This is a genomic window from Paenibacillus sp. JT31N7 (assembly GCF_059692095.1).
This window is the reverse complement of record NZ_JCAUAT010000002.1, coordinates 516094-573764: the sequence shown is the minus strand read 5'-3', so window position 1 is coordinate 573764 and position 57671 is coordinate 516094. Positions and strand designations below refer to the sequence as shown.

General features: G+C 52.4%; 46 protein-coding genes and 4 pseudogenes (2 of these 50 only partly in view). 35 read left to right on the top strand and 15 right to left on the bottom strand.

The features are described 5' to 3' along the window. The 10 genes and pseudogenes from AC58P5_RS12885 to AC58P5_RS12840 all read left to right on the top strand — a co-directional run. On the top strand, window positions 1–717 hold the 3' portion of the coding sequence (locus AC58P5_RS12885) for an ABC transporter substrate-binding protein (RefSeq protein WP_497387000.1). 393 nt of this gene lie to the left of the window's left edge; the window shows 717 of its 1110 coding nt (coding positions 394–1110); its start codon lies off the left edge, out of view; the stop codon is at window positions 715–717. 22 nt (window positions 718–739) lie between these two features. Continuing rightward, on the top strand, window positions 740–1834 hold the full coding sequence (locus tag AC58P5_RS12880; protein WP_497386998.1) for an ABC transporter ATP-binding protein: 1095 nt from the start codon (window positions 740–742) through the stop codon (window positions 1832–1834). A 3-nt stretch (window positions 1835–1837) separates the two neighbouring features. Beyond that, complete coding sequence (locus AC58P5_RS12875; protein WP_497386996.1) at window positions 1838–2704, top strand: ABC transporter permease; 867 nt, start codon at window positions 1838–1840, stop codon at window positions 2702–2704. Then, window positions 2701–3504: an ABC transporter permease gene (locus AC58P5_RS12870; RefSeq protein WP_497386994.1), complete on the top strand. Its 804-nt coding sequence runs from the start codon at window positions 2701–2703 to the stop codon at window positions 3502–3504. Before AC58P5_RS12875 ends, AC58P5_RS12870 begins: the two co-directional genes overlap by 4 nt. Window positions 3505–3642: 138 nt before the next feature. Continuing rightward, complete coding sequence (locus tag AC58P5_RS12865) at window positions 3643–4791, top strand: M20 family metallopeptidase (RefSeq protein ID WP_497386992.1); 1149 nt, start codon at window positions 3643–3645, stop codon at window positions 4789–4791. Window positions 4792–5035: 244 nt separating this feature from the next. Further along, window positions 5036–5254 carry a hypothetical protein gene (locus tag AC58P5_RS12860; protein WP_497386990.1) on the top strand — a complete coding sequence of 73 codons (219 nt, stop codon included), beginning with the start codon at window positions 5036–5038 and terminating at the stop codon, window positions 5252–5254. A gap of 16 nt (window positions 5255–5270) precedes the next feature. Continuing rightward, window positions 5271–5534 carry a hypothetical protein gene (locus AC58P5_RS12855; protein WP_497386988.1) on the top strand — a complete coding sequence of 88 codons (264 nt, stop codon included), beginning with the start codon at window positions 5271–5273 and terminating at the stop codon, window positions 5532–5534. Window positions 5535–5609: 75 nt separating this feature from the next. Then, a complete protein-coding gene (locus tag AC58P5_RS12850; RefSeq protein ID WP_497386986.1) occupies window positions 5610–6560 on the top strand; it encodes a helix-turn-helix transcriptional regulator in 951 nt (316 codons plus the stop codon). Window positions 6561–6567: 7 nt separating this feature from the next. Next, a pseudogene (locus AC58P5_RS12845) lies at window positions 6568–6715 on the top strand (Tn3 family transposase); the annotation flags it as partial. Window positions 6716–6863: 148 nt separating this feature from the next. Beyond that, window positions 6864–7835 carry a hypothetical protein gene (locus AC58P5_RS12840; protein WP_497386984.1) on the top strand — a complete coding sequence of 324 codons (972 nt, stop codon included), beginning with the start codon at window positions 6864–6866 and terminating at the stop codon, window positions 7833–7835. Between the two features lie 465 nt (window positions 7836–8300). Here AC58P5_RS12840 and AC58P5_RS12835 read toward each other — a convergent pair whose 3' ends face one another. The 6 genes and pseudogenes from AC58P5_RS12835 to AC58P5_RS12810 form a co-directional block, all read right to left on the bottom strand. After that, a complete protein-coding gene (locus tag AC58P5_RS12835; RefSeq protein WP_497386982.1) occupies window positions 8301–8684 on the bottom strand; it encodes a hypothetical protein in 384 nt (127 codons plus the stop codon). 539 nt (window positions 8685–9223) lie between these two features. Further along, window positions 9224–9637 carry a hypothetical protein gene (locus AC58P5_RS12830; RefSeq protein ID WP_256123863.1) on the bottom strand — a complete coding sequence of 138 codons (414 nt, stop codon included), beginning with the start codon at window positions 9635–9637 and terminating at the stop codon, window positions 9224–9226. 138 nt (window positions 9638–9775) lie between these two features. Further along, a pseudogene (locus tag AC58P5_RS12825) lies at window positions 9776–9892 on the bottom strand (IS1595 family transposase); the annotation flags it as partial. Window positions 9893–10397: 505 nt separating this feature from the next. After that, entirely contained in the window at window positions 10398–11576 is a 1179-nt protein-coding gene (locus AC58P5_RS12820; protein WP_497386980.1) for a glycine C-acetyltransferase, read from the bottom strand. An 18-nt stretch (window positions 11577–11594) separates the two neighbouring features. Further along, window positions 11595–12641, bottom strand: coding sequence for an L-threonine 3-dehydrogenase (gene tdh / locus AC58P5_RS12815; RefSeq protein ID WP_497386978.1), 1047 nt, complete (start codon window positions 12639–12641; stop codon window positions 11595–11597). A gap of 181 nt (window positions 12642–12822) precedes the next feature. Further along, window positions 12823–13377 carry a helix-turn-helix domain-containing protein gene (locus AC58P5_RS12810; protein ID WP_497386976.1) on the bottom strand — a complete coding sequence of 185 codons (555 nt, stop codon included), beginning with the start codon at window positions 13375–13377 and terminating at the stop codon, window positions 12823–12825. A 185-nt stretch (window positions 13378–13562) separates the two neighbouring features. On the opposite strand from AC58P5_RS12810, the gene AC58P5_RS12805 reads away from it, so the two are divergent. The 12 genes and pseudogenes from AC58P5_RS12805 (at window position 13563) to AC58P5_RS12750 (ending at window position 30129) form a co-directional block, all read left to right on the top strand. Continuing rightward, entirely contained in the window at window positions 13563–14591 is a 1029-nt protein-coding gene (locus AC58P5_RS12805) for a LacI family DNA-binding transcriptional regulator (protein ID WP_497386974.1), read from the top strand. A gap of 426 nt (window positions 14592–15017) precedes the next feature. After that, window positions 15018–15920: an ABC transporter permease gene (locus AC58P5_RS12800; RefSeq protein ID WP_497387580.1), complete on the top strand. Its 903-nt coding sequence runs from the start codon at window positions 15018–15020 to the stop codon at window positions 15918–15920. Between the two features lie 15 nt (window positions 15921–15935). Continuing rightward, window positions 15936–16817, top strand: a complete 882-nt coding sequence (locus AC58P5_RS12795; RefSeq protein ID WP_497386972.1) for a carbohydrate ABC transporter permease — start codon at window positions 15936–15938, stop codon at window positions 16815–16817. Window positions 16818–16892: 75 nt separating this feature from the next. Beyond that, window positions 16893–18509 carry an extracellular solute-binding protein gene (locus tag AC58P5_RS12790; protein ID WP_497386970.1) on the top strand — a complete coding sequence of 539 codons (1617 nt, stop codon included), beginning with the start codon at window positions 16893–16895 and terminating at the stop codon, window positions 18507–18509. Between the two features lie 14 nt (window positions 18510–18523). Beyond that, the gene (locus tag AC58P5_RS12785; protein ID WP_497386968.1) at window positions 18524–19798 is read left to right on the top strand and encodes a Gfo/Idh/MocA family protein; all 1275 of its coding nucleotides are present in this window, start codon (window positions 18524–18526) and stop codon (window positions 19796–19798) included. Between the two features lie 118 nt (window positions 19799–19916). Next, entirely contained in the window at window positions 19917–21011 is a 1095-nt protein-coding gene (locus AC58P5_RS12780) for a DUF3472 domain-containing protein (protein WP_497386966.1), read from the top strand. 633 nt (window positions 21012–21644) lie between these two features. Continuing rightward, a pseudogene (locus AC58P5_RS12775) lies at window positions 21645–21890 on the top strand (transposase); the annotation flags it as partial. A 368-nt stretch (window positions 21891–22258) separates the two neighbouring features. Beyond that, on the top strand, window positions 22259–23563 hold the full coding sequence (locus AC58P5_RS12770; RefSeq protein ID WP_497386964.1) for an ABC transporter substrate-binding protein: 1305 nt from the start codon (window positions 22259–22261) through the stop codon (window positions 23561–23563). A 95-nt stretch (window positions 23564–23658) separates the two neighbouring features. Further along, on the top strand, window positions 23659–24576 hold the full coding sequence (locus AC58P5_RS12765; RefSeq protein ID WP_497386962.1) for a carbohydrate ABC transporter permease: 918 nt from the start codon (window positions 23659–23661) through the stop codon (window positions 24574–24576). Window positions 24577–24595: 19 nt separating this feature from the next. After that, window positions 24596–25459, top strand: a complete 864-nt coding sequence (locus AC58P5_RS12760; RefSeq protein WP_497386960.1) for a carbohydrate ABC transporter permease — start codon at window positions 24596–24598, stop codon at window positions 25457–25459. 25 nt (window positions 25460–25484) lie between these two features. Then, a complete protein-coding gene (locus AC58P5_RS12755) occupies window positions 25485–26984 on the top strand; it encodes a sulfatase (RefSeq protein WP_497386958.1) in 1500 nt (499 codons plus the stop codon). A gap of 85 nt (window positions 26985–27069) precedes the next feature. After that, complete coding sequence (locus tag AC58P5_RS12750; protein WP_497386956.1) at window positions 27070–30129, top strand: S-layer homology domain-containing protein; 3060 nt, start codon at window positions 27070–27072, stop codon at window positions 30127–30129. 86 nt (window positions 30130–30215) lie between these two features. Here AC58P5_RS12750 and AC58P5_RS12745 read toward each other — a convergent pair whose 3' ends face one another. The 3 genes from AC58P5_RS12745 to AC58P5_RS12735 all read right to left on the bottom strand — a co-directional run bounded on the left by AC58P5_RS12745 (window position 30216) and on the right by AC58P5_RS12735 (window position 34645). Then, window positions 30216–31796 carry a response regulator transcription factor gene (locus AC58P5_RS12745; protein ID WP_497386954.1) on the bottom strand — a complete coding sequence of 527 codons (1581 nt, stop codon included), beginning with the start codon at window positions 31794–31796 and terminating at the stop codon, window positions 30216–30218. Further along, window positions 31789–33585 (bottom strand): sensor histidine kinase, encoded by a 1797-nt coding sequence (locus tag AC58P5_RS12740; protein ID WP_497386952.1) that lies wholly within the window; start codon window positions 33583–33585, stop codon window positions 31789–31791. Before AC58P5_RS12740 ends, AC58P5_RS12745 begins: the two co-directional genes overlap by 8 nt. 88 nt (window positions 33586–33673) lie before the next feature. After that, window positions 33674–34645 carry a formylglycine-generating enzyme family protein gene (locus tag AC58P5_RS12735; RefSeq protein ID WP_497386950.1) on the bottom strand — a complete coding sequence of 324 codons (972 nt, stop codon included), beginning with the start codon at window positions 34643–34645 and terminating at the stop codon, window positions 33674–33676. A 309-nt stretch (window positions 34646–34954) separates the two neighbouring features. On the opposite strand from AC58P5_RS12735, the gene AC58P5_RS12730 reads away from it, so the two are divergent. Both AC58P5_RS12730 and AC58P5_RS12725 read left to right on the top strand, forming a co-directional pair. Continuing rightward, window positions 34955–35407 (top strand): hypothetical protein, encoded by a 453-nt coding sequence (locus AC58P5_RS12730; protein ID WP_497386948.1) that lies wholly within the window; start codon window positions 34955–34957, stop codon window positions 35405–35407. Window positions 35408–35704: 297 nt separating this feature from the next. Next, window positions 35705–36328 (top strand): HAD-IA family hydrolase, encoded by a 624-nt coding sequence (locus tag AC58P5_RS12725; RefSeq protein ID WP_497386946.1) that lies wholly within the window; start codon window positions 35705–35707, stop codon window positions 36326–36328. A 135-nt stretch (window positions 36329–36463) separates the two neighbouring features. Here the strand turns inward: AC58P5_RS12725 and AC58P5_RS12720 are convergent, their stop codons facing one another. Beyond that, a complete protein-coding gene (locus AC58P5_RS12720) occupies window positions 36464–37753 on the bottom strand; it encodes an alpha-L-fucosidase (protein WP_497386944.1) in 1290 nt (429 codons plus the stop codon). Window positions 37754–38097: 344 nt separating this feature from the next. Between AC58P5_RS12720 and AC58P5_RS12715 the strand changes: the two genes are divergently transcribed. The 3 genes from AC58P5_RS12715 to AC58P5_RS12705 are packed head-to-tail and all read left to right on the top strand — an operon-like array spanning window position 38098 to window position 41641. Beyond that, window positions 38098–39066: an ABC transporter permease gene (locus tag AC58P5_RS12715; protein WP_497386942.1), complete on the top strand. Its 969-nt coding sequence runs from the start codon at window positions 38098–38100 to the stop codon at window positions 39064–39066. A gap of 19 nt (window positions 39067–39085) precedes the next feature. Continuing rightward, the gene (locus AC58P5_RS12710; RefSeq protein WP_497386940.1) at window positions 39086–39994 is read left to right on the top strand and encodes a carbohydrate ABC transporter permease; all 909 of its coding nucleotides are present in this window, start codon (window positions 39086–39088) and stop codon (window positions 39992–39994) included. Between the two features lie 36 nt (window positions 39995–40030). Continuing rightward, window positions 40031–41641, top strand: a complete 1611-nt coding sequence (locus AC58P5_RS12705; RefSeq protein WP_497386938.1) for a type 2 periplasmic-binding domain-containing protein — start codon at window positions 40031–40033, stop codon at window positions 41639–41641. Between the two features lie 406 nt (window positions 41642–42047). Here AC58P5_RS12705 and AC58P5_RS12700 read toward each other — a convergent pair whose 3' ends face one another. Further along, window positions 42048–44303, bottom strand: a complete 2256-nt coding sequence (locus AC58P5_RS12700) for a helix-turn-helix domain-containing protein (protein ID WP_497386936.1) — start codon at window positions 44301–44303, stop codon at window positions 42048–42050. A gap of 157 nt (window positions 44304–44460) precedes the next feature. Between AC58P5_RS12700 and AC58P5_RS12695 the strand changes: the two genes are divergently transcribed. The 5 genes from AC58P5_RS12695 (at window position 44461) to AC58P5_RS12675 (ending at window position 51619) form a co-directional block, all read left to right on the top strand. Continuing rightward, window positions 44461–45858: an alpha-L-fucosidase gene (locus AC58P5_RS12695; RefSeq protein ID WP_497386934.1), complete on the top strand. Its 1398-nt coding sequence runs from the start codon at window positions 44461–44463 to the stop codon at window positions 45856–45858. Between the two features lie 51 nt (window positions 45859–45909). Then, complete coding sequence (locus tag AC58P5_RS12690; protein WP_497386932.1) at window positions 45910–46932, top strand: carbohydrate-binding family 9-like protein; 1023 nt, start codon at window positions 45910–45912, stop codon at window positions 46930–46932. Between the two features lie 73 nt (window positions 46933–47005). Continuing rightward, window positions 47006–49663, top strand: coding sequence for a transglutaminase domain-containing protein (locus AC58P5_RS12685; RefSeq protein ID WP_497386930.1), 2658 nt, complete (start codon window positions 47006–47008; stop codon window positions 49661–49663). 15 nt (window positions 49664–49678) lie between these two features. Continuing rightward, a complete protein-coding gene (locus AC58P5_RS12680; protein WP_497386928.1) occupies window positions 49679–50740 on the top strand; it encodes a glycoside hydrolase family 18 protein in 1062 nt (353 codons plus the stop codon). Between the two features lie 57 nt (window positions 50741–50797). Continuing rightward, on the top strand, window positions 50798–51619 hold the full coding sequence (locus tag AC58P5_RS12675; RefSeq protein WP_497386926.1) for an alkaline phosphatase family protein: 822 nt from the start codon (window positions 50798–50800) through the stop codon (window positions 51617–51619). A 194-nt stretch (window positions 51620–51813) separates the two neighbouring features. On the opposite strand, the gene AC58P5_RS12670 is transcribed toward AC58P5_RS12675, so the two are convergent. From AC58P5_RS12670 to yhbH, 3 genes are all read right to left on the bottom strand, one after another. Next, window positions 51814–52458 carry a hypothetical protein gene (locus AC58P5_RS12670; RefSeq protein ID WP_497386924.1) on the bottom strand — a complete coding sequence of 215 codons (645 nt, stop codon included), beginning with the start codon at window positions 52456–52458 and terminating at the stop codon, window positions 51814–51816. A gap of 245 nt (window positions 52459–52703) precedes the next feature. Then, a complete protein-coding gene (locus tag AC58P5_RS12665) occupies window positions 52704–54128 on the bottom strand; it encodes a SpoVR family protein (RefSeq protein ID WP_497386922.1) in 1425 nt (474 codons plus the stop codon). Beyond that, window positions 54125–55285 carry a sporulation protein YhbH gene (gene yhbH, locus AC58P5_RS12660; RefSeq protein ID WP_497386920.1) on the bottom strand — a complete coding sequence of 387 codons (1161 nt, stop codon included), beginning with the start codon at window positions 55283–55285 and terminating at the stop codon, window positions 54125–54127. Before yhbH ends, AC58P5_RS12665 begins: the two co-directional genes overlap by 4 nt. A gap of 198 nt (window positions 55286–55483) precedes the next feature. Between yhbH and AC58P5_RS12655 the strand changes: the two genes are divergently transcribed. From AC58P5_RS12655 to AC58P5_RS12645, 3 genes and pseudogenes are all read left to right on the top strand, one after another. Continuing rightward, window positions 55484–55777 (top strand): Dabb family protein, encoded by a 294-nt coding sequence (locus AC58P5_RS12655; RefSeq protein ID WP_497386918.1) that lies wholly within the window; start codon window positions 55484–55486, stop codon window positions 55775–55777. A gap of 121 nt (window positions 55778–55898) precedes the next feature. Further along, complete coding sequence (locus AC58P5_RS12650; RefSeq protein WP_497386916.1) at window positions 55899–56807, top strand: aldo/keto reductase; 909 nt, start codon at window positions 55899–55901, stop codon at window positions 56805–56807. A gap of 89 nt (window positions 56808–56896) precedes the next feature. Continuing rightward, window positions 56897–57070: pseudogene (locus AC58P5_RS12645) on the top strand (cell wall hydrolase); the annotation flags it as partial. Window positions 57071–57313: 243 nt separating this feature from the next. Here AC58P5_RS12645 and AC58P5_RS12640 read toward each other — a convergent pair. Next, window positions 57314–57671: the final stretch of a metallophosphoesterase family protein gene (locus AC58P5_RS12640; RefSeq protein WP_497386914.1), read on the bottom strand. It continues 680 nt past the right edge of the window; 358 of the gene's 1038 nt are visible here — the last part of the coding sequence; the start codon falls outside the window, past its right edge; the stop codon is at window positions 57314–57316.

Sequence of the window (57671 nt, the reverse complement as noted above, 5' to 3'; positions counted from 1 at the left end):
ATGAAAAACGTGATCGCCGATCTGAAAGTGGCCGAAGACAGCGGGGTCGCCGTCAACTTTACGCCAATGGGCATCTCCTATAACGAAGCGATTGTGAAAGAAAAAAATCTTCCGATTCCCGAGTCCTGGAACGATCTGGCCCGCCCCGAAATGAAAGGCAACCTCACCTTAACCGAGATTTCCAGCAACTTCGGCCGTTCGGCTCTGATCATGCTGGCTTATGCGAACGGCGGGTCGGAGAAAAATATGGACCCCGGCTTCGAAAAACTGAAAACGATTGCAGGATACATGCCGACCTTTGCGAAAAGCGCCGCGCAGCTCCAGCAGAACCTGCAGAACAAATCGGCGGCGTACACGTCCTGGACGATGGCCCGAAGCATTGTACAGAAGGACCAGGGGATCGAGCTGAAGTTCATCGTGCCGAAGGAAGGGGCTAACCTGGTTCCGAACGTGGCCACGATGACCAAAAACGCGAAGCACCCGAACGCTGCGAAGCTTTTCATCGACTTCCTTTTAACGGACGAAGTTCAGACCTTGTACGCTTCAAAGCTGTATTATAACCCGGCTACATCCGTAAAGCTTCCGGAAGATATATCCAAAAAAATCGAATTCGACCGCTCCAAAATCGTGAAATTCGATTACGAGACCGTAGGCGGCAGCACCGCCGGATGGATCGACCGCTTCAACAAGGAAATCGCACCTTCGGTAGGCAAATAGATTCGGAAAACAGGTGATTCAGTTGGAAAAGAGGATAGATGTCGAACTTAAAGCCGTCCGCAAAACGTTCGGTTCCAACGTGGTCGTCGATAACTTTGACCTGCAGATCGAGAAGGGGGAGTGCATCTCCTTTCTCGGCCCTTCGGGGTGCGGCAAGACGACGACGCTGAACATGATCGCCGGGTTCCTGGACCCGGACGGCGGTGAAATTTCGATCAAAGGCAAGCGTATGAACGGTGTTCCTTCGAATAAGCGGGACCTGGGCATGGTGTTTCAAACTTATTCGCTGTTCCCGCATATGACGGTTGCCGAGAATGTAGCCTACGGGCTCAAGCTGCGCAAAATGCCGAAGGCGGAAATCAAAGACAAGGTGCGGAAGGTGCTGGAGCTCGTCAAGCTGCCCCATGTGGCCGACCGCTATCCGAAGCAGCTTTCCGGCGGGCAGCGCCAGCGGATCGCGATCGCCCGGGCACTGGTGATCGAGCCGTCCCTGCTTCTCCTCGACGAGCCGCTCAGCAACCTGGACGCGAAGCTGCGTGAAGAGCTTCGCGACGAGCTGAAGCGTCTGCACAAAGAGACGGGCGTCACGACGATTTTCGTGACGCACGACCAGGAGGAAGCCCTGTATTTGTCTGACCGGATCGTCGTGCTGGATCACGGCAAGGTCGAACAAATCGGCACGCCTTGGGACATTTACAACCGTCCCGCCTCCGAGTTCGTGCACACTTTCATCGGCAAATCCAACCGCCTGCCCGGCGCGGTCCGGGGATCGGCAAACGGCGGGATGGCCGTGGAGACCGACGCCGGATTCGTGCTGGAGGCGTCCGCGGACGGACGCACGTTTACGACAGGGGAATCCGTGGTCGCCTACGTGCGTCCGGAGAAAATCCGTCTGACGGAGTCCGGCGCGCTTGCGGATACCGTACGGGCCGCGGGGACGATCCGGCAGCTCGCCTTCCTCGGTTCCTTCGTGGAATGCGAGGTGGAGGTCGGCTCCGCACTGGTTACCGTTAGGATGCAGATGCAGGACGGACTGGCGGACTACACCGCGGGCCAGCAGGTGGGACTGACGTGGAATCCGAAGGACGTCTTCGTATTCCCGCGGAAGGAGCAGTAGGCCATGCAGGCGAAATCCTCCCGCTTCCGCCGCCTGTCGTCCTGGACGGGGCTGTTTCTTCTGGCCCCCAGTCTGATCGTTCTGCTCGGCGCGTTTCTCATCCCGATGATCTACATCCTGCTCCAGAGTTTGCAGGACGCCGAGCAGCAGTTCTCGCTGCACAATTACCTGCTTTTCGTACAGGACCCGTATTATGCGGGCATCTTGTGGCGGACGATCAAGCTCAGCTTGTATACCGTCCTGCTGACGCTCATTCTCGGTTACCCGGTTGCGCTCTTCATGTCCAAGGCATCGGGCAAAATGCGCGGACTCGTCACGTTTCTGATCATTTCACCGCATCTGATCTCCGTGGTCATCCGCAACTTCGGCTGGGTCGTCATTCTGGGCGACAAAGGCTGGGTCAACAGCTCTCTGATTAAGCTCGGCCTGATCGACAAGCCGCTTAAGCTTCTGTACAACGAGCTTGGCGTGGTGATCGGACTCACGGATTCCTTTATCGTGTACATGGTGCTTGCGCTGGCGACGAGCTTGTATGCCGTCGACCAGTCCCTGTACAAAGCGGCGGGAATTTTGGGTGCCTCGAAGGCCAGATCGTTTTTCTCCATCACGCTGCCGCTCAGCCTGCCGGGTATTTTTGCCGGGACGACATTGGTGTTCAGCTTGTCCATGAGCGCTTTCGTCACCCCTGCCCTGATGGGCGGAAGCTCGGTTAAAGTCATGCCGGTCATTACGTACGAGAAAATTATGGCCACGCTCGACTGGCCGCTCGGTTCGGCGCTCGCCTTTCTGATGCTGGCTTCCACCTATACGCTCGTGACGGTATTTACGAAAATCGTGGAAACGAAGCGCTACCGGGAGGTGTTCTCGTGATCAGACGCATCCCGTGGCTTGGCATCGTTACGTTTATCGTGCTGCTTTTCGTCATTTCACCGCTGCTGGTCATTATTCCGACTTCGCTTACGTCGGCCAACTATTTGTCCTTCCCGCCGGAAGGCTTCTCGCTGAAATGGTACGAGAAAATTTTGGACCGGCCGGAATTTATCGAATCGTTTATTTTCAGTTTGGAGCTGGCGGCTCTGTCGGCCGTTTTGTCTACAATCATCGGCACACTGGCCGCCATGGCGATCCACAAATACAAGTTCCCGGGGAGAGGCTTCGTTAACGCGCTGCTGCTGTCTCCGCTCACCGTTCCTTCTATTATAATTGGGATGGCTGCGCTGCTCTTTTTCACCCGGATCGGCCTGGCGGGAACCTTCACGGGACTTCTGATCACCCACATGCTCATTTCGATCCCGTATGTGGTCCGGCTGACGATGACGGGGCTGAGCGCTTATGATTACACCTTGGAGCGTGCGGCTTACATTCTGGGAGCCAGCCCGTTTCAGGTTTTTCGCGACATCACGCTGCCGCTGCTTCGTCCGGCCATTTTGTCCGGGACGATCTTCTCGTTCCTGACTTCGTTCGATAACGTGACGGTTTCGCTGTTCCTGGTCTCCCCGGAGACGACGACTCTGCCGATGGCGATTTTCAGCTATATGCAGGAAACCCTCAATCCGCTTGTCGCTTCGGTTTCGTCCGTCGTCATCCTCCTTAGTCTGGTATTTATTTTCATTCTGGAGCGGGTGTACGGGCTCGATAAGCTCTTCGGCACGAATTCGCATTCTCATTAAGATTTCTTTATTCAGGCAAGTCCGGATTCACTCCATAAAAAAGAGGGGCGGCATGCGGGTTGCATGCCGTCCGTTTCTTCCGCAGCGCGTTCGTACGGACGTACCCGTTTATTTTGCGCAAAGAAAGGTTTATTTCGTATGTCAGACGTAACTCTTGTGGAAAAATACATGCCGGAGCTGCTCCGGCTCTTGGAAGAAAGCGTAAATATGGACTCGCCTTCACGAAGCAAGGCGCTCTGCGACCGGATGGCGGACTGGTACGAGATCCAGTTCCGGCGTTTGACCGGGGGAACGGTAACGCGCCTTCCCCATGAGGTTGCGGGCGACCGGCTGCTCTGCGAGTGGGGCGCCGGCAGCCGGCGCATTCTGCTGCTGGGCCATTACGATACCGTATGGCCCGAAGGCGAAGCGTCGCGGCGGCCCTACAGCGTCCGCGGGGGCAGAGCCTTGGGGCCCGGCGTGTACGACATGAAGCTGGGGCTGCTTCAGGCGATGTTCGCGCTGAAGCTGCTCGGTGACAAGGGACGCGGTCCCGCGGAAGATGTTACCGTCGTGCTGCTGATCAACAGCGACGAAGAGATTTCCAGCCCCAGCTCGCGCGGGCTTATCGAGCAGACCGCCCGGGGCTGCGAGGCGGTCTTCGTGCTGGAGCCTCCGATGGAGCCGGAGGGTGCGCTCAAAACCGGCCGCAAAGGAAGCGGCCGCTACAAGCTCATCGTGGAAGGGATTGCCGCCCATGCGGGCGTGGACCCTTCCAAGGGCGTCTCGGCCATCGAGGAGCTGGCACACCAGATCCAGCATCTGCACGGCCTCACCGATTACGGCAGCGGCACGACGGTGAACGTCGGCATTGTACACGGAGGCATCGGCACGAACGTGGTCGCGGACCGCGCCGAAGCCGAGATTGACGTGCGCGTGAAGACGTCGGCCGAGGCCGAGCGGGTACACGCGCTGATCGCGGGCCTCCGCCCGCACCTGCCGGGAGCCCGGCTCCGTATCGAGGGCCGCATGATGCGCCCGCCGATGGAGCGGACGGACGCGATCGCGCGGCTGTACGGCATCGCGCGGAGAATCGCGGCGGACGAGCTGGGCTTCGAGCTCGGCGAGACGGCGACCGGCGGCGTCAGCGACGGGAACTTCACCGCCGCGTGCGGGGTCCCGACGCTGGACGGCCTCGGCGCGCGGGGAGATTTCGCGCACTCGCCGGACGAGTATGTGCGGCTGGACGAAATCGCGCCGCGTACGGCTCTGCTCGCGCGGCTGATCGAGACGGTCGCGGCGGGGTAGAGACGGTAAGCGGGCGTGAGGGGGTAGGCGGCCGCAGGCTGTGGAGTAAGAGAGCCCGTTCCGCACGGTTTGGGTGTGCATACAACCCGTCCGACAGACTTTGTTCTGTCGGACGGGTTTATTTTTGTTGGGCAAAAGTAAAAAAAAGCAAACATCCATTCGAGACAAACAGGTGTCGCATCGAAGTGATAACCTAAATAATGGAATTCATTTCATGATTTGGGGAAGGAGATTGTGCGGAGAGATGGGGACGGGGAGAAAACTTATGCTGGATGTCGGCGTCATTTGTGAAGAACTGGGGCTTAGGAAGGACTACATAGAGAAAGTCGTGAAGAAGAACGGAGGTATGAAACCGGGGGAGGAGGAAGCGGAAGACGAACAGGAAGACGGAGAGGAGGACGAAGAAGAAGACAAGGACAAGAAGACAAGGACAAGAAGACAAGGACAAGAAGGACACGGATAAGGAAATAGAAAAGGAGTTGGGACAAGAGGAAGGCCAAGAGCAAGAACAAGGTCAAGAGCAAGAACAAGGTCAAGAGCAAGAACAAGGTCAAGAGCAAGAACAAGGTCAAGAGCAAGAACAAGGTCAAGAGCAAGAGCAAGGTCAAGAGCAAGAGCAAGGTCTGGAGCAACGACGGGAGCAAGCTCTGGAGCAAGGTCAAAGGAATTCCGCTGCCATGTCTGGAAACGGGAGCCTGCCTTCCGGAATCTCTTCCGGTTTTCTGTTTTTATGGAAGGAGTAGGAAGGTCCGGGGCCGGTGTCGAATTAACTCCTATAGGCACATAGACCTAACGGAATGGAGTGACACAAGGCCCTTATGATGGACAAAGTCATCCGATTGTTTCATATTATTCTGGCCATTCAAGCCAATCCCGGAATCTCGGCTTCGGACATCGCCCGTAAATGCGGAATCAATCCCCGAACGGTTTACCGGGATCTCGCTACATTAAGCCTGATAGCGCCGATCACCAACGACGGCAGGGGGACCGGGTACCGGTTTATGGGGAAGTTTTTCTTGTACCCGTTAAACTTTACGGAACAGGAGGCGCTCGTTTTCTCGATGCTTCCCTCGGTCATTGATACGGAAAAGCTGCCGCCTGGGTTTGACCAGGCTTATCATAAGGTAATGGCCACGCACGGAAAGGAAAAGAGCCACCACCGCGACATCGTGCAGAATATTACGGACATTATCCAGATGGGAGCGCCCGCTTACCGGCAGGAGCATCCGAATTTTTTGGAGACCATTATCTGTGCCATTCTGGATCAGAAATCCATTTCAACCGTCTATCATACGATGTCCCGCAACAAAACGACGGAGAGGCAGATCGATCCGTATTACCTCGTTCCGCGCGAGCAGCGCTTTTATCTCATCGGGTATTGTCATTTGAAGCGGGAGATCCGCACGTTCCGGATGAGCCGTTTTCAGCAGGTGGAAGTGACCGGGCAGGCTTTTGAGAAAGGGGATTTCAACATCCGGCAGTATCTCAAGAACACCTGGTCCATCGAGCGCGGGGACAAAAACATGACGTTCAAGGTGAAGTTCAACGCCGAGGTGGCGCGATATATTAAGGAAGAAGAGTTATTCGTTCATCCGCGTATGCGCGACCGGAAGGACGGGAGCCTTATTTTCGAGGTGACGGTCAACAATGAGCGCGAGTTTCTCAATTGGGTGATGCAGTACGGTCCGGCGGCGGAAATTTTGGAGCCGAAGGCGGTCCGCGAGAAGCTGAAGCAGCAGCTAAACCAATGGGTGGAGCTGTACAAGTGATGGGACAGTTGAATATCAAAAACGGACAGGTAGTTTTAATGAAGACTTATTGCACCATATGTCACCTTTAGGCTGGGAACATATTAATTTGTTTGGAGAATACCATTTTAATTCGTATCTCATTAGAATCTTTAAGACCACTAAAACTTTCTTAACGTTGTTAAAAATGGGGGAATCGTCAGGGAAATGGGCTTATCGTTGTAAATCCACATTTTCCTAACGGTACCCCTTATGGTATATTAACTTCAACGATTTATTACGTCATGGTGTATGGCAATCATTCAGTCGGCAGAGGTGAACAGAATGAAGAATAGCAGGCGAAAGAACTGGGGGACTTTGCAGTATCACATCTCAATGAAGGATCAGGAATTTCAGCTTGAGCCCTACTCGAAACGTTTGTTTGATGTGATCAAGATGGGGCTGCTTTTTGCAGCAGCTCTTTATGTCGTGCTGCTTGTGTTCGAGCTGCTTACCTTGATCGGCTCTTGGAGCAGCAGTTCTTTTCTCGGAATGCAGCGTCTCAATGCATGGATTTGCGGCGGCGTGTTTGTCCTAACCATTGTTGGCGCCTTTCCACGCCTTGCCAAACGTTCTGAGCATAAGCCAGAGCAACTGCGTTTTGAGGATGGATCGCTTTGTTTTCGTCTCAACGGCAACGATGTTGCATGGAGGAGCAGCGACATTCTGGGAGTGAACCAGCACTACCGCCGCAATAACTTGATCACTTCGTGGATGTCCGTATACGATGTACGCACTGCCAAAGGGATATACCGGCTCGATTTGGAAGACTATGCGCGTGAGGTGGTTGTGGCGAATTACTTGCTAGACTGCAACCGGGAGCGCAATGCGGAGAAGGTACGCAAATGGCAGACAGCTAAACAAGCGTTTCGTACGTCGGATCGGGTGACGTTCGGTACGAAGCGGAGGCTCGTTGTCTTCGAACAGCAGCCCCCTTGTATGACAATTGGACATAAGCGGCTGGAACTATCGTCCGTTCGTCGGATTGTCGTCGATCCGACGGTGGAAGGACGCGGGAGATTGAACATTCATGTGGCGGTTATACAGCAGAACGGCAAGGAAGTGGCCCTATCGTCACTGCGTTACCGTGCCATCGAAGACGACTGGGATTCGTTTTTACATCATCTGTTTGCAATCGCAAGAAGGGCCAATGTCCCTGTGGAGTTGAAGACGGAAAACCGTCGTGATGTGTCGCTTGGCCCGTCACGAAACAAAACATATCCAATATGGAACGGAAAGGAAGGAAGCAGCGAATGACTAGAGTCATAGAAGTAGCGAATAAGTCGTCAGAAAAAGGTTAAATCGACCCTATCTAGACGCTATTTTGACTGTGACTTGACGCCAATTACAAGTGCACTTCAACCTGACATAGGACTACAACCATAAGGTTGGCAAGCATTTTAACTGGACATATCGGGGCTTAGCGTGCATTATTTTCCTTTTCGTGAGCTGACCCCTTTTAGGTGTCGTCTACGAAAGTACCATATCTAGAAAACAAGCAGCCTAGATCATTTTTTTGAAAATGGCCAGTTCATTGTTTCTTTATTGTACCTATTTTTAGGATACGGAAATCCATGATCATCAAAATTTACTAAAATGCTTGAAGATACCGTGCATTCATCTAAAGCCTATAGCTTAACTTGATGGGTATGTGGTATGACCCCTAAATGGCTTCAACCTTTTTTCCTCTAAAGATAAATAAAGCTTAAGTCAACTTAAACATCAACCATTTTTAAAATAATTCTGATCTTCGTTCAACTTTTCTAACCATTTTTCAAGCGTCTGTTTTATCTCAAACCTATCCCTTGAACTAATTTCCATTAGCGTATCCCATTTCCCATTAGTGATTGCTAATCCATACTCGCCGCTCGCTCTTGAATCTGGATACCACCCTAAAACAATATGTATCCTTCTATTTTCATCTTTAGGTACATTCCAACTCCCTTTTTCAATTTCCATTTTACTTATTTGAAGTAGGTCTTGTGTAAAGAATGTCCAATTTGTTAAGAAATCATCTTCATTGGGGTCTGATATCGGTTCAACATCATAAAACCTATTATAATAAATAGCGAAACCTTGTGGTATTCTTAGTTCCATTAAATTCATGTTATCATTCCAATCTAATAAAATTCGTGTTTTATTTACTTTTGTTATCTTTGAACCTCTGTCAAGATAGTAGACACAGAATTTAAAGATTTAACGTATTAAAGTAGTACTGGCATTCAAAATCAGATGGCGTGCTGTATCCGATTGATGAATGCGTTCATGGTTGTAATGTCGAATACTATACATCTGGAGTTCTTCCTTTCTCTCTCTAGTATGTGGTAGTGGTACTAAACACTTCGAGATTTGGGGAGGTACTCCTTTTTTATGCCTTAAAATTTCAAGCCCAGTAAGGCTTTCGATTTATGAAATTGATTCAAACAAAAGGTTTTTTGATCCCGCGGTTTATCGTCCCTAAAATTGAAGCGATTAACAGTCTGTAAGCTCCCATAGATCGGGGAGCTAACAGGGGTCACCTCACATGCCCATCAAGCTAAGAAATTCAATGTCACCCAAAACGAAAAAAATGAATCGATCTGTCATAAATAACTATAAAAAGAATAAAAAGATAAAATTTTTCGTTATGGGGGTGTCTCAAAATCTTAACTTGATGGGCATGCCGTCATCCCCTCTAAATTAACAAAACAAGGGAGCACGGTATACATGACTCCACGCATAGCATTAGCCCTGAATGTCATAAGAAATCTCATTCTAGAATTGTCTGCAGGTGTAATCATCGCCATATCAGGACGTATTGCATTGGCTGCCGTTAATGCTTCATTCATGCCCACGCTTGCGATACCCGCAGGACCCATATTACTTCTAATCCAGTAATTCGAAACATTGGTTGCTGACGCTAAATCAGACCGTTGATCATATGTCATTAAAATTTGATTTGGGGCAGTTTGTCTTGCTTCAACTAAAACTGGATGTGGCTGCCGATCCGCCGTAACCGCCGGTAACCCCCAATAAGATTCGCCAGCATAAGCATAATGGGGCATGAGTTCGTTAGTCATAAAACATCCTCCACTTAATTGTTATAGTCAATTGTCATGGGGCTATTGTATGTATACCAAAGCTTTTTGGTTATGAATTATTTGCCAATGGCCAAGTTCTTCAGCCCGCCAGCTTAACATTAAGACCATCTTTATTTGCTTTTGCTCTTGGATTTCATCTATTGCTCGAATCGGAGCTGTCATTCCCTTGGCTCGGGACCGCAAAAAGTTAATAAGTTCACGCTTGCTGCTATCGTCCAAGGCAGCTGCTGCCATAGCCAAAGAAAAAAAGCAATACCTTCAACGGTATTGCTTTCCTTGATTTTTAAGCCTAGCTAGTTTCTCAAGCTGATCTACTACGTCAACTTGTTGAAAATGAATAGGCTGCTGCATGTTTTTTTGTTGGTTCGTTTCATACATTTTTTTCTCTGACATACTTAATTACACTTATTAAACTACCGGGATCGTTGTAAAGCGCTAATTTGTGCATTCAATCACAGGTTTTGGTAGAGAACGGGATTTAACATGGCCATTTTTGTTTCCATACGTTTGAAGTTCTCACTTTTGTAATTCACTTTGTACCCTAGGTAGATGTTAGTAATTTCAACTAAGTTAGTTCTATTGTACTATATTTGACCTAAATATTAACAAATATTTTGGGGGACGAAGATGAAAAAGTAGGGTTGTATTTTGTTTTTGATAATTGTTGCTGCTACCTCCCGCCCTAACCTAAAAAACCTGCCCCGCGGCCTATTGCCAAACAGCCGGGGCAGGTTTTTGCTTATGAAATAAGACCCGTTTCGCGTCCCACTTTTTTGAGCGCCTCTAGGGCAAAGTCCAAATCGTCTTGCGAGTGGGCGGCCGTAATGATCATCCGGATGCGGCCTTTGTCGGCGGCGACGGTAGGGAAGACGATCCCCTGGGCGAAAACGCCTTCCTCCAGCAGACGATTGGAGAAATGCATCGTTGCGGCGGCATCCCCGATAATAATGGGGATAATAGGCGTCTCGCTGGCTCCCGTATCGAAGCCGGCTTGAATCAGCGCCTTGCGGAAACCGTGGGCATGAGACCACATCCGTTCCACCAGCTCCGAGCTGCTGCGGAGAACGCGGATGGCCTCCAGACAGCTGGCCGCAACGGAAGGCGGATGGGACGTGCTGAACAGAAACGGCCTTGCCTTGTGGATCAGCACTTCCTTCAGCGCCTGGCTTCCGGCCGCGTAACCGCCGACCACGCCGATCGCTTTGGACAGGGTGCCGATCTGAATATGCACCCGTCCGTGCAGGTTGAAGTGGTCGGTGGAGCCTTTGCCGTTGCGGCCGAGCACGCCGCTGGCATGGGCATCGTCGACGCAGACGATGGCGTCGTAGCGTTCGGCCAGCTCGACGATGGCCGGCAGGGGCGCGATGTCTCCGTCCATGCTGAACACGCCGTCGGTTACGATGAAGCGCTTCCGGTACTGGCCGCTGGCGCGGAGGACGTCTTCCAGCGCGTTCATGTCCTTGTGCCGGTAGATTTTGCGCGCCGCTTTGGACAGGCGGATTCCGTCGATAATGCTCGCATGGTTAAGCTCGTCGCTGATCACGACATCGCCATCCTGCAGCAGTGTGGAGAACACGCCGAGGTTCGTCGTAAAGCCGGACTGGAAGACGAGCGCGGCTTCCGTTCCTTTGAACGCGGCAAGCTCCCGTTCCAGCTCGTCGTGAATCTTCAGCGTTCCGGCTATCGTGCGTACGGAACCGCTGCCGGCGCCATAGCGGTATACCGCATCCGCGGCGGCCCGCTTGAGGTCGGGATGATTGGCAAATCCGAGATAATTGTTCGAGGAAAGCTGAAGCACCCGCCGGCCGTTCAGTTCCATCCAGACATCCGAGCCGCTTTCCCATACGGCGGGCAGCCGGTACCGGCCTTCCCGTTTGAGCTGCTCCAGTTCTTCCGCCAAATAATCCAATCCGCTCATATGCTCATCCTCCGTTTTCTAAATATGAGTAAAGACAACCTTGGCGCACTGGCCCGAAGCCATCAAGTCAAAAGCTTCCTCGTACCTGTCGAGTGTAAACGTATGCTGGACGAGCGGCTGAAGATCGATGCGGTTCTGGTCCAGCAGCCCCTTGATCTGGTGCCAGGTGTTGTACATGCGCCGTCCGGTTATCCCGTGGACCTGAAGTCCCTTGAAAATCACATGCCGGGACAGGTCGATCGGCACGGAATGAGCCGGAATACCCAGAAGAGAGACTCGGCCTCCGGGGGACATGGCTTCCAGCAGGTCGTTGATGGCGCGGGCGTTGCCGGACATTTCGAGGCCGACTTCGGCTCCTTCGCCGCCCGTCATCTCCCGGATCAGCTCCGGGGCCGAGACCGCGGGAGACGACTGGATCGTCGCGTCGGCGCCCAGCTTCCGGGCCATATCCAGCCGGTACGCGTTAAGGTCGACGGCGATGATTTTGCCTGCGCCCGCGGCCTTCGCTACCTGGACGGCCATGAGGCCGATCGGGCCTACGCCCATGACGACGACGGACTTGCCCACGATGTCGCCGGACAGCACGGACTGGACCGCATTGCCCAGCGGGTCCTGGAGGCAGGCCAGCTCGAAGGGCAGAGCCCTGTCGTTCGGGATGATGTTGACCGCCTTGGTCACCGCATAGTCGGCAAAGCAGCCCGGCGCCGTAATGCCGAAGCTTCGCGTATGAGGGCAGACGTGAGCGTTGCCCGAACGGCATTGTTTGCACATCCCGCAGACAATATGGCCCTCGGCGGACACATAATCCCCTACGCGGACGCGGCTCACCTGCGAGCCCACCTCATGCACGACGCCCGCAAATTCGTGACCGAACACATTGGGGGTCACGACGTGCTGTTCGGCCCAGTCGTCCCACTGATAAATATGCATATCCGTTCCGCAGATCGAGCTCGCTTTGACGCGGATCAAAACTTCATCCGGCCCGCATTCGGGGACGGGCACCTCCATCAGAACGGCTCCGGCTCTGCGATGCGCTTTGACAAGTCCAACCATCGTTTGGGTCATGACCGGCATTCTCCTTTTGAGGAATGATCGTTATAGAGTACTTATGTGCGTTATAAAGTATCTGAATGCTGCTATAGTAACCCAAATTAGATTGGCCTGTAAACAAAAAAATTCCCGCGGGACCCAAAACATTCCTGCGGGAAGGATTAAACCGGAAGCACCGGACCGAAGCGGTGCCGGACTAGAACGGATATAAAATAACGCTCTGAATATGAACCACCTCGTCGGTGCTGTTCCGGTAAATATGACTTTGGTCGGCGTGAAACCGGATGGCGTCGCCGTTTTCCGCCACAATCACCTGCTCGCCGATCTGCATCTCAAGGGTGCCGCGGGTGACCGACACGTATTCCTCCACTCCCTCGTGATGAGGGTCGGATTCGTATTCGCAGCCGGGCTGAAGCTCCACGGAATAAATCTCGAAGCGGGAGCTTCCGTCGTAAGGAAAGAGCGGATAAGCCGTATATTTCCCCTCTTCCGACGAGATCGGAAACAGCTCGGATTTCTTTACCAGCGTAACCGACGGCTTCTCATCCTCGATGAGCGCCGAAACCGAAATATGCAGGCCGTGGGCGATTTTCCATAAAATCGTGATGGTGGGATTCGATTCCGCCCGTTCGATCTGGGCCAGCATCGTTTTGCTGACGCCCGTCAGCTCCGCGAGCTTATCCAGGCTGAGCCCGCGCGAGCGGCGGATTTTTTTGAGATTGCCCGCCACCCGTTCAACCATGTTATCCATCTGTGTACCTCCGTAGTAAACGTTCTGTGCTTTCCCTCCATCATATCATCATCGGGCTTTGCGGAAAACGGCCGTGCGGGACAGTTTGATCGTCTGGGCCCAATTGCCTATAACGGTTGCCTCCCGGACGCAAGTGTATGATAAGATGGGAGGGATGAGAAGGAACAGGAAGGAGCGGACAATCCTTGACCAGGCTTAAAGATATTGCGGATGTGATCGGCGTCTCCATCTCCACCGTGTCCAGGGCAATCAGCAACGATACGAGCCGGCCGGTGAGCGAAGAAACGAAACGGAAAATAAGGGAAACCGCCATGAAGCTCGGTTATCCGCTGGACGATACCCCGGGAGCGGCCGTAAACCGGACACAGATCGCCTGCGTCATTCCCGGCAAGCTGCTGGGCAATCATCCGTATTTCTCGGAGGTGCTCCAGGGATTCCACGGGAAGATGGCCGAGATGGGACAGCCCGCCGCCATCGTCCGGACATTCGAGGAAGTGAACGACGCGGAACGCTTCCAGGCTATGCTGACGGAGTCGGGAGCCGGGGGAATACTCGCGCTGGGGTGGTACGACAAGGAGCTTCACGAGCTGCTGGATAACCAGGGCATTCCCATTCTCGGCGTCAGCTTGAACGACGATTCCCTGAAAATGCCCATTGTGGACTGCGACCGGGTGTCGGCCGCCCGGATGGCGGTGGGGCATCTGCTCGATCAGGGGCATACGAGGATCGGGTATGTGGGCGGCCCCGCTTTTTTCAAAAAGCTGGAGAACGACGAACGGTTCATCGGGTTCCAGTTCGCGATGCTCCAGGGCAACCTGCCGATCCGCAAAGAGTGGATCGTCAATACGAACTGGGACGTGGACCTGAGCTACCGGCTCGTGACCGGCATGCTGCAGGAGCTGCCACGGGCGGACTGGCCTACCGCCCTGTTCTGCGCCAGCGACATGCTGGCGATTCCGGCGATGCGGGCCGCTCTGGAACAGCAGTGCCGCATTCCCGAAGACATCGCCTTTGTCGGGATGGACAATATCGGGTTCTCGCAGTACACGAGTCCGCCGCTCACCTCGATCGATGTGCCGCGGCAGGAAATCGGCAAGCTGGCCGCCAAATTCCTCTGCGACTATGTAGAGGAGGACTACCGGATTCCGCCGCGGATTTTACTGCCCTGCTCCCTGATCGTCCGGGAATCGTCGGTTCACGATATCCGGCCTTAGACGGGAGCATAGGGAACGCGAGCCAAAAGCAAGAGTCTGACAGAACCATGTCAGGCTTTTTTTAGCTGCGCCTTTTTATCCAAAAAGTTTGGAGTCATGTTAGCCAAAAAGTTGTTGCATTCCTCGAGCCGTTTTGGTAAATTAGGGTCAACAAGTTTCTTGTAAGCGTTTTCTAAACGTGAAATCATCCTGCTAGTCCTACAAATCCATTGAATTGAACCCGATTTCCGACGAAAATGATTCCAAAAATTATCCAAATATAAAATGATTTTTGGATAAGCGTTTTACGGCCCTAAAGTCTTTTCGCAGGTCCGAAAGCGAATCGAACGAATTTTCAATCCCGGAAGGAGACTTAACGTGGCTGAAACTATTCTCAAACGCGGCGGCCCGGAAACGGGGACGCATTCCCGTCCGGTTCCGCGCAAAATGACGCTGGGCAGACGGATTCTCCGCAATTGGCAGCTTTATCTGCTGATTTCGCCCGTGGTGCTATATTACATCGTGTTCCACTATGTGCCGATGTACGGCCTGCAGATCGCCTTCAAGGATTTTGTGGCGAACAAAGGGATCTGGGGCAGCGCCTGGGTCGGATTTGACCATTTCCAGCGGTTTTTCAACAGTTACTTTTTTCAGCGTCTCATTACGAATACGATCGGTCTCGGTCTTTATACCCTGGCGCTCGGATTCCCGATCCCGATTATTCTCGCTCTCCTCATGAACGAAGTCCAATCCCAGAAGTTTAAGAAATTCGTTCAAACCGTCACCTACGCGCCCCATTTTCTTTCCACGGTCGTCGTTGTAGGCATGATGATGATGTTCCTCAATCCCAGATACGGCCTCGTCAACACCTTTCTCGGGATGTTCGGCGTTAAACCGATCAACTTTCTTGCCGATCCTTCCTGGTTCAAAACGCTCTATGTGCTCTCCGATGTTTGGCAGACGATGGGGTGGAGTTCCATTATTTATCTGGCGGCTCTCGCCGGCGTAGACAACCAGCTTCACGAGGCGGCGCGCGTGGACGGGGCGACCCGGCTCCAGCGTATCTGGCACATTAACCTTCCCGGCATCCGCCCGACGATTGTTATCCTGCTTATCCTGAATCTGGGAAGCGTCATGTCCATCGGCTTCGAAAAAGTGCTCCTGATGCAGAATACCCTCAACATGCAAAGTTCCGACATTATCGATACCTACGTATACCGCAGCGGGATTCTCGACGCGGACTATAGTTTTTCCGCCGCCGTCGGCCTGTTCAGTACGGTAATCAACTTTATTCTGCTGATCAGCGTGAACTGGATCTCCAAACGCTTCAGCGAATCGAGCCTATGGTAGGAAGAGGGAGAAGAGATGGAAAATACCCGTGAAGACCGCTTGTTCAACACCGTCATTTACCTGGTTCTCGGGCTGGTGCTGCTGATCGTCCTGTACCCGCTGGTATTCGTGCTCAGCGCTTCGTTCAGCGAACCCCAGTACATTATGAACGGGGAAGTGCTGCTCTGGCCCAAAGGGCTGACGCTGGATTCATACGCCAAAATTTTCGAGGACAGCCACATTTTGCGTGGCTTCGGGAACACGCTCCTGTATACGACCACGGGGACGTGCCTGAACGTGATCATGACGATTCTGGCGGCTTACCCCCTTTCCCGCAAAGATTTCGTGGGCCGCAACCTGTTCATGGGCCTGTTCGTGTTCACGATGTTTTTCAGCGGGGGGCTCATTCCGACCTACATTCTGATCAAAAATCTCGGCCTGCTGAACTCGTTCTGGGTCATGATTTTGCCCGGCGCCGTGTCCATCTGGAACATCATCATCATGCGGACCTTTTTCCAGCAGACGATTCCCGGGGAGCTTGAAGAGGCGGCGACCATCGACGGCTGCTCCAATATGCAGATCCTCACGAGGGTCATCCTGCCGCTGTCCATGCCGATCATCGCCGTCACCATTCTGTTCTATGCGGTCGGGCACTGGAACTCGTTCTTCAACGCTCTGCTCTACCTGTCCGACAAAAGCAAGTTTCCGCTTCAGCTCGTCCTGCGCGAAATTCTTATTCAAGGGCAGACGGACAGCATGGTCAAAATGTCGACGGAATCGGCGATCAAGCAGCAGCGGGCAGTGGAAGGCATCAAATATGCCGTTCTCGTCCTGGCCAATCTCCCGATGTTCCTGCTCTATCCGTTCCTTCAGCGGTACTTCGTCAAAGGAATTATGATCGGCGCCATCAAAGGCTGATCGTTTATCCTATATGCGATTCACGATATTCGCGATATTCGCGATAGTTACGATTAAACAAGGGAGGTTAACGAGATGAAGAGAAAGAGAGCGATGAAACTCGTTTTGGCTTGCGCGCTGACGACGGCGGTGCTGTCCGGCTGTAGCAGCGGCGGTGAGAAAGGCGCCGGGGAAGGGGCGGAGGCGAAGGGCGTGAATGCGACGGGATTCCCGATCGTTCAGGAGCCGGTCACGGTCAATGCTTTTGCCGCCAAATTTTTCGCCAATGCCGACTGGAACAAATTGAAGCTGTGGCAGGAATACGAGAAGAAAACGAACATCCACATCAACTGGGAGACGGTCCAGAAGGACGCCTTGAAAGAAAAACGGAATCTGCTTATGGCGAGCAGCGGGTATCCCGACCTGTTTTACGCTTCCGCTTTCTCGAAATCCGACTTGTTTAAATACGGCAAGCAGGGCGTGTTCCTGCCCCTGAACGAGTACATCGATCAATATGCGCCGAACCTCAAGGCTCTAATGGAGAAATACCCGGTCATTAAAAAAGGCATCACCATGCCGGACGGCAAAATTTACAGCCTGCCGACTTTGTATGACCCCGAATTCCGGTCCGTTTTCTTCAACACCCCTTGGGTCAAAACGGAATGGCTGACCAAGCTGGGTCTGAAGGAACCGACGAATCTCGACGAATTCGCGGCGATGCTGAAGGCGTTCAAGCAGGGAGATCCGAACGGGAACGGCAAGCCGGATGAAATCGCGTGGGGCGGAGTCGGGACGAATGGAATTGTCGGGTATCTGAGAGGTTCCTTCGGTCTGGGCAATCACGGCAACGCCAACCAATATGTCGATACGGAACCGGATTCGGGCAAAATCCGCTTTGTCCCCGCCGATCCGCGCTACAAAGAAATGCTGGAATACATCCACAAGCTGTACAAAGACGGCCTGCTGGAGCAGGATATCGCCTCCGTGAAAAGCGAGGAAGTCGACGCCAAGGGAACCGCCGGGCTGCTGGGCATCGTGGATAACGTAGATCCTGCGGCGATCTACAATCAGAAGGGATACGCCGGTCTGCCGGTACTGAAGGGACCGCACGGCGATCAGCTCTATACGTATATCGGCTCGCCGCTCGGCAACATTGGGATGTTTATTCTGACCGATAAAGCGAAAAATCCGGCCGCTCTGGTCCGGTGGATGGATTATTTTTACGGCGAGGAAGGCATCAAGATGTTCTTCATGGGCTGGAAAGACGACACGTACAAGGAAGAGAGCGACGGAACGGTCGATTATGTGGACGCCATCAAAAACAACAAGGACGGTCTCAGTCTCGACCAGGCGGTCAGCCAATACCTGATCTGGCCGGGCGGGTATTACCCGGGTTTCGTCAAGCAGGCGTACTTCAAAGGAGCGGAAGGGCTTCCTACCTCCGTAGAGAATTCGAAGAAAGCCGATCCGCACGTACTCAAGCCGGAGGAAATCTGGCCGGCCTTCAATTTCACGACGGAAGAGCAGCAGGAATTGACGACGCTTGCCAATGACATCGAAACGTATGTCACGGAAATGAAAGATAAATTCATCGTCGGAGATGCGCCTCTGTCCCAGTGGGACGACTATGTGGCAACCCTGAACAAAATGGGACTGGACCGCTACAAGCAAATTTATCAGGCTGCACTGGACCGCTACTCCAAGAGCAGTTAAGGGAGAGAGAGAACATGAGCGAATTGACCGCAATATTAATCGGCGCGGGCGCCCGGGGAGCGGGCGGCTACGCCCCCTATGCCCTGGATTATCCGCATGAGCTGCAGTTCGTGGCCGTGGCGGAGACAGATGCCGGACGCAGGGAGAAAATGGCGGAGAAACACGGCATTCCTGAGGAGCACCGCTACGACACGTGGGAAGAGCTGCTGAACCTGCCCAAAATGGCGGATATCGCCGTCATCTGTACCCAGGACCGGATGCACTACGAGCCGACGATGCGGGCGCTTGCCGCCAAGTATCACGTGCTGCTGGAGAAGCCGATGTCCCCGGACCCGCGCGAGTGCCTGGACATGGAGCAGGCCGCCCGGGACAACGACCGGCTGCTCACGATCTGCCACGTGCTGCGCTACACGCCGTTCTGGACGGCGGTCAAGACGGCCATCACGGAGGGCAGAATCGGCGAGGTGGTGTCCATCCAGCTCAACGAGAACGTGGGCTACTGGCATATCGCCCACAGCTTCGTGAGAGGGAACTGGAACAACTCGCACAAAGCCAGTCCGATGATCCTGGCCAAATCGTGCCACGACATGGACGTCCTGTCGTGGCTGATGGATAAGCCGTGCAGCCGGGTAAGCTCGTTCGGCTCGCTCATGCACTTCAACGGGGCGCACGCGCCCGAAGGCTCCGCAGATCGCTGCCTCGACTGCGCGGTGGAGCCGACGTGCCCGTACTCCGCCACGCGGTTCTATCTCAGCCAAGAATTCAGAGGCTGGGCCGGGCACTTCACGAGCGATCTGTCCAAGGAGAGCATCGTGAAAGGGCTGCGCGAGACGGACTACGGACGCTGCGTGTACCGCAGCGACAATAACGTCGTCGATCACCAGGTGGTGAACATGGAGTTCGAGGGAGGCGCCACGGCCATGTTCAGCATGTGCGGCTTTACGTTCGAACAGGAGCGGCGCATTCAGATCATGGGTACGCGGGGAGAACTGCGGGCGGAGGGCGATTCGATTATCGTCTACGATTTTCTGACGCATCAGAAGACGGAGATTACGATTCCCGTCCAAACGGCCGGACACGGAGGCGGGGACAGCGGCATCGTCCGCAGCTTCCTCCAGGAAGTGCGGGGCTACAGCGGTCAGGAAGGCCTCACCTCGGCGGCCGCCTCCGTCCGCAGCCATCTGATGGCTTTTGCGGCCGAAGAATCCCGTCTGAACGGCGGGGCGCCGATCGAACTGACGGAATATGCCCGGACACTCACGCAAAATGCGGGCGGACTAAGCGGATAATCCGCGGCCCGTTTTTACGATAGTGGTGATGGGTCCGCCCGGCATCCTTGGCTGGAAGTACGAAAGGGACGGCAGGTGAGACGCAGTCCGAATCCATTCATTAAAGGAGGCAGTTTTAATGAAGAAGTTCATTGCCGTGCAGCTGCTTGTGCTGATGATGCTGTTGTCCGCGTCCGGTCCGGTTATGGCGGCCAGTGCGGATAACGTGTATGTGAATCCGGTCAATCCTTCGCCGTCCGACCTCGTGATGAGCGACTGGATGCCGGTGCAGACGACTCCTTATACGTACTGGGCTACGCAGAACTGGAACCAGGGCGCGGAAGGCGGAGGATATGCCGGCTTCCAGCAGGACGACGGGAACAGCTTCGCCCCGCGCCGGGTGCATTTCGCGATCTGGGACCCGATCAATTCCCCCCTTCCGATCACGGCCGTATACGTTGCGCCCGGCGGGCGGCTGTCCCCGTTCGGGGGAGAAGGTACGGGCATGAAGGTCATGACGCCGTACGCCTGGCAGACCGGCCAGTGGTACCGCATGGTTGTGCGCACCTGGAGCGAAGGCTGCACGGGCACGTGTTTCGGACAGTGGGTGAAGGATGCGGCGAAGAACGAGTGGAAGCTGATCGCCGTTCTCGATCATCCGGTCGCCGGATTGTCCCTTCACGGGGGACTCGGTCTGTTCCAGGAAGACTGGAACGGCACGGCTCAGAACGTGAGGGAAGGCCGGATCAAGAACGGCTACAACCGGAAGCTGGACGGCACCTGGAATTCGTGGGCCAGCCAGAGAATTTCGACCAACAGCTCTCTGGGCAATTGGGACGGGGGAACCGCCGGCGATTATTTCTGGTTCCGGGCCGGGGGATCGACGACGCCTTCCATTGCGAGCAACACGGTCAAAACCGTCAATCAGCCGAGTTCACCCGTGTACGACAGTATCGTGCTGGCTTCAAGCGGCGCCGCCTACAAGAACGGGCAGCTGACCGTAAATTGGCAGGTACCTGGTTCCAGCTCTCCGCAGTTTAAGGTTTCCGCAGCCGTTTACGGCAATGCCGCCCTTGCGGGAAACCCTCTTGCGGCGAAAACGGAAGTCAGGCCCGAGGCGGTTTCGCAGTCTCTCGCGGTGAGCCTTAAGGCGGGCAGGACGTATTACGTCAAACTGACGATTACCGATCTGTTCGACCACACGCGGTCCGTCACGATTCCGGTGAAAGCCTGATCCGTACGGGGCTGTCCGGGCGCCCGGCTGTCTCCCTGTTGGGCGGGCATTGCGTTCCGGCGCGAAGGACGTGAGTAACGGTTATAATTGAGACAGATTTGATCAATAAATGAGACAAATTCGGGTATATGATTGAGACAAAATAATATTTAGTGTTTGGTCATGTTCTATAGCCCTAAAAATCAATAGCCAGTAGAATATGAATCCCTTGGAGAACGGTTATTTTATTACTATCTTGAACTGGATACTTCTGTATACCGCTATTATGTGCAGCCCATTGAAGTCTCCATATTTACACAACAAGATGAATGGTTTCATATTCCTGCTGTACTTGCATTTAAACAAGGTAAACCGCGGCTTTTGTATCAAATAAAAGATGATCCGGATAAAGAGCTATCTGCAAAAGAAGAGTTGTGTAATCGGTACTGCAGAGGACTAGCTTTAGAAAAAGGGTGGGAGTACAGCTTTATTTACCCGAAAACTATGCCCAATACATTATCATGGTGGAAATAATCCATTTTTTGAGGTGATAACAACGATATCAAAATAGAGTTGACGGTGTAAAATTGTTTGTGTACCAAGATTTGGAGCCTAGTCAGGCAACAAAAAAGTAGGGTATTCTCGGGATTGCGAATGCTCTCAGAGCTATTTGAAAATCTTGTCATTCAATTTGTTAAGGACAATCTAGAACGCATCATGAAAGCCGAAATAACAAGCTTTTTAGAAAATGGCGATCAGAGCGGGCACAATAGTCGCAATGGTTACTACAAGCGTTCCCTGCATTCCAAGTATGGCCATGTAAAACACCTTCAGGTCCCGCGAGATCGTAATGGTGAGTTCCAAACACAAATGTTTCAACCCTACCAGCGGCGTGATGGCTAATTCCAACAGATTCTTAATAGTTATCTTGAGGTCATACGATCGATTTGGAATTTTGACTTTGAATAGTCTAAGATGTGGGAGTATTCCTTGGGAAATTTGAAGGAGTACTCCTTTTTTTCATGTATTCTTTTGCAACAAGAAAAATCTAAATATTTTAATGATTTATATACATTTTTTAATATTCTTGATCTGCAGGTAATGATAATGCTCGTTGAATAACGTCAAACTTCTGAAAAAGTGAAGGATTTACCTATATTTCTTTTCTTCTGCAAACTGAAAGCGCTATCTATAATAAAAAGGCAAGGCATCGCAATGATAAAAATCACATCTTGGTTTCAGGTAAGTAAAAAGGGAGGTTGTTTAAAGTGAATGTAAAGAAAGTATCTGCATTAACCCTTAGTACGGTCATGTTAGGAGGCCTCCTGGCAGGCTGCAGTTCTTCCAAAGAAGCCGAGCTGGCCAAGACAGGCAGCAGTAAAGATCCGGTAAAGCTGACGTTCTGGTTTCCGGGTGCGGATAAAGGGAATGATGAATATTTCACCAATGCGGCAAAGGAATTCGAGAAACTTCACCCTAATGTGAAGGTCGAAACTACCGTATTGCCTTCATCCGCGGAGGATATCGACACCAAGCTGAACGCAGCGAAGCTTAGCGGCACGATGCCCGACGTTTTCTCCGCGTACCTGGCTTTCATGGGATCCCGGGGGGCCAAAGGCGATTTCGCGCCGTTGGACGAGTACATCGCCAAGTGGGACGAAAAAGGGGATGTAATGGAAAGCGCGCTGACGGCTGGGAAATATAAGGATAAAACGCTGGGCCTGGGCTTTTTCCCTGCACCGGAGATTCTGACTTACCGTAAGGACTTTTTCCAGGAAGCGGGCTTAGACCCTAACAAGCCTCCAGCTACCTGGGAGGAACTGGGGAGTTACGCCGAGAAGCTGACCAAAAGGGATCCCAACGGCAACGTCACACGCGCCGGGTTTGACATTCCGCTTACTTCCGCGGACGTATTTGTTGAGCCCTTCTTACGGCAAAATGGCGCTAAATTAATTGATGAGCAGCAAGGGGTTCCGGTTTTGAATGACAGTAAAGCGGTAGAAGGCTTGAAGTTTCTGGTCGATCTGAATAATAAAAAAGTCAGCATTCCTTACAATTATCAGAAAAAAGATGAAATTCCGTTTGTAAGCGGCAAGTCCGCCATGTCCTTTTTGCAAACAAGCGGCATTAGCAATCTCATCAAGAACAACCCGGATCTGAAGGACAAGCTGGGTTATGTGCCTGTGCTTAAGAAGGAAGAGAAAGTCGGTTTCAACGGTTACCGTCTATTTACGATCGGAAATGCGAGCAAGCATAAAGAGGAAGCGTTCGAATTCATCAAGTTTATGATGTCCAACGATCAAGTGTGGAAGCGCTATACGGACTTGAAAATTCCGGTAGTGAAAAAATCCCTGGAAAAACAATTTACCGATGTGGATCCGGCATTTAACAGCGTTCTCATGGACTATGTAAAAAACGGAAAAGGAAAACCGGTTGTTCCTTGGTTAACCCTCTACAACAAATACATCATCCAGTCTTACGAAGAAGCAATAAGCATGAAGAAAACGCCTGAGCAAGCCTTGAAGGATGCGCAGGAGAATGTTGAAAAAGAATTGAAAAATATCAGCCAATAAATGAGAGATAGACTGGTTTGTAAAGCTTAGAAGTCATAAGTTCTACAAACCTTCTTCTTAGGATAGCGGGATATTTGGCTGGAAGGAGAAACACAATGAATGCAAGCACAGTTCCACATAAAGCGGCAGCAGGACAAAAATCGAAGAAACGGCGGCTAGATCATGATCCGATCGGATATGCGTTAATCACACCGTTTTATCTGTTTCTATTCGTCTTCGTCCTGCTTCCCATTTTGATGAACATTTATTTAAGCTTTACGAATTATGACATGAATAGAATGGATTTTATCGGATTCAAAAATTATAAGGTGTTACTGTCGGATACTTTTTTCTGGATATCCCTCAAGAACACTGTGATATATACCTTTTTTACGCTCTTTTTCACATTGGCGCTCGGTTTGGTCTTTGCCGTGCTCTTAAATAACAAATTGGTCGGTCTTTCCTTTTTCAGAACGGGATTTTTTACGCCTCACGTAACCTCGATGGTCGCAGTATCCATGATCTGGCTGTGGATTTACGAACCGTCGCGCGGGATTGCCAACACGGTTCTGGGCTTTTTCCAAATTCAGGGGAAGCAATGGCTCTATGACGCAAATTGGGCGATGGTTGCCCTGATTCTTATGGGCATATGGAAATTCGTAGGCTACAATATGGTCATTTATTTGGCCGGATTGCAAGGGGTTCCGCGTGATTTATATGAAGCGGCTTCCGTCGATGGCGCGAATTCCTTGCATAAGTTTTTTTACATCACGGTCCCCATGTTGAAGCCGATCACATTCTTTCTATTGATTACAGGCTTGATCAACAATTTCAACGTATTTGAACAAATTAAAATTTTGACCAACGGCGGGCCCATGAATTCCACGACTACAATTGTTCATCAAATCTATAACCGCGCCTTCGGCGAATTTCAGCTTGGTTATTCATCGGCGATGGCCACGGTGTTACTGGCGATTATTGCGGTTATTACCATCGTCAATTTCAAATACGGACAAGGTAATGACATTGATTAAATAAGGTGGTTGTTGAAGCATGGAAAATTCAAAAACAAGGATAGGGCTTTCTGTCATTGTACTAATCTTTTCATTGTTCATGATCTTTCCCTTTGTATTAATGGTAATCACATCGCTGAAAACGATGGGGGATATCATGTCTCCGCAGTTTATTTTCTTTCCTAAAACATGGGTCTGGCACAATTATGTCGAGGCTATGAGCAGGGGAAACTGGGGGAGATATTTTTTTAACTCTTTCTTTGTAACGGTTATTACCGTGGTTATAAGTTTGGTGCTTAACTCGATTGCCGGCTACAGCTTCGGCAGATTGAATTTTAAAGGCAGAGATATCTTGTTCGTGATCTCTCTGATCGGCTTAATGATTCCACCTCAAGTAACAATGATCCCGGTATTCTTGATTTTGAAGCATGTTCCTTTTGCAGGCGGTAATGATATGTTCGGACAAGGCGGATTAGGCTGGATCAATTCGTATATGGGCTTAATTGCTCCTTACGTTGCAGGCTCCTTCGGGGTGTTCCTGTTCAGGCAGTTTTATCTCGGCTTTCCGAAAGAATTGGATGATGCGGCGAAAATCGACGGTTTAACCCGGTTTCAGACGTTCATGTACATTTACGTGCCTGTCAGCAAACCGATCTTTGCGACGCTTGTTGCTTTGAAGGCTACTCAAGCATGGAATGAGTACACATGGCCACTCATCGTAACTAACGTGGATGAGATGAAAACCGTTCAACTCGCATTGACGATGTTCCGGGACGAGACGCAAGTACAGTGGAACCTTCTGATGGCCGCGACGACTATCATTATCCTGCCGCTATTAATTCTGTTTTTGTTCACGCAAAAATACTTTGTCCAAGGTATTGTCACATCAGGAATAAAGGGCTAATTACGTAGATAAAGGAGAAAGCATTATGAAGGCAATCGTATTGCTCCTGGATTCGGTTAACAGGCATTATCTCAGCGCTTATGGCGAAACGGGCGTGGCAACGCCCAATCTGGACAGGCTGGCGGAGAAATCCGCCGTTTTCACGAACCACTGGTCAGGCTCCCTGCCGTGCATGCCTGCCCGGAGGGATATGCTGACGGGGCGGCTGGGTTTTCTTGAACGCAACTGGGGGCCGATAGAGCCATTTGACCATACGTTGCCGCAGGTGCTGCGGGATAACGGCGTATTTTCTCATATTGCAACGGATCATTATCATTATTTCCGGGTAGGCGGGGAGAATTACTGTCAACAATTCAATACTTGGGATTTTATCCGCGGCCAGGAGCTCGATTGTTTGGTTTCCAGGGTCAATCAGCCGGAGAAACCGGAGCAGATCGGCAAATTTATGCCGCAATACGCGCTCAACAGAACGATGTTTCAGGCCGAGGAAGACTATTCTTCGCCAAAAACAATTCGCTCCGCTCTGAATTGGCTTGAGGATAACCGGGAGGCGGACAACTATCTCTTATGGGTTGAGGCATTCGACCCCCATGAGCCGTTTGATCTGCCGGAGAGCGAATTGGAAGCCTACGGGGACGATTACAATGGGCCGTCCTACTATTGGCCGGAGTACGGTCGCGTGAATGTGCCGGATGATGCGATCAAGCATATCCGGAAGCGGTATGCCGCATTGCTGACGATGACGGACCGCTGGGTCGGCAAGCTGCTGGATGCCATGGACCGTCAGGGAATGTGGGAAGACACCTTGCTGATCTTTACTTCCGATCACGGCTATATGCTCGGCGAGCATAACTTTATGGCCAAAAATGTAATGCCGGCGTACAACCAAATCTGCCATATACCGCTCATGGTGCACATGCCCGGAGGCATGCATGCCGGGAAGCGGATTGATGCCCTGACGCAGAACATCGATGTGTTCCCGACCTTGCTGGAGCATTTTGGCGTGGACGCAAGCCGCTGCCGAAACAAGCTGCATGGGAAATCGTGGCTGCCTTTGATACGCGGAGAAGTTTCCGCTATCCGAGACTGCGCTTTATACGGCTATTTCGGGAAAAACGTGAATGTTACGGACGGGGAATACACCTACTTCAGAGCGTCATCCCGGGGAAACAATTCACCGATTCATCTGTATACGGCAATGCCCACAACGATAGGACATTACTACGGACTGGATCATATTGTCGACCCGAGCCGAATCGAAATGGGACCGTTTTTGAAGTGGACAGATTTCCCTGTGTACAAAATACCGGGCGATAATGTGCAAATGAAAGACCAGACCCAATCCTTCCATATCAACGGCTCATTTATCCAGGAAAATCTGCTCTTCCATAACATAGACGACTATGGACAGAATCATCCGATTCACGATGAGGAGATAGAGCGGAGGATGATCAAGCTGCTGCACAAAGCGTTGGAGGATCATGAATCACCGGATGATCAGTATTTGCGGCTAGGTTTGCAATAGAATCGAAGGGTATGTCTCGACAAGAGACATCACAAAGAGGCATACCCTTCGTTCCTATAAATATTAAATATTTGGGAGGTCAACAATGAAATTTTTCAAGAAAAATGTAAGCGGATTCATGAGTTTGTTGTTGAGCGCATCCGTGATCGGAGCAGGCGTCACAGCCCCTAATGCTGCAGCTGCTGCTGATGCCTCGGGCACCAAAATAACGGTGGACTCCGGCAATGTCCTTCATGCCATTCAACCTGGTTTGTTCGGCGTGAATCACCGCTACTTCGTCAATGGCGTCGGCATGTGGGATCCGGTAACGAAAAGCGTGTATTCCGAGTTTGACCAAAAATTATCCGAACTCGGCCTAAAATCGCTCCGGTATCCGGGCGGGACTACAGCCAACCTGTTTTGGTGGAAGCGTGCCATCGGCCCCGTCGAACAAAGAATCAATCAGGTCAACCCTTATTTAGGCAATGGTCCGGAGAAAGCGAATTTCGGACTGGATGAAGCTATGCGCTATTCCGAAAGCCACGGGTTCCTGACGCCTTATGTATATAATATAGGGAACGGAAACCCGCAGGATGCCGCTGAACTGGTCGAGTATTTGAACGCTCCCGCCGATGCCGCGCATCCATGGGCAATAAAACGTGCCGAGAATGGACATCCGGCCCCTTATAATATCAAAACGTTTGAATTGGGTAATGAAATTAATTTTGTCGGACAAATTTATTGGATGACTGGACAAATCGTTTCCCAAGATCCCGCCGTGCTTGCTCTAAACAGCAATGCCGATCTTAAAGCAGCCTACTTGTATGCCAACGGAGGCACAGTGCAATTTACCCTCCAGAAAACGGGGCTAATTGACGACTGGAGAGAAGCCGACCCTACGGATGCTTCCAAAAGCAATGGCCAACCCAACCAGGTCAAGTATGCCAAGTACGCTCCGATTGATGCTGGATCAGCGGTAGAAGTATCCGTGGGCAATAGCGTGTACAACCCGGCGTCCGGCAAAATGGATCTCTGGCAAGGACAGACGTGGACTCAGGTACCCGACATCTCCGCAGCAGGAGTAACCAATTCTTATGAGCTGGATTACGCAACCGGGGCCATTCAGTTCGGCGACGGTACGAACGGGTCTATTCCTGCTGCCGGCACAGAAATCAAAGTCAGCTATCAGACCACACACGCCGGGATCGGTGAATATTACACCAAAATGAAAGCGGTTGATCCTTCAATTAAGATTTACAGTGCCATGGACCAGAGTTATGCCATAGCTGCATTCGGCAATACGGTTCCTTATGACGGGGTTGTCATTCATCCTTACACGGGAATAGTTAAGGAGCCGACACTGGGCTTATCCATTAAGACTCCGTATGACCCGAATAACGTTCCTAAGTATCATTATGCCACGATTCTGGATTCGGAGGCCAGAGTGCAAGAAGTGAAGGAGATCGAGCACGCTTCCGCTGCGATATCGGGGCGCAACATCAAACCTATTGTAACGGAATACGGCGCTCACGACCCTGAGTATAAGACATATCAGGAGAATGGCGTAACCAAAACCGCCCTTTTGTATGAGGGATCTTTGGGAGCAACTCTGCAAACGGCGAATATGCTTATGCACTTCATCGATATGGATTTGGAATACGCATTGCGCCACTCTCTCATTGATAGAACGTTCGAGAACAAATCAGCTGTGCCTATGGCGCTTTTTGATACCTACACCTTCTTGCCGTCAGCTTCCGCTTACATGTACAAAATGTTTACGCATATGAGCGGCGCGAACGAAGTGAAGTCCACGATCGAAAATAATCCGGTAAGGACAGTGAACATTGACAATAAGGATCAAAATATCAATAAGTTGATGACGGTGGCTTCGAGAACAGGCGACGATCTGTATCTGATCGTTCTGAATCAGGATGCAACGGATGCAGTAACTTCCGCTGTGCAGTTGTCCGGGTATACGGCACAATCGGCCGAAGTGTGGACATTGAACTCGGAGAAGCTGGAAGACATCAATACGAACGATAATCCGAATAAAGTGGACATTGATACGAGCGCTCTTGCGATTAACTCAAGCACTTTTAATTACACGTACCCGGCTCACTCGCTTACCGCGTTTAAGTTTACGCCTTTAAAATCCGGCGGTTCCGACTCCCAAGGGAGTCAAGGCGGCGGCGGAGCAGCCGTATCTTCACCGAATTCTAACAGCGTATCCATTGCTGCCGGAGGTTCCGGGGAAGTCAGCCTGGGGAATGAAGCATTGGTTAAGATTCCTGAAGGAGCTTTGAACGAGGCGGCTCAAATCAGCATTCAAAAAATTGATAGGACGGACAACTTAAAAACCGATAAGATGAAGCGAATAAGCCCGATTTTCGAATTGTCGAAAAATGTCTATGGAGATTTGAAGCATCCGGTTGCTCTTACGCTTCAAGTAGATTCGGCTTTACCGGCAGACAATAAGGCATCTATTTTCTACTATGACGAAACAGCCAAGAAATGGGTGGAAGCAGGCGGTACCGTTAGCGGCAATCAAATTACTGCGCAGGTCGAACATTTTGCCAAATATGCCGTATTTGCGCTGGAGCAAGAAGCCGGCAAACCGTCGGACGGCAACAAGTGGGGAGATATTCAAGGCCATTGGGCCGAAAAGCAGATTAAAGAGGGCGCGGATAAGGGCATCATTAACGGCTACGGCGATGGCACCTTCCAGCCTGACCGCACGATAACCCGGGCGGAGTTCACCGCTCTGATGTCACGGGCCATGCATGTGCCGGGAAGCAAGACGAAAGTTGACTTCGCGGATGCCGATCAGATACCGGGCTGGGCGCTGGATAGCGTCAGCAGCGCTGTTCACGCCGGTTGGATATCGGGTTATGAGGACAACAGCTTTAGGCCGAATCAGCCGATTACTCGGGCAGAGATTGTGACGATGGCCGGCCGGGCCATGAACCTGACGAATCAAGAGTCGGTTCAGACAAGCTTTGCGGATGATGCGGCTATCCCTTCCTGGGCCAAAGGGTTTATAGCGAATGCAGCGGCCCAAGGAATCGTAAACGGCAAGAACGGCAATCTCTTCGAGCCTAATGAAAAGGCGACGAGAGCAGAGGTTATCGTTACTGTGCTGAGAATGCTGCAAACTGCTTCCAAGTAATATCGCAGGTGAATGGAACTGAAATATAGACAAAGAGGAGCCGAAGAAATTCGGCTCCTCTTTGTCATGCCTGAAAGGGCTTGGGTTTATTTTGTGTATAGTTTGCTGTATTCGGACGGCTTCATGCCGACGATTTTTTTGAAAACTTGTCCAAAATAGCTCGGGTTCGTGAAGCCTGTCGCTTCGCAAACTTTATTGATGTTATGGCCGGGCTGTCTTAGCAGTTCCTTGGCCTTGGTAATGCGAATCTGCGCCAGGTAGGTGTTGAAGTTCTCGCTGGTTTGCTGCTTGAACAATTGGCTTAGATAGCTCTTGTTCAAGTGAAATTGCTCGGCAACGGACTGCAAGGAGATGTCCTCATGATAATTGCAATGCATGTATGTCACAATGGATTGAATGGTAGTATGGTAATTCATGTTTCTACTGGCTTGAGCGAAGCTTTGAATATCCTCCAAGACGCCCCGCAGATGCAGGAAACATTCCTCGAGGTTTTGACTTCTCTCCAAATTTTTGAAATACATCATTTTTCGGCTGTTCAGTTCATGAATCTCAACGTTCATTTCTTCAAGATGGTGAATGATATAGTAGCAGGCTTCGATAAAGCCGTTTTTAACGGCAAACGGCTCCACGTAGCACACTTCAGCAAGTCTGGCGGTTACACTGGCCTCCAACCGCTCGTATAGTCCCGAAATCTCCAGCTTCTCGATCGACTCGTTAAAGTGCTTAAGCGTGAGGTCCAGCGCCGCAACCCGATGAAGAAAGTCCTGCTCGTACAGGCATGAGCCCGGAGATTTGTAAAACCGGTAAGGACTTAGCGCCTGGAGCCGTGCGTACGCCGCGCTGATGCCGTCAAATCCGGAAAAAATGCCGCTGACGAAAACCCAATAAGCACCTCTGTGAACACCCGGCATCTGTTGGGCGATATCCCCAATCCATGCATTGGCAGGAGTCCCGGCTTCTATGTTGCAGAGCAGGATTAACTGTCCTTCTCCCGGTGAAAAGCAGCAGCTTCCAGCAAGGGCCGGGAGCTTGCTTTGCAGCCTTGTTACGATGGCTTCCTTGGCTTCATCGAAATCGAAGGCTTCCATGATCCCCGTTGAATCGTTGGTGGTTGGAGGCTCCAGGTGGATCAACACGCAGCATAGGGGCTCTTCCTGCAGATGAATTTGATATTGATCCAATTGCTGTTTAACAGCTTCCGTTGAAAGCGATTGCGTTGTAATCAGATTTTTCAGAAACGCCTTCTCTGAAGCCTGGTTTTGCCTGACCGGAAGGACAAGATGCCCTGCTGCCGTTTTCTTGTTCATTGCTTTATCCATAGCGGCAACCAAATCCGTGTACTGCATTTTGGGCTTCAAAATATAGTCCGATGCCCCGAGCTGCAAAGTCTCTTTTACATAGTCAAAATCGTTGTAGCTGCTTAAAACAATAATTTGAATATCCGGGCGTTCATTTCTTAAACGGCGCGTAAGTTCAATTCCGTCCATGCCAGGCATGCGAATGTCGGTAACGACAATATCCGGGCTATATTTGTTAACGAGCTCCAGAGCCTCCAGACCGTCAGATGCTTCTCCTATAATCTCAAAACCGTATTGGGACCAGTCCACCATATGAATGAAGCCTTGTCGAAGCAGCTTTTCATCATCCACAATAATTACTTTATACATGGTGCTCTTTAACCTCCGTGCTCTTCATAAGTTTGGGCAAGGTAAGGATGACGGAAGTACCGAAGCCAGGCTGGCTGTGTATGGTCAGGCCATAGGAGGGTCCAAAGTTTAGCTTTAATCTCTCGTGAACGTTCCGGACGCCTATGCCGCTAAAGCGGGAGGAAGAAGGGGAACCGGTTTCATTGAATACGCGGGCGAGTTCTTCCTCATTCATGCCCACTCCGTTGTCGATAATCTCGATTTTTAGACTGTCTTGATGGATGGAGCCGAATACGTTAATGACACCGGGTACTTTGCTCGGTTCGATACCATGGAATAAAGCGTTTTCGATAATGGGCTGCAACAAGAGTTTTGGTATTGTGCAATCCAGCATTTGAGGATCGATATTGTAACGGAGCGTGATGGCTTCGTCGGTACGTATTTGTTGGATGTATACATATTGTTCGATATTGTTGAGTTCTTCTTGAATGGTGATGAATTCATCGTTCCGGTTGATCGTTTGTTCCAATAAAGTTACAAGCGCATGGATAGTCGGCTCAATCAACTCCGTTTTGTTCACCCATACCAGACATTTAATGGAATTCAAAGTATTATACAAAAAATGCGGATTAATCTGCATCTGCAAAGCCTGCAGCTCGGCGATCCGCTTCTCTTCCTGGTTAATGACCAGAGCATTAATCGTCTTTTCCAGCTTTTCGATCATTTTGTCGTACTCAATGTTTAACAGTTTAACCTCATTGACGGGATAATCAGGCTCGACCGTCCCTTGGAGCCAATAATTCTGTACGCGCCTGGAAAGCTTGCGTATCGGCAATGAAATGGAGCGGGATATAAAGAATGCTGCGACCACAGACAATAAAATGCAAACAAAGGCCACGATGAGAATGGTTTGCTTCAAGGCGTCGATATCTTGAAAGATGCTGTTCATCGGGATGTTTTCTACGATGTACCAATCGACGCGATCTATTTTTTTGTACAGTGTCAGAAACTTTTGATTATGAATGGTTGATGATATTTTATAATTCTCTTCTGTTGCCAGCAGCTTTTGTACGTACGGCTCGTTCAGTATTTGTCCGACCCGTGACCTGTCGCTATGAGAGATAATATGGTTTGAACGATCCACAATCATGATTTCGTTTCCGTTTTGCAGCAGATTCTTATAAATATTATATAAATTTTGCTCTTTTACGCTAATTAAGAACACACCGTAGTTTGTATTCAACGCGTTGGTCTGCAGCAGCTTAGCTGCGGTAAATACCTGGGAGTCCTCTTGATTCTTTAAATAGCTTCTGTGCGTGCTTAGCCAGGTGATTCTATCCGGGTTTTGGGCGAGTATGTCCTTCAACGGGAAATTCAGTAAGCGTTCCGGGTCCACAATATTATTTTCATAGTTTTGGGTATAGATTAAGCCGTTGTTTCCGATAAGAAACGACTGGAAACTGAGCCAATCGAACGCAAAGGAGTACCTCAACATGTTGTTCTCAACCTTGGCTTGATCGAGAAGCTGGTCATAGGGGTTCGTGTACTGCTTGGTCAGCAAAGCTTCCAACTCGTTATTCATATTGTAAATATTGACGATTGCACTGACTTGATCGATCAGCACGTTGATGTTTTTGTTGATTTGTTCCAAAGTATTGATATTGGATTTACTGATCTGCGCATCAAGAAGCTTCTCGGACATTTTGAAGGATACGAGACCGATTAACGCTACAGGAATGATGCTGAGCAGAATATAGGTGATCAGAAGCTTGCTGAACATCGTTTTATTGGGAAACATTTTTTTGTACATAGGCTCTGGCTTCCATCCCTAAATCATGATGCATTTGATTATACATTTATTATATTCTCTTTTAGAGAAAGAACCTACTTAAAATCTTTTAATCAGCGTCAGCAGCGCAACGAAATCCTATGTTTCCTGTCGAGCTGTCCGGTGTATTTTGACTGCGGGCCGCTACACGGTAGCGGTTGCAATATGATTTATGGCATAAGTAGGAACCGCCGCGCAGAACCTTGGCATTTCCTGACAGAGGTCCTGCCGGATTATCCCTGGGACCATGGATGTGATAAGTTGGGCTAAACCAATCCGAACACCATTCCCACACATTGCCGGAGACGTTATACAGGCCATAACCGTTTGGATCGAAGGAGTGCGCAGGCGCTGTGCCCGCATATCCGTCGCTTGCATGATTTTTCACGGGGAATTTCCCCTGCCAAATGTTGCATAAATGCCGTCCGCCCTGCTTAAGCTCGTCTCCCCAGGGATAACGCTTCTGCACAAGGCCGCCTCGAGCGGCAAATTCCCATTCCGCTTCCGTGGGTAACCGCTTTCCTGCCCAATTGCAATAAGCCATTGCATCGTTCCATGAGATATGAATAACCGGATGATCCAACCGGTCTTCAATGCCGGAATCAGGTCCGTCAGGATGGCGCCAGTCTGCTCCTTCTACCGCCCACCACCATGGTGCTTGCTGAACGCGATTTTGCACTGTCATCGCTGTAGCTTCGGAGACAAACAGATGAAACACAAAAGACCATCCGAAGATTTCCGCTTCCGTCCTATAGCCGGTTTCGTCGGCAAACTGTTGGAATTCACGATTCGTTACCGTGCAAGGATCGATATAGAAGGGTTTAAGCGTAATCTCTCTGACGGGTCCCTCTCCATCAGCCGGAAAACCTTCTTGATCGTTTGTTCCCATTAAAAATTTGCCGCCAGGCAATAAAATCATTTGTTCTTTGTTACCGGGATAAGAGCCAACTTTCAAAGATTGTGCGGCATTCATGGGGGAATGGTGATTGAAAAGGTTGGTATTTCTGCTTGCCGAGCAGCATGATGGCTTATTGAAATTCATAATGATAGTCACCGCTTTCTGGTTGGTTAGGGCATGGTTAGCCGAAGAGACGCGTCAATTTCGATCCGTACCGAATCGTTTTAGTATATAGAAGCACTATAGCATTCTTTAAATCTTTTCGGAATAAACTATTAATTATTTTCGCTAATTCATGACCATCGTCATCTTTATGTATAGTGTAAATACATATTTCTGCGTGGTTTTGATCGTTATGAATTTAAGTTGACAATTTACCGACAAAATAATTCGCGCTTACGGAATCACGATTGTTGTCACGGTGATCAGTCTACGCCGTCGCCCGGAAAATGCTTGACCGAAAGGGCCACCAAGCAGGAAAACGCGATAGACGATCCGGCCCGCAATCTTTTTTGGGTTTCAGGGCATGATGATCTATTTGTAATGAATTTTTCTAATTTGAGTAGTGGTGGAAAGAAAACGATATTTAAATGCTGCTTTGCCTTGGCAGTTCATCGACTTGCAGCTAAAAAAGATATAGAGATCCCTTCGTTCTTAATGATAGACACACCTATGAAAAACATAAGTGAACGCGAAAATAAAGACATTTTTGAAGGGTTCTATCGATTCATCTATCTGCTGTTTGCGAATGAACTTAAAAATAGGCAACTTATCATAGTTGATAAAGAATATTTTGGCCCAGAAGAAACATCGGTCAAAGAGTATTATTTGAATCAAGATAAATTTATAGTAAAACATATGACGCCAGACGATGACGATGAGATTGATAATTATGGAGCAAGATGAGATTATTAAATGACAACAATTATATATTATTAGGTTAATGATTCTCATTCTTAGAACATTAATAGAGATACATCGTAGATTGAATAGTTCTGACGGTAATCTCTTAAAGCAAACATTTTATGAATTAACAAAGAACAAACCTAAATGAAAGAGATTGCCAGTTGAATAGAAAAATAATTCGGAATGTTATACGCTATGCTGGTAAAAGATCATAAGCGCCATAGCTGCTCCGGCGGCTGTGGCGCTTTTTTGCCGTACGATTAAGAAAATTCCGAAACGGAAAGCTGGTGCCATGGCGTGAAACCGATTCTCATTTTTGATTTCGACGGAACGATTGTGGATTCCAAAGGGCTGGCGGTGCAGTTATTTAATGAACTGGCGGTCAAATTCGGGGGCAGACGAATCGAAGAGGCCGAAATAGACAGGCTTTCGGGCTTGTCCGTACCGGACCGTCTGAAGGCGCTGCACGTGCCGCTTTTTAAACTGCCCGCTCTTCTGCTGGAAGCCAAACGAAACTACAAACAAGCGGCGGTAAGCCTGCAGCCGGCAAACGGCATGAAGGAGCTGCTACTAGCGTTAAAAGAAGAGGGCCGCACGATGGGCATCCTGTCTTCCAATACGGCGGAAAACATCCGGCATTTCCTTGACCTGCACGGGCTGGCTGGATTCGATTTCGTTCATTCGGCAACGAATTTGTTCGGCAAGGACAAAGCGATCCGCAGCATGCTCCGCGCTCATGCGCTTCCCGCAGACCGGATTATTTACGTGGGGGACGAGCTGAGAGACGTCGAGGCCTGCCGGAGGGCCGGGGTGAAAGCGGCCGCCGTCACCTGGGGCTTCGATTCCGAAGAGCTGCTGGCCGGAGCGGGGCCCGATTATGTGTGCCGTACGACGGAGCAGCTGGCGGCAGTTTTGAGGTAGAACCTATGGATGAAGTCCGGGGTTAACGCGAGACGCAATAAGCACGCCCGAATAGAAAACGCCTGATCTGCCGGAATTGGCAGACCAGGCGTTTTCTTTTACCGCTCGCGATGGGGTTATCCCGGCCCGAATGGCCTAGTTATGCGTAACAACCGCCCCGGAACCGCCGTACATGTCCAGCTCGTTCTCCAGTTCGATTTTCAGCACGGTTACATAGTCGTGGGTATCCTCCGGTGTCAGATGAATCCAAGTGGTTCCCGGTATCTGAAACCAGGGCACGCCTCCGTGGATGTCGTACGTGAGCTCTTTGCCCGAGTGCAGGACGGTAATCGTGCGGATTTTGCTGGAGAGCCCTTTGAGGCAGACCGATTCTTTCGGATCGTCGTATACGAACAGATAGAGCGTTTTTTTATCTTTCGACAACGTGCTGCCCCCCAGATAATAGCGGGTGAGAATGCCTTCCCGTGTTCCGTAAACGGCTTCTTCGTGGGTCCGGATCCAGCTTCCGAGACCCAGCAAAATTTGTTCCTGCCGGGGATCGACCGTGCCGTCTTCCTTGGGCCCGATATCGAGCAGCATATTTCCGCCCATGGAGATGCAGTCGCAGAACATCCGGATGATCTGATGCAGAGACTTGTAATGGTTGTCGTCCGGAACGTAGCCCCAGGAGCTGTTGATCGTCGTGCAAAACTCCCAGGGGCCCTCGGGTCTCGTAATCGGCAGCCCCTGCTCGGGGGTCTTATAATCCCCGTGTCCCTGCAGACGGGAATTGATCATGATCTCGGGATTGAAGGAGTGCAGATAGTTTTTAAAAGCGGGAAGGTTCCACTGCTCGGCGCTCCGTTCCCAATCCCCGTCGAACCAGAGCAGATCCACTTTTCCGTAATTCGTCAGAAGCTCACGCAACTGTTCATTATTAAATGTCAGAAAGCGCTGCCATTTTTCTTCGTCCTGAACGCCGTCCGCCGGACTAGAGAAAGGATTGGCCTGACCCGGGTCATCGGGAACTCTGCCGCCCTCGTAAACGCTGGGATAGTCGGGATGGGACCAGTCGATCAGAGAGAAGTAGAGGCCCAGCCGGATTCCCCTGCGGGTCACCGCATCGGCATACTCCCGGATGATGTCCCTGCGGACCGGCGTGCTTTTGACCACGTTCAGATCACTGGCCTGCGTATCCCACAAGGCGACGCCGTCGTGATGCTTCGTTGTGAGCACGGCATACTTCGCGCCGGACTTCTCGATCAGATCCGCCCATTTGTCCGCATCAAAGTTCCGGGCGGTAAAGCCGTCGAGCTGCTTCATATAGTCCTCGTAAGAAATGCGCCCGTTGTAGAAGGACCATGACTCGGCGATTCCGTTAACCGCATAAATTCCGTAATGAATGAAAATCCCCAGCTTCGCGTCCTCGAACCACTGCTGTACCATCTGTTATCCTCTCCTTTTCGTGTAACGATTCTAAAGCAGTATCTCACATTCCGCAGGCGATGGATTGATGTGGTTTTTGTCGTCCGCTTGCGGAGAACAAGAATGACCAGCCGGCCACTTTCGGGGAATTGGTTATCTTTGCGTTCGGGAAACCCGAAGCGGGTGAATCCCGCCAAGAATATGTATTTTTTGTTTTCCAAATGTCGGAAAACGCGGATTTACTCCCTAACGGAGCAGGCCGGTACGAATGATGTAGGGATGGAAAATGACATATTTACGGACTCCCGCTCCGGGGGATACACTTTTGAAAACGCTATCAAAACTAAACGGAAAGGAGTGATACGATGCAGGCAAAAGCAAACATCCGCACGGCAGGCACGGCGGGGCGCCCGAAAACGGGGACAGAAAAGAAGCCGGTCTGGAAACGGATGGTTTTAAACTGGGAACTGTACGTGTTTATCGCCCCGGCGTTTCTTTACTTTCTTATTTTTCATTACGGGCCCATGTACGGCATCCTGATCGCCTTCAAAAATTTTATTCCTACCAAAGGAATATGGGGGAGCCCCTGGGTCGGATTCGATCATTTCGTCCATTTTTTCGAGTCGTATTATTTCTGGGATCTATTGTGGAACACGCTGAGCATCAGCTTGTACGACCTTGCCATCGGGTTTCCGATTCCGATCCTTCTGGCACTCGCTTTTAACGAAGTGCGGGACGGATTTTTCAAACGGATGGTGCAGACCGTGACGTACGCCCCTCATTTTATATCCGTTGTCGTCATGGCCGGGATGATCATTACGTTCCTGTCGCCGTCTACGGGAATTCTGGTGCATTTGATCGAGAAGCTCGGCTTCGATGCCCCGCAGGTTTTGACGGACCCGAAATGGTTCAAAACGATGTATGTGTTCTCGGGGGTGTGGCAGAGCGCAGGCTGGGGAACGATTATTTACCTGGCGGCTTTGTCCGGCGTGGACCCGCAGCTGCATGAAGCGGCCATTATCGACGGCGCCTCGAGATTCCAGCGCATCCGGCACATTAATATTCCGACGATCGTACCGACGATGACCATTTTGCTCATTCTGAATATGGGAAGCCTCTTCGGGGTCGGATTCGAGAAAATCCTGCTGCTGCAAAATCCGCTCAACATGGAGGCGTCGGATGTCATTTCCACCTTCGTCTACCGTTCGGGTCTGGTCAACGCCCAGTACAGCTTCTCGGCGGCGGTCGGGTTGTTTAACTCCATTGTAAGCGCTATATTGCTGGTGACCGTGAACCAGATTGTCCGCCGTACCAGCGAGAACAGCTTATGGTAAATAGAAAGGAGGAAACCGGATGAGCTCGACCGTTAAAGATACGGCGCGGGATAAACTGTTCCTGATCAGCACGTATGTCTATGTCGCGATTGCCCTCATTCTCGTGGCTTATCCCCTGGTTTATATTTTGAGCGCTTCGGTCAGCAATCCGAAGTATGTCGGCTCGGGCGAGATGTGGCTGTTCCCGAAAGGGTTCACGCTCGAAGGGTACCAAATCGTTTTTGCCAACATGAAAATCTGGATGGGGTACGCCAATACGATTTTGTATACGGTGGTCGGGACGGCCGTTAACCTGCTCGTCACGATTCCGGCGGCGTATGCGCTCAGCCGCAAAGATTTTGCGGGCCGCAACTTTTTTATGGGCATGTTTATGGTGACGATGTTTTTCGGAGGCGGTCTTGTACCCACGTACCTGCTCGTCAAGGGTCTCGGGCTCATGAACAGCATGTGGGCGATCATTTTGCCTTCTGCGGCGTCCATCTGGAACATCATCGTGTCGCGGACGTTTTTTCAGACTTCCATTCCGAAGGAACTGCAGGAAGCGGCCCAGATCGACGGCTGCACGAATATGCGGATGTTTCTGAAAATCATCCTGCCGCTTTCGATGCCCATCGTGGCGGTCATGGCACTTTTCTACGGAGTCGGCAACTGGAACAGTTACTTCTCCGCGCTGATTTACCTGCATGAAGAATCCAAATATCCGCTTCAGCTGATCTTGCGCCAGATTCTCGTACTGCAGGAGATGTCGGCCCAGACAGGCGGCTCGCTGGACGCCTCGACGGCCTCCGCGCTCAACAACAAAGCCGAGATTGCGGCGCTCGTCAAGTACGCCGTCATCATCGTGTCCACGCTGCCGATTATTGCGATCTATCCGTTTCTGCAGCGCTATTTCGTGCAAGGCGTCATGATCGGTTCCGTCAAGGGCTGATCTTGCCATATACCATACAAGGGGAGGATTTTACTTATGAAAAAGGTTCTGAAATCAAGCTCGCTCATGCTCGGACTTACGCTTGTGATAGCCGGTCTGTCCGCCTGCGGATCTGCCGATAAAGCCGGGGACACGGGAACCGGAAAAAACGCCTCCGAAGTGAAAAAAGACGGGTTCCCGATCGTCGATAAACCGATGACAATGACCCTGATGGCTCCCGATGTCGGCGTGCAGGACTGGAATAAAATGCAGGTGATGCAGGAAATGGAGAAACTGACGGGCATCAAGATGCAGTACCAGAACGCGCCGATAGACAGTTTCGATTCGAAGAAAAACCTTGTGTTCGCAAGCGACAGTCTGCCGGACGTTTTCTTCGGGGCGGACATCAAGCCGGCGGAGCAGGTGACGTACGGCAGCCAGGGCGTGCTCCTTCCCCTTGAAAATCTGATCGATAACTACGCGCCGAACTTGAAGAAAATTCTTGACGAGCATCCGGAGATCCGTAAAAACATGACGACTCCGTCGGGTCATATTTACGCGCTCCGCACGATTGACCTGTCGGCGGTCTGGTACCGCGGTCCGATGTGGTACAACGGTAAATTCCTGAAGGCGCTGGGGATGACGAAGCTGCCGGAGACGACAGAAGAGCTCTACACGTATCTTAAGCGCGTGCAGGACGAAGATGCGAACGGCAACGGCAAGAAGGACGAGGTTCCGCTGACCTCTGTCAAACTCGACGACCTGCGGATGTTTTTCCTCGGATTCTGGGGCATCTACGACGAGGTTGTTTACGCCGACAAAGCGGGCAAGGTCCATTACACCCCTCAGGAAGAAGGCTACAAAGGGTATTTGACGTTCCTGAACCGCTTGTGGAAAGACAACCTGCTCGATCACGAGACGTTCTCTCAAACCGACGAACAGAAGAAAGCGAAAGGCAAAAACAACCGCGTCGCGCTGTTCAGCGATTATTATCCTTACTTCACGCTGGGCACGGAACCGGACGACAGCAACCCGATGATGAAGCCGGTCAAAAGCGAAGTGCCGGATTCGCCCGTTTACGGCAAGCATCCGGGCATTTCCTCGAACGGAACGTTCGCCATCACGAAGAGCAACCCGAGTCCGGAAGCGGCCATGCGCTGGGTCGATCATATGTACGGGTACGAAGGCGGCACGCTGTTCGCTCAGGGTCCGGAGGATGTGCTCTGGAAGTACACGGATAAGGAGAAGCACGTCAAGGAATGGAAGCCCGTACCGGGCGGAGGCGACCGCGAAGAATACAGGGGCACGCTGACTCCGAACTACGGCATTCTTGTGCCGGGTGCCGCCAGCAGCGAGCTGTCCAAAGGGCTGAAAACCGATTTCGATAAATGGATCGACAAAGAAAACGAAGAGAAGCTGACGCCGATCGCCAAAATCCCGTTCCCGAGCGTCTTCCTGACGGAAGAAGAGCAGGCGGAAGTAACCCGGCTTAAGTCCGATCTGGATACGTACGTCAAGCAGATGGAAGCGAAGTTCGTAACCGGCCAGGAACCGCTGGCGAACTGGGACGCTTATGCGGGCCAGCTTAAGAAGATGGGCAGCGACAAGATCGTAAGCATCTACCAGGCGGCGTACGACCGCTGGAACCAGGGCAGCGAGAAGAAGTAAGCCTGCCTAATGTCCAGACGCTGCTTCATGCGGGCGGGCAGCCATTCACCGGACGCTTCGCTTCCTTCGTCAGAAGGACAATCGCCGCCTTCGTCCGCCGTCCTTGCATGCGCTGCAAAAAACAGGCCCGCCCCCGTCTAAGCGGGGAGCGGGCCTGCGGGCAAGGTCGGCGGGAGAGGGGGATTCATTTCATGGGGGGAGCGCCGGGCTGCCATCGGCTAAGGGATGCGGTTAGACCGCCTGCCGGACCGCGGGCCCGACTGTCTGCCGCACCTTCAGCGGAACCTCGTTCGGGAAGCTTATGCCGTGTGCTCCGGCCCTGTACAGCGGTTGGCCGAAGCGGACCCGCCATGTGGTTGACCCCCGTCATGTGACGCCGAGCATCGCGCCGCCGAATCACTTCCGGTTAAGCGTGCTCGCCCGACGTGTTCAGCGTCCGGTATTGACCCGGCGTATAGCCGGTTTCCTTTTTGAATTTCCGGATGAAATTAGGGGTATCCAGATAGCCGACGCGGACGATGATCTCTTTGAGCGGATCATTCGTCGTTTTCAGCTGATGCATAACCTCGTTCATCCTTTTTTGCCAGATATACTGGATAAAATTGATGCCGGTCTTCTCCTTGAACGTCCGGCTGAGATAAGAAGGCGAGATGCCGTATTCGGCGGATACGACTTCCAGACTGAGCGTGTGCTCCATGAAATGCTTGTCGATATACCCGACGATCCGGTCCATGAGGGAATGCTCTTCCTTCGTCCTGTCCCGTTCGACCTGCGAGCAAATCCGTCCGGCGAGGTCTTGGCAGATGACTTCAAACTCCTCGGATGAATTGAAGCTGAGCTTGGACAGTACGTCCTGCGTCAAGCCTTGAATACCGAGCTCGGACGCGGTTTTCAGCAGGGTCGTCAGGATGTCGTAGTGGATCAGCCGCAGATGCGGGGCGCTAAGTCCGGCTGCCGGCAAGTTTTTCAGCGCTTCCTGAAGGGTCTGCTCCGATACGTCATAGCTGCCCTGTTTCAGACTCTGGGACAGCTTCAAAAGCACGTTGCCGGGAATCCAGAAGGTACTGCGCTCCGGCGTACTGGACAGCTTCTCAAAAAAGGTAACGCTTCCATGAACGGTCAAAATGTTCGATTCAAACGCGGAACACGCTTCGATGTAGGACTGGTTCAGGTGCGAGTGGCTCCTATAAGCCGTTCCGACCCCGATAACCGGCGCGGCATCGAACAGCTCCAGCAGATGGGTCCGGATGCCTTCCACGATCTGCTGCATCTGGCCGAAAGGCGGCGTCTGACCGGCGGGATTGAACCCGACGACAAGCGCAAGCTGGTTCGGAAGGGGAAGTTCCACGCTGTAAGCTCTGGCGGCAAGCCCGGGAAAATCGACCTCGGCAAAAAGCTGAATCATCGTCTGCCAGTCATCCTTGCTGTCGTGCAGACGGGAGCGCTTGTCAAACCCGATGACCATCGCAAAGTGGCGGGCATGATCGAATTTCAGATCGAAAGCATCCAGAAGATCGGCCGACAGGCTCTTGGTCTGCCCGTATTTAAGCAGCATGAGAAGAGCGTGATTGCGGGCGTAAGGCTCCTGAAGGTCCGCCCGGGTGCTGTGCTCCTGCAGGGAAATCCGGATCCGTTCGAGCTCATTGCCCGAAGTCCGGCTGCTTCTTGATTTGGAGCTGGCGAAATTGACCAGGTTCGAGATAGGCAGGTACTGCATCCGGGCGAGCAGCAGCGCCAGGGCGGCTCCGACGATCACGACGATGGAGACCAGCAGAATAATAAAGCTGCGCACATGCAGCACGCTGCTGAAAAACTGGGCGCTCGGCATTAGCGTGACGTAAGTCCAGCCGTTTTTGTCGGATTTCACGGATACGACCGAGTGGGATTGCCCGTTTAACGTCTGATCGTGGATGCCAGGAGAGAGTTTGAACAAGGCTCCGAGGTCGCCCGCCGTCAGGGACTCTTCGTTTCCGTTGTTCGTCAGGACCTGCCCGTTGTTGTCGAAAATGTACGTCAGCCCGCTGTAGCTGCCGAGAATGGAATCGATCAGGCCGGTGAGCTCCGACTCCGGGATAAAGTACATGACGGTCCCGTGGGGGGCCGGACTGTTGGGCGTAATCGGCACCAGGTAAGCGAGGATCGACTGCTGCAGGGATGTCGGCTGGCTGACGAGGTCGGCCGGCCGCATTTTCGGAAACTTAAGCGTATTCAAATCCTGCCGCAGCACGTCCTGGGTCCAGTTGTGGAAGCTGTATTTGTCCGAAAACACGTCCAGCCCGGACATGCCGAAGGACGAATAAATTTTATCGTCGTCGTGATAGTACAGGAACAGATCCCCGATTATGGAGCTGGTCGCTTTGTAGTTGTTCAATGCGCTGATCGCTTCCCGGCTGTAATAGGGGTCGTGAACCTTGTAAAGCGTCAGCCGGTCGTCGTAAGAAATCCGGGACGCGATTTCGGTCAATTCTTTGACCCGTCCGTCGATGATGGTCTTCGTCTGATTGAGCTGGTTAAGGTGGGACTGCTCGATTTCGGATTGAAGATTGCTTACGGCGCTGCGGTAAATGAAGATTGTCGCGAACGCCAGCGGAATAAGCAGAATGAACAAATACGACCAAATATATCGCATAAAAAGTTTCGATTTAAAGTAATCGGATTTCATTGGTTGTTCCCTCCTGTTTCGGAATGATTGAGCTTCTAATCGGTGTTTTGAAAGGAATATCCATAATCATACCAAAAAAACAGCGGATTCATAGGGCAGTTCGTAGGATTTATGAAAGGGATTACAAAAAAAGAATCGCTCGCCTGGAGGTTATGTGATGAGTGAGATAAACGCAGAAACACAAGAAGTGCCACCGCCGGACGTCGTGGAAGGCGTGCACAATTACAGCCGCGAGGAAGACTGGATTAAACCGGAAGACCCCGTTCTGCTGGAGCGGCTGGAGTGGTTCCGGGACCAGAAGCTGGGGCTCATGATGCACTGGGGGCCGTACTCCCAGCTCGGTGTCGTGGAATCGTGGGCGCTGAGCGACGCGGATGCGGACTGGTCCCGGGACGGAATCGACTGGGACGTGAACGGGGAAGAGCTTAAACGCGAATACTTCGGGCTGAACCGCACGTTTAACCCTCTCCGCTTTCAGCCTGAGCTTTGGGCCGGCCTCGCCGCCGACAGCGGCTTCAAGTACCTGAACTTTACGACGAAGCATCATGACGGCTTCTGTATGTGGGATACAAGCACGACGGATTACCGCGTGACGCATCCCGACTGCCCGTTCCATGCCCACCGGCATGCGGATATTTGCGGAAGGCTCTTCGACGCTTTCAGGGCGAAGGGACTGGCGATATCCGCCTACTTCTCCAAAGCGGACTGGCGCTCGCCTTATTACTGGGCCCCGGGAATGGAGCGGGGCGGAAGCACGTCGCGGGGGACCTCTTACGACACGAGGGAACACCCGTGGCTGTGGGAGCAGTTCGTGAAGTTCACGCACGAGCAGATCAGGGAGCTCATGACCCGCTACGGGCGCATCGATATGCTGTGGCTGGACGCCGGCTGGGTGAATGCGGCCAACAACCAGGACATCCGGCTCGGCGAAGCGGTGGAAAAGGCACGCGAGCTGCAGCCCTGGCTGCTCTGTGCGGACCGGACCGTGGGGGGACCGTACGAAAATCTGATCACCCCCGAGCAGACACTTCCGGAGCGCCCCCTGCTCGTCCCGTGGGAGAGCTGCATCACGATGGGGACGTCGTTCTCGTTCCGGTACGAGGACACGTATAAAACCGTCCGCCAGCTCGTCCATCTGCTCGTCGAGATTGTGGCGAAGGGCGGCAACCTTGCCCTCAACGTCGGGCCTCAGCCGGACGGAAGGCTGCCGGAGACGGCCGTGGCGAGGATGAAAGGACTCGGAGCGTGGCTGAAGGTAAACGGCGAAGCCATTTACGGAACGCGCATCTGCGAGCCTTATAGTTCCGGCAGCTGGCGTTTCACGCGGAAGGGGGAGACCGTTTACGCCTTCTGTCTGGTTGAGCGGGAGCAGGCGCCGATGGAAGCGGAGATGTGCATCCCCTTTCGCGATTCTTTTGCCCGGGTGGAGCTGCTGGACGGAGACATCCGGCTGGATTACCGGCTGACCGAAGGAGGCATCGCCCTTCGCCTTCCGGAGGCTGTCTTGGAGAAGGAAGCACCCGAGGCCATCGTGTTCCGGCTGTCCAAGAAGTAAGGCGGCCCTGTCCGGAACATTTTTATCCATTTAGAGAAAGGGGTGATCGGCATGACGCTAAGCGGGGTGCCGGAACCGCGCATCACTTTTGCGCCGAAGCATTACTTGTGCAGGCGGGCGTCCGGGCCGCTGGAGCTTGACGGGCGGGTCGACAAGCCGTTCTGGGACACGGCCGACTGGACGGACGATTTTACCGATATCGAAGGAGACGCCAAACCGAAGCCCTCCAAACGAACACGGGTCAAGATGCTCTGGGACGACCAGTATTTCTATTTTGCGGCGGAGCTGATAGAGGACCAAATTTGGGCGACGCTTACGGAGCGGGATTCCGTCATTTTTTACGATAACGATTTTGAGATTTTTATCGATCCCGACGGGGACACCCACCAGTATTACGAATTCGAAATGAATGCGCTGAATACAGTCTGGGATTTGCTGCTCGTCAAACCTTACCGGGACGGAGGACCGCCCGTGAACGGCTGGGATATCCAGGGACTGAAAACGGCCGTCCATATAGACGGGGAGCTGAACAACCCGGGCGCGGACAACCGGAAGTGGACGCTGGAGGTGGCGATGCCTTGGTCCGCTTTGCGGGAGTGCGCTCCCGAAAACCGCCCGCCGGTCCAGGGAGAATTCTGGCGCGTGAATTTCTCGCGGGTGCAGTGGCGGACGGAGGCTGCAGACGGTTCCTACCGGAAAATGCTTGATCCCCATAACGGCAAACCTTATCCCGAGGACAATTGGGTCTGGTCTCCGATGGGAATTGTCAACATGCATTACCCCGAGCTGTGGGGCTATGTCGTATTTGCGGACGGAGCTGGTCCGGAAAGCTTCGCGCTGCCGGACGATGAACGCGTAAAGTGGGAGCTGCGGAGGCTGTATTACCGGCAGCGCAATCATTATGAACGGTCCGGTGTCTTTATAAGCGATGTCAACGAACTTCTTGGCTGTGAGCCTTGGAACATCGTTCCGCAGGTGGAGACGACGGCAAGAAGCTTTCAGATTTATGCCGCCTCCGCCGACGGCAAAGCCGGCTATGTGATCCGCGAGGACGGAAAACTGTGGAAGGAGTGAGAGACAGATGAACGCGAAAACGAATCGGAACATAAAGCCGGCTGAGAATCGGAGTGTGGATGAGGTTTTTTCTATGGATGCCGAAACTCTGGCGGAAGTGCAGAGAAAATTTAATATCAAACGGGAGATCGCAGGGACTAAAGAAGAGGAGCTTTTCGGCGTGTTCCGGCAGGAGCTGACCGAAGAAGAGGAGTGGGCGCTCAAATTCCTTTTTGCGTATATGCCCTTGAACGATTTGGCGGATTACGACGGAGCCTTGTTTTTAAACCATGTCCGCACGACGCTTGAAATCCGTGCCAAAGTGCCTTGGGGCCGCCAAGTGCCGGATCATCTGTTTCTTCATTTCGTGCTGCCTCTCCGGGTGAACAGCGAGAATCAGGAAGATTGCCGTGGCGTTCTTTACGAGGAGCTGGCGGAGCGGACGAGGCATTTACCGATGGAAAAGGCCATCCTGGAGACCAACTACTGGTGCCACGAGAAGGCCACCTACGTCGGAAGCGATCTGCGGACGATCTCGCCGTTGACGATGCTGAAAAGTGCGCAGGGACGCTGCGGGGAAGAGTCGACGCTGGCGGTATCCGCGCTGCGGAGCATCGGCATTCCCGCCCGGCAGTGCTACACGCCCCGCTGGGCCCACTGCGACGATAATCATGCCTGGGTGGAGGCATGGGCCGACGGGCAGTGGCACTATATCGGCGCCTGCGAGCCGGAGCCGGCACTGGACCGGGGCTGGTTCAGCGCGCCCGCCCGGCGGGCCATGCTGGTCAACACCCGGGTTCACGCCAACTACCCCGGACCTGAACCCGTTACGCTGGCCGAGGAGTGGCTGACGGAAATCAACCTGCTGGAAACGTACGCGCCCGTACGGACGGTGACCGTTGCCGTCAAAGACGAAGAAGGCCGGCCGGTTGAGGGCGCGAGTGTCCTTTTCCAGCTGTACAACATGGCGGAAATGTACCCGATTGCCGTCATTACGACCGGTTCGGCGGGCCTTGCCGCGTTCAGGACGGGGTGGGGGGACCTGCTTGTCCGCGCCGTCAAAGACGGTCTGTGGGGAGAAGAGAAGCTCTCCGCAGCGGGCCGTTCCAATCAGATACTGACCATCCGAAACGCTCCGGAACCGACCGGGACAGAGGATGTCGACATGGTGCCGCCTCCCGAGCGGGAAGGCGAAGCCCGGACCGAGGTTTCCGAGGAGATGCTGAAGCTGCACCAGGAACGTGAGCAGGAGGGAACGGCCATCCGCAAGAGCTTCGAAGACACGTTCCTCGGGGAACAGGACGCGGCAAAGCTGGCCGGAGAGCTCGGTCTTCCTCCGGAGCGGGTGTGGAGTGTGCTGCGCAAGGCCCGGGGAAACAGCCGGGAAATCCGCGATTTTCTCCGGGAGCGGACCGCCGCCTATGGAGTGTGGCCTCTCCGGCTGCTGGAAAGCATAAGGGACAAAGACATGCTGGACACGTTCCGTCCGACTTTGGACGATCATCTCCTGCACACCTTGAAATGGGCGGACTCTTGGGAAGAGGACGTGTTCGTCCCATATATTCTTTGCCCGAGGGTGCACTTCGAAATGATCGGACCGTACCGGCGGCTGTTCGAAGAAGCGTTCACGGTAGAGGAGGCTGCCGCATACCGGAAGGACCCGTCGGGGCTTGTGCGCCGTTTTGCCGCCGAATTCGAGGTGCGGGACGATTTGACGAATCTTCCGGGCCGGGCTTCCGCCGCTGGCAGCTTCGCGCTGAAGAAAGGCGACCGCCTGTCCCTCGATATTCTGCTGGTCGCCGTCTGCCGCAGCCTCGGCATTCCGGCCCGGCTTCATCCGAATAATCAGAAGCCCCAGTATATGCGGGACGGCGAATGGATCAATGCCGGTTGGCACGAAGAAAGCAAAGCGCAGAGAGGGACGCTGCTGCTTCGCCAGCCGGGCGGGTACGCGCATCCGGTCGATGCCGAGCCGCAGGCGGCTGGCTCGCATTCAGACTCCGCGGCCTCTGAAGAGTCTGCCGCAGGGCCCGCCCCGGAGGCTTCCTACTTCCAGAATCTCACCGTGGCCCGGCTTGAGGGCGGTCTCTACCGGACGATCGTGTTCCCGCACGGCAAGAGCGATTTGTACGAGGAGCCTCTTGAACTGGAGGCCGGAAGCTACCGGATGACGACGGGAACGCGGCTTAAGGACGGGACGGTACTGGTCCGTTTCCGCTATTTTACCGTTAATCCCGGCCGGCAGACGGAGCTGACGCCAACCTACCGCACGGCTCCATCGGATGTTCCCGTACTGGGTTCCGTGGACGGACGCACAGTATTCGGCAGCCTGGAGGAGAACGGAAAAGCCCGCACGCTTGAAGATTTGGCGGGCGGCCGTGCCGTGCTGGCGGCCTGGATCGAACCGGAAAGGGAGCCTTCCAAGCACCTGATCCGTGAGCTTACAGAGCTTTCCAATTTGTATGCTAAAGCGGAAGCAGCCGTTATAATGGTGATAGGCGACGATCGGAGAACGGTTTCATTCGATCCCGACCGTTATGGCGGTCTGCCTGCGGGAACTCATTTTGTCCGGGATGAAGGATACGTTTCCCTGGACGAATTTGCCGCGAAGATTCCGCTGCCCGATGCCGGTTTCCCGCACGTTTTCGTTGTAGACCGGGAGGGACAAATCCGTTACACCCAGTCGGGGTACAAAGTGGGATCCGCCAGGGAAGCTTTGCAAATTTTCGGAAATTTGTGTGAGAACGATTAGGAGGAAAACGCCGCAATGAGCAAACCTTATGTAGTAGCGGGCTATGTCGTCGATGCCGGACTCCCGGACGTAACCGGGGAAGATCTCGGCAAGCTGACCCATTTGAATGTGGCTTTCGGCCATGTCCGGGAGGATGAAATCCGGATCGATCATCTTGCCCATCTGGATCAGCTAACGCGTTTTAAAACCGTCAATCCGGAGCTCGTTCTGCTCCTGTCCGTCGGCGGATGGGGAGCGGGCGGATTTTCCGAAGCCGCTTCAACCGAAGAAGGCCGGAGACGGATGGCGCAATCCGCCGTGGAGATCCTGCTGGCGCATCCGTTCGACGGGATTGATCTGGACTGGGAATATCCCTGCTACTCCGCCGCAGGCATCCAGTCAAGCCCTGAGGATAAGCGGAATTTCACGCTGCTTCTGCAGACGATCCGGGAAGCGATAGACGAACAGGGAGAGAAGGACGGACGCCGTTACCTGCTGACGATTGCGGTGGGGGCCGATCAGTATTATCTGGACGGCACGGAGATGGACCAAGTGCACCGGTATCTCGATTTTCTTCAGGTGATGACATACGACATGCGGGGCGGCTTCCAGGTTCTCACGGGACATCATACGAATCTTTACAATTCGACGGGGGATTTGTTCCGCATCAGCACGGAGACGTCGATTAACCTGTACCTCGGTGCAGGCGTACCGCGCGATAAAATCGTGGTCGGCGCCGCTTTTTATTCCCGTCAGTGGGAGAAGGTGCCGGATGCGGCTAACGGGCTTCACCAGATCGCCGGAGGCTCGGGCGGTTACGGGCCGAATTATACGACGCTTGCAAACGATTATATTAACAAAAACGGCTATGTCCGGCATTGGGACGAGGAAGCGAAAGCGCCTTACCTTTTTAACGGCAGCACGTTTATCACCTATGACGATGAGGAATCTCTGCATCATAAGTGCCGGTATGTCGAGGAAAACAGCCTGGCCGGCATCATGTTCTGGGAGTACGGCTGCGATAAAACCGGCCGCCTGCTGGACAGTCTGCACCAAGGCTTGCATAAAACGATTGACAGCGCTTCAAAAACCTTTTAAGATCAAATAAAACAACATAAAGACACAGAAAACCATATAAGAGCAGGTGAACCGCGTATGGCAAAAACGATTGTCCTCGTATTGGACGGATTGCGTTACGACGTCATGCTCTCCTCCATGGGTTATTTGAATCATCTTGTGGAGAAGTCGCAGGCCGCTCTATACAAGGTAAAATCGGAGCTTCCGAGCCTCTCCAGGCCGCTTTACGAGGTACTTCTGACAGGGACGCCGAGCTACATAAACGGGATTACGGCTAACCACGTCGTCAGGCTGTCCCGTTTTCCGAGCGTCTTTCATTTGGCCAGGCAGCAGGGTTTAACGACAGCCGCAGCGGCTTATCACTGGGTGAGCGAGCTGTACAATTCGGCACCGTTCGATTACGTGTCCGACCGCATTCAGCACGACGAGAGCAAGCCGATTCAGCACGGTATGTTCTACTATGAGGACTCCTATCCGGATTCCCATCTGATCGGGGATGCCGAGTATTTGCGCCGGACGTATGACCCGGACTTTCTGTACATTCATCCGATGAACATCGACGATGCGGGCCACAAATTCACGTCCGATTCCGCCCGGTACCGGGGCCAGGCTCTGCATATGGACGGACTGCTCGCCGTTCTCCTGCCCGTGTGGATGGAACGGGGCTATCAGATTCTCATCACATCCGATCACGGCATGAATGAAGACGGGCATCACGGCGGAACGGGAGAGGCGGAGCGGGATGTAGGTCTCATCGCCATCGGAGACCGGTTCACGCCCGGCGTGTACACGGACAGTTACCTGCCGCAACTAGCGGTCGCTCCTCTGATCTGCTCCCTCCTCGATATTCCAGTGTCCGCTCCTATGTCGGACATTCCGGTAACCGGCTTCCGCAAGTAGGCGGGAGGGATTTTCCCGCACTTCGGCGCCGCAAACAAAACCCTGTCTGAACCGGTTGATAACCGGAACGGGCAGGGTTTTGTTTTGGTCGGTTCGGAATCAGGCGCGACTTACAGGCTAAAAATCTATAGATTTACAAGTTACAGACGTGCAAGCCTAACTTGGCTCTTCTGCCGTAGTCTGCAGGTTTACTATCACTTTTTTTGTCTGCGTGGAAAAATAATCAATCCAATTAATAATAAAATACCTCCGGTAATCGCGATGGCTACTGGGATAGCTGTGGCAAGAGGGTTACCGGAAGCATAGTTGATATTAGAGTAATATCCGATCATAGGGGCGCCACTATTTTTAATTAAATAAGTATCTAAAGGATCGGCAGGACGGTTCTCGTTAGTTACATGTCTTACGGTGATTTTTTGTTGATTATCCATATAATATATATTCCAACTGGCTTGCTCCTTTATTGTTTGCACAATTGCTACCCAATCATTTTTATTGCTGGACTCCTGATTTTTGTGGATATTGAGAACGTTCACCCAAACACCGCGAGTATAGTTTCCATCTTTTGTGGGTTCAACATCTGCCGATCCAGGTAGTTTTTCTCCATTCAACCATACTTCTACATGTATAAGATCGTCTTTAGGTGTATCAATAACTTCTATATTAGTGTTGTTTATTTCCAAGGCATTCTTCGTAACATCTTGTTGCGTTATCGTATAGGTCGTGTTCAACGAGCGTTGAATTTGTTTCTCTCTGTACATGAAATATAACGGATTACTAGCAGCCAAAATTATCATTATACCCAGTACAATTAGAAATATGGAAGAAAATTTCTTCATAAAAACAAGCCACCTTTAGTAACTATTATAGGGGTTAGTAATTTCATCGTAACCTATGTATTTAGAGGATAGTAGTTCTATTTTTAATAGATTTAACTGGTCCTAAGTTGGGTTTTAAGTGTCTAGTTTCGTTCGGACCGGATCGAACCGCAGCAAAAAACCTGCCTGACCGCGGCCCCTATGCCTTTGGTCAGACAGGCTTTTATTGACTGGACCAAGGTTGTTCCCTTGCCGTCCAATCTCTTCTACATAAACTTCCGATGGCTCTTCTTCCCGTCGTACGAAAACAGCACAGCTTTGTCTTCCACCACGCTTTGCAGGTAGACGGGTTTGCTCCATAGCCGGTACAGGTACGGCAGCGTTTTTTCCACGTATTTCAGGTCGAGCTCGACGCCTTCGTACGAGTGCCGCAGGTACAATTCGCCGTTTCGCTGGTAATCCCCGTCGTAGACTTCCAGATAAGGAAAACCGCCGTTAACGCGGGAATATACCAGCTGATCCCGGATACTTTTCCAGGTCTTGTCGGTGATTTTCCATTCCGGTCCCTTTTTCTCGAACACGTACAGATCCAGGTCTTCGACCAGCTCTTTGGTCATGTAATTGCGGATAAAAGATGTGTCCGAATCGAATTCGCGGACCTCGAAAATTTTGCTTCGGCCTTCGCCGCCCCGTCGTCCGTATTTTTCCCGTTCTTCTTCTTTCGGATTGTCCCAGCGTTTCTCGATATCCTCGAAAATTTTGAGCCCGAGGTAGTAGGGATTAAGCGAGTGCCTGGACGGCTGGACTACGCCCGAATTCAGCTTGGAGTACTCGATCGTCTCCTCCTCGGTCAGATCAAGCTCCCGCAGAATGCGCTGATGCCAGTACGAAGCCCAGCCTTCGTTCATGATTTTGGTCTCCATCTGCGGCCAGAAATAGAGCATCTCGTCCCGCATCATGGTCATAATATCCCGCTGCCAGTCCTCCAGATGGGGGGCGTTCTCCTCAATGAACAGGAGAACGTCCTTCTCCGGCTTCGGCGGAAAACGGACCGGCTGGTTTTCTTCCTCATCCGGTTCCTGCCGCTCCAGATCCCACAGGTCTTCGTAGCCGGTTTTGGGCCTGCCGTTCCTGCCGAGCTTGTCGTTCTCCCTGCCGTCCTGTTCCTCCGGCTTCCTGCGGGCCGGCTTCGTCAGGCTCGGATCGACGTGCTCCTGCACGGCCAGCACGCAGTCCAGAAACTCCTCGACCTGCCGGGTCCCGTACTCGATCTCGTATTGGCGCACGCGCTCGGCGGTAGCCGACATGCTTTCCACCATATTGCGGTTGGTGCGGGAGAAGCGCGCGTTGTTTTTGAAAAAATCGCAGTGGGCGAGGACGTGCGCAACGATCAGCTTGTTCTGGATAAGCGAGTTGCCGTCGAGCAGGAAAGCGTAGCAGGGATCGGAATTGATGACCAGCTCGTAAATTTTGCTGAGCCCGAAATCGTATTGGGTCTTCATCTTGTGGAACGTTTTTCCGAAGCTCCAGTGCGAAAAACGGGTCGGCATTCCGTAAGCCCCGAACGTATAAATGATATCGGCGGGGCATATTTCATAGCGCATCGGATAGAAGTCAAGGCCGAAGCCTTCGGCGACTTCCGTAATTTCCGCAATCGCATGTTCAAGCTGACGGATTTCGTCCGGTGTCAAATGAGTTCGCCTCCCTCGGTGCGGGGTGTGAAGAAGGATCGGAGCGCCTTGTACACTTCGGATTTTTCCCGGATGATGTAATGCATGAACTTCGGTTGATGAATATTACGGTAAGCGGACATGAGCGTCGAGCTGCGGTTGTACTGGTTGACTTCGCCGTAGCCGAACATGTTGGAACGCTCCATTAACTGTCCGATCAGCTTTACGCAGCGTTCGTTGTCCGAAGTGAGATTGTCGCCGTCCGAGAAATGAAACGGATAAATGTTGTACTGCTCCGGCGGATACCGGGAGTCGATGATGTCCAGCGCAGCCTGGTAAGCGGAAGAACAGATCGTACCGCCGCTTTCGCCTTTTGTAAAAAACTCCTCCTCCGTCACTTCTTTCGCTTCCGTATGATGGGCGATAAACACGATTTCGACATGCTCATACTTCGTCCTTAAGAAACGCGTCATCCAGAAGAAAAAGCTCCGGGCGATAAACTTCTCGAACGATCCCATGCTCCCCGACGTGTCCATCATGGCGATGATCAGGGCGTTGGAATGGGGCTTTTCCACTTCGTTCCACGTTTTGTAACGCAGATCGTCCGGCGAAATGCCGTGAATGCCGGGATCGCCCTGCGTGGCGTTGCGCCGTAAATTTTCGAGTATCGTCTTCTTCTTGTCGATGTTGGACATGATGCCTTTCTTGCGGATATCGTTGAAAAGCACTTCCTTCACCGTAAAATTCTTCTTATCTTTGGGCTGCAGGAACGGCAGTTCCAGCTCTTCGAAAAGCAGAGCCTGAAGCTCCTCGAACGAAACCTCGGCCTCGTAATAATCCTCGCCCGGCTTATCGCCGGCTCCTTCGCCCTTGCCTCCTTTGGAGGTAGGCTGTGGATCTACGCCGAGAACGTCACCGACTTGACTGTCGCCGTCACCCTGCCCGACATGCTTGCTTTTCTGGTAGTTATATCGGAACCGGTACTCGTCGAGTGAGCGGATCGGGACTTTGACAACCTGCTTGCCGTTGGACAGAATGATGCTCTCATCGGACACGATGTCGGGCAGATTCTGTTTGATCGCATCGCGGACTTTTTCCTGGTGTCTCGTCTGGTCCTGGTAGCCTTTGCGGTGAAGTGACCAGTCCTCTCGGGAGACGATAAACGAAGAGTCTGTCATGATGGGCACCTTCCTTGTGGAATATGGGGCACAGTTTGGCCTGTTGTTAAGTAAGTATATTCACGGGAAGGGACGATATGTGATCGGGAGCGAGATAAAATGTGAGGAAAGGGGAATATGCCTGACGGCGCGCCGGGTTAGCAATAAAAAAACGATATGGTATACTGAAAGCATTACGATTGGAAAAGAGGGAATCCATTGATCGATCATATCGTGCTTGTAAAATTCGGCGAATCCACGACGCAGGAGCAGCTTCAGGACGTTATCGCCAGATTTAAAGCGTTGAAAAACCACCTGACCGGCGTTATTGACCTGCGGGCGGGCTTGAATTTCTCCCCTAACAGCCAGGGGTACCAGCTGGTCCTTTCCGTCCGCTTCGAGAACCAGGAGGCGCTGGAAGCTTACGGGCCTCATCCGGAACATCAGGCGGTCGCCGCTTATATCCGCGAAGTCGGACGTTTGGACAGCATTGTGGTTGACATCCGTATCTGACCGAAGAGCAAAACCGAAAACATAAATGTACATATGAAGCCGTGTGCCGGATGGGTGCCGGCTTCCTTTTATAACCCGGGAACGCAATATGAATACGAACTGAGGAAGGAAGAATCCGTTTATGAAAAAGAATCGTCTGGGACAATCCGATCTGTTTATAAGTGAAGTCGGGCTCGGCTGCATGTCTCTCGGGACGGAGGAGAAAAAGGCGGTCGAACTCGTCCACCGGGCTCTGGATCTGGGCATAACGTTTCTCGATACGGCCGATTTATACGACGATGGCCGCAATGAAGAGCTCGTCGGCAAAGCCGTCCGCGGACGCAGGTCCGAGGTTGTGCTGGCGACGAAAGTCGGCAACCGGCGCATTCCGGGCCAAGAAGGGTGGACGTGGGATCCGTCCAAAGCCTATATCAAATCGGCTGTAAAAGACAGTCTGAAGAGGCTGCAGACCGATTATATCGATTTGTACCAGCTTCACGGCGGAACGCTGGAGGACCCCATCGACGAGACGATCGAGGCCTTCGAGGAGCTCAAGGAGGAGGGGCTCATCCGCCATTACGGGATCTCTTCGATCCGGCCGAACGTTATCCGCGAATATGTGAAGCGCTCCGGTATCGTCAGCGTGATGAGCCAATACAGCATCCTGGACCGGCGGCCGGAAGAAGAGGTGCTGCCCCTGCTTGAGGACAAGGGCATCAGCCTGATCGCCCGCGGTCCGGTAGCCCGGGGCATTCTTACCGCCAGCGGGGAAGAGAAAGCCGCTCAGGGCTACCTCGATTACAGCCCGGTAGAACTGCCGCAGGTACGTCGGCAGCTGCTTGAGGCGGCCGGCTCCGATAGGGATCCCGGCCATATGGCCATCCGCTACGCGCTGGCCCATCCGGCGGTAGCCGCCGTCATCCCGGGGGCCAGCTCCCTGGAGCAGCTTGCGCACAACGCGGAAGCGGGAGCGGCAGCGCCTCTGTCCGCGGAGGAACTGGCGGAGATCCGGCGGATCTCTAAAGCGTCCCGCTACGTGCAGCACCGCTAGAAAAAAGCACCGCCGAAAATTTCCGTTCACTCATTTGGGCTCCGTCTAATATCCTCTCTGGAGAGACGACACAAATGAGGTGAATGGGAATGGCTGTTGTTAAAGCGACGGAGAGCGACATTAATCCCCTGGCCCGTCTGCTCCGCGCGGAAGCGGAGGGGGAAGGCGAGAAGGGACAGACGCTCGTCGGCAACGTGGGAATCAACCGGGTCCGGGCCAACTGCTCGGATTTCAAAGGACTGCGGACGATCCCGCAAAGAGTGCGATAACGTGTCCAACACGTTTTGATTTTGTTCCATAGAAAAAGCCCCCTGCACACAGAGGGACCCAGCGGCAGCCGGACGGGAATTTCATTCCTCGACGGCTTATTTTGTTTGGCCTGGATCCTAGTGCGAGGGGAGCTTTAATAACGCCCTTTGACAGCCGGACGCAGCGGCTCATTCCGGTTTCAACCTGCCTGCGTTACGTCTACGTCTGCGGCAAGGCATGTCCGGCCGGGACGGGGCTTAGTCTACGGGTTTTTTGAGCGGGACGGTCCAGTCTGCGGCGCCGATCCAGCTTTCATTGCTGAACTCCCGGCCGCGTACGCGGACCTCATGCTCGTAAACCTGGATGTACATCCCCTGAGACAGCACTTTGGAGCGGCTGCGCCCTACGGTTGAGTTGCTGAACCAGTGAAAGGTGGCGTGGCGGGTATAATGGTTGGCCGTAAAGTCGCGGTGCGTATGACCCGAGAACACGAATACGTTGGGATAAGGGGCAAGAATGGCGCGAAGCTCGTTGGCCCGGATCACCCGGTGGGTGCCGCCGTCGGAACCTTCCTGCGGAAGAGGCTGGTGAATCATGACGAGAATGGGGAGATGT

Excerpts from the sequence above, each read along its gene's own strand:
- AC58P5_RS12785 (WP_497386968.1), top strand. The coding sequence starts at position 18,524 with ATGAGCGAATTGACCGCAATATTAATCGGCGCGGGCGCCCGGGGAGCG.
- AC58P5_RS12740 (WP_497386952.1), bottom strand. The coding sequence starts at position 33,585 with ATGTACAAAAAAATGTTTCCCAATAAAACGATGTTCAGCAAGCTTCTG.
- AC58P5_RS12765 (WP_497386962.1), top strand. The coding sequence starts at position 23,659 with ATGAATGCAAGCACAGTTCCACATAAAGCGGCAGCAGGACAAAAATCG.
- AC58P5_RS12680 (WP_497386928.1), top strand. The coding sequence starts at position 49,679 with ATGAGCAAACCTTATGTAGTAGCGGGCTATGTCGTCGATGCCGGACTC.
- AC58P5_RS12650 (WP_497386916.1), top strand. The coding sequence starts at position 55,899 with ATGAAAAAGAATCGTCTGGGACAATCCGATCTGTTTATAAGTGAAGTC.
- AC58P5_RS12695 (WP_497386934.1), top strand. The coding sequence starts at position 44,461 with ATGAGTGAGATAAACGCAGAAACACAAGAAGTGCCACCGCCGGACGTC.
- tdh (WP_497386978.1), bottom strand. The coding sequence starts at position 12,641 with ATGACCCAAACGATGGTTGGACTTGTCAAAGCGCATCGCAGAGCCGGA.
- AC58P5_RS12735 (WP_497386950.1), bottom strand. The coding sequence starts at position 34,645 with ATGAATTTCAATAAGCCATCATGCTGCTCGGCAAGCAGAAATACCAAC.
- AC58P5_RS12750 (WP_497386956.1), top strand. The coding sequence starts at position 27,070 with ATGAAATTTTTCAAGAAAAATGTAAGCGGATTCATGAGTTTGTTGTTG.
- AC58P5_RS12700 (WP_497386936.1), bottom strand. The coding sequence starts at position 44,303 with ATGAAATCCGATTACTTTAAATCGAAACTTTTTATGCGATATATTTGG.
- AC58P5_RS12780 (WP_497386966.1), top strand. The coding sequence starts at position 19,917 with ATGAAGAAGTTCATTGCCGTGCAGCTGCTTGTGCTGATGATGCTGTTG.
- AC58P5_RS12710 (WP_497386940.1), top strand. The coding sequence starts at position 39,086 with ATGAGCTCGACCGTTAAAGATACGGCGCGGGATAAACTGTTCCTGATC.
- AC58P5_RS12820 (WP_497386980.1), bottom strand. The coding sequence starts at position 11,576 with ATGAGCGGATTGGATTATTTGGCGGAAGAACTGGAGCAGCTCAAACGG.
- AC58P5_RS12685 (WP_497386930.1), top strand. The coding sequence starts at position 47,006 with ATGGATGCCGAAACTCTGGCGGAAGTGCAGAGAAAATTTAATATCAAA.
- AC58P5_RS12705 (WP_497386938.1), top strand. The coding sequence starts at position 40,031 with ATGAAAAAGGTTCTGAAATCAAGCTCGCTCATGCTCGGACTTACGCTT.
- AC58P5_RS12675 (WP_497386926.1), top strand. The coding sequence starts at position 50,798 with ATGGCAAAAACGATTGTCCTCGTATTGGACGGATTGCGTTACGACGTC.
- AC58P5_RS12790 (WP_497386970.1), top strand. The coding sequence starts at position 16,893 with ATGAAGAGAAAGAGAGCGATGAAACTCGTTTTGGCTTGCGCGCTGACG.
- AC58P5_RS12720 (WP_497386944.1), bottom strand. The coding sequence starts at position 37,753 with ATGGTACAGCAGTGGTTCGAGGACGCGAAGCTGGGGATTTTCATTCAT.
- AC58P5_RS12850 (WP_497386986.1), top strand. The coding sequence starts at position 5,610 with ATGATGGACAAAGTCATCCGATTGTTTCATATTATTCTGGCCATTCAA.
- AC58P5_RS12760 (WP_497386960.1), top strand. The coding sequence starts at position 24,596 with ATGGAAAATTCAAAAACAAGGATAGGGCTTTCTGTCATTGTACTAATC.
- AC58P5_RS12830 (WP_256123863.1), bottom strand. The coding sequence starts at position 9,637 with ATGACTAACGAACTCATGCCCCATTATGCTTATGCTGGCGAATCTTAT.
- AC58P5_RS12690 (WP_497386932.1), top strand. The coding sequence starts at position 45,910 with ATGACGCTAAGCGGGGTGCCGGAACCGCGCATCACTTTTGCGCCGAAG.
- AC58P5_RS12810 (WP_497386976.1), bottom strand. The coding sequence starts at position 13,377 with ATGGATAACATGGTTGAACGGGTGGCGGGCAATCTCAAAAAAATCCGC.
- AC58P5_RS12865 (WP_497386992.1), top strand. The coding sequence starts at position 3,643 with ATGTCAGACGTAACTCTTGTGGAAAAATACATGCCGGAGCTGCTCCGG.
- AC58P5_RS12860 (WP_497386990.1), top strand. The coding sequence starts at position 5,036 with ATGGGGACGGGGAGAAAACTTATGCTGGATGTCGGCGTCATTTGTGAA.
- AC58P5_RS12795 (WP_497386972.1), top strand. The coding sequence starts at position 15,936 with ATGGAAAATACCCGTGAAGACCGCTTGTTCAACACCGTCATTTACCTG.
- yhbH (WP_497386920.1), bottom strand. The coding sequence starts at position 55,285 with ATGACAGACTCTTCGTTTATCGTCTCCCGAGAGGACTGGTCACTTCAC.
- AC58P5_RS12835 (WP_497386982.1), bottom strand. The coding sequence starts at position 8,684 with ATGAATTTAATGGAACTAAGAATACCACAAGGTTTCGCTATTTATTAT.
- AC58P5_RS12670 (WP_497386924.1), bottom strand. The coding sequence starts at position 52,458 with ATGAAGAAATTTTCTTCCATATTTCTAATTGTACTGGGTATAATGATA.
- AC58P5_RS12715 (WP_497386942.1), top strand. The coding sequence starts at position 38,098 with ATGCAGGCAAAAGCAAACATCCGCACGGCAGGCACGGCGGGGCGCCCG.
- AC58P5_RS12745 (WP_497386954.1), bottom strand. The coding sequence starts at position 31,796 with ATGTATAAAGTAATTATTGTGGATGATGAAAAGCTGCTTCGACAAGGC.
- AC58P5_RS12875 (WP_497386996.1), top strand. The coding sequence starts at position 1,838 with ATGCAGGCGAAATCCTCCCGCTTCCGCCGCCTGTCGTCCTGGACGGGG.
- AC58P5_RS12755 (WP_497386958.1), top strand. The coding sequence starts at position 25,485 with ATGAAGGCAATCGTATTGCTCCTGGATTCGGTTAACAGGCATTATCTC.
- AC58P5_RS12840 (WP_497386984.1), top strand. The coding sequence starts at position 6,864 with ATGAAGAATAGCAGGCGAAAGAACTGGGGGACTTTGCAGTATCACATC.
- AC58P5_RS12800 (WP_497387580.1), top strand. The coding sequence starts at position 15,018 with ATGACGCTGGGCAGACGGATTCTCCGCAATTGGCAGCTTTATCTGCTG.